This is a genomic window from Shinella sp. M27 (genome assembly GCF_049199905.1).
In the GTDB taxonomy this organism is placed as follows: Bacteria; Pseudomonadota; Alphaproteobacteria; order Rhizobiales; family Rhizobiaceae; genus Shinella.
Map to the genome: position 1 here is coordinate 181,450 of NZ_JBLZPK010000011.1, position 56,865 is coordinate 238,314.

General features: G+C 60.2%; 45 protein-coding genes, 7 pseudogenes and 1 other annotated feature (1 of these 53 only partly in view). Of the genes and pseudogenes, 28 read left to right on the forward strand and 24 right to left on the reverse strand.

The annotated features are described in order from the left end of the window. Positions 1-166: 166 nt before the first annotated feature. The 3 genes from ACOZK4_RS04110 to ACOZK4_RS04120 all read right to left on the reverse strand — a co-directional run bounded on the left by ACOZK4_RS04110 (position 167) and on the right by ACOZK4_RS04120 (position 3,464). Entirely contained in the window at positions 167-949 is a 783-nt protein-coding gene (locus tag ACOZK4_RS04110) for a FadR/GntR family transcriptional regulator (protein ID WP_421590577.1), read from the reverse strand. A gap of 166 nt (positions 950-1,115) precedes the next feature. After that, positions 1,116-2,507, reverse strand: a complete 1,392-nt coding sequence (locus ACOZK4_RS04115; protein WP_421590578.1) for an APC family permease — start codon at positions 2,505-2,507, stop codon at positions 1,116-1,118. Positions 2,508-2,534: 27 nt separating this feature from the next. Further along, positions 2,535-3,464, reverse strand: a complete 930-nt coding sequence (locus ACOZK4_RS04120; protein ID WP_421590579.1) for a proline iminopeptidase-family hydrolase — start codon at positions 3,462-3,464, stop codon at positions 2,535-2,537. Between the two features lie 687 nt (positions 3,465-4,151). Between ACOZK4_RS04120 and ACOZK4_RS04125 the strand changes: the two genes are divergently transcribed. Continuing rightward, positions 4,152-4,517, forward strand: a complete 366-nt coding sequence (locus ACOZK4_RS04125; RefSeq protein ID WP_421590665.1) for a DUF1403 family protein — start codon at positions 4,152-4,154, stop codon at positions 4,515-4,517. A gap of 242 nt (positions 4,518-4,759) precedes the next feature. On the opposite strand, the gene ACOZK4_RS04130 is transcribed toward ACOZK4_RS04125, so the two are convergent. The 3 genes from ACOZK4_RS04130 to dapA all read right to left on the reverse strand — a co-directional run bounded on the left by ACOZK4_RS04130 (position 4,760) and on the right by dapA (position 8,012). Further along, positions 4,760-5,731: a hypothetical protein gene (locus ACOZK4_RS04130; protein ID WP_421590580.1), complete on the reverse strand. Its 972-nt coding sequence runs from the start codon at positions 5,729-5,731 to the stop codon at positions 4,760-4,762. Between the two features lie 151 nt (positions 5,732-5,882). Then, a complete protein-coding gene (locus ACOZK4_RS04135) occupies positions 5,883-7,064 on the reverse strand; it encodes a pyridoxal phosphate-dependent aminotransferase (RefSeq protein ID WP_421590582.1) in 1,182 nt (393 codons plus the stop codon). Between the two features lie 57 nt (positions 7,065-7,121). Continuing rightward, a complete protein-coding gene (gene dapA / locus ACOZK4_RS04140; RefSeq protein ID WP_421590583.1) occupies positions 7,122-8,012 on the reverse strand; it encodes a 4-hydroxy-tetrahydrodipicolinate synthase in 891 nt (296 codons plus the stop codon). 370 nt (positions 8,013-8,382) lie between these two features. Here dapA and ACOZK4_RS04145 point away from each other — a divergent pair, with 370 nt between their 5' ends. The 6 genes and pseudogenes from ACOZK4_RS04145 to ACOZK4_RS04170 all read left to right on the forward strand — a co-directional run. Next, on the forward strand, positions 8,383-9,168 hold the full coding sequence (locus ACOZK4_RS04145) for an IclR family transcriptional regulator (protein ID WP_421590585.1): 786 nt from the start codon (positions 8,383-8,385) through the stop codon (positions 9,166-9,168). A gap of 262 nt (positions 9,169-9,430) precedes the next feature. Then, complete coding sequence (locus ACOZK4_RS04150; protein ID WP_421590587.1) at positions 9,431-10,459, forward strand: amino acid ABC transporter substrate-binding protein; 1,029 nt, start codon at positions 9,431-9,433, stop codon at positions 10,457-10,459. A 66-nt stretch (positions 10,460-10,525) separates the two neighbouring features. After that, complete coding sequence (locus ACOZK4_RS04155; RefSeq protein WP_421590588.1) at positions 10,526-11,557, forward strand: amino acid ABC transporter substrate-binding protein; 1,032 nt, start codon at positions 10,526-10,528, stop codon at positions 11,555-11,557. 136 nt (positions 11,558-11,693) lie between these two features. Further along, complete coding sequence (locus ACOZK4_RS04160; RefSeq protein ID WP_421590589.1) at positions 11,694-12,863, forward strand: amino acid ABC transporter permease; 1,170 nt, start codon at positions 11,694-11,696, stop codon at positions 12,861-12,863. A gap of 1 nt (position 12,864) precedes the next feature. Continuing rightward, positions 12,865-14,015: pseudogene (locus ACOZK4_RS04165) on the forward strand (amino acid ABC transporter permease). Positions 14,016-14,080: 65 nt separating this feature from the next. Then, positions 14,081-14,308: pseudogene (locus ACOZK4_RS04170) on the forward strand (ATP-binding cassette domain-containing protein); the annotation flags it as partial. A gap of 372 nt (positions 14,309-14,680) precedes the next feature. On the opposite strand, the gene ACOZK4_RS04175 reads toward ACOZK4_RS04170, so the two are convergent. Together ACOZK4_RS04175 and ACOZK4_RS04180 are read right to left on the reverse strand one after the other, a co-directional pair. Beyond that, a complete protein-coding gene (locus ACOZK4_RS04175; protein ID WP_421590590.1) occupies positions 14,681-15,676 on the reverse strand; it encodes a helix-turn-helix domain-containing protein in 996 nt (331 codons plus the stop codon). Between the two features lie 113 nt (positions 15,677-15,789). Next, positions 15,790-17,178 carry an amidase family protein gene (locus tag ACOZK4_RS04180; RefSeq protein ID WP_421590591.1) on the reverse strand — a complete coding sequence of 463 codons (1,389 nt, stop codon included), beginning with the start codon at positions 17,176-17,178 and terminating at the stop codon, positions 15,790-15,792. 219 nt (positions 17,179-17,397) lie between these two features. On the opposite strand from ACOZK4_RS04180, the gene ACOZK4_RS04185 reads away from it, so the two are divergent. The 6 genes from ACOZK4_RS04185 to ACOZK4_RS04210 all read left to right on the forward strand — a co-directional run bounded on the left by ACOZK4_RS04185 (position 17,398) and on the right by ACOZK4_RS04210 (position 24,435). Continuing rightward, positions 17,398-18,318 (forward strand): alpha/beta fold hydrolase, encoded by a 921-nt coding sequence (locus ACOZK4_RS04185; RefSeq protein WP_421590592.1) that lies wholly within the window; start codon positions 17,398-17,400, stop codon positions 18,316-18,318. Positions 18,319-18,417: 99 nt separating this feature from the next. Next, positions 18,418-19,608 (forward strand): TMAO reductase system periplasmic protein TorT, encoded by a 1,191-nt coding sequence (gene torT / locus ACOZK4_RS04190; RefSeq protein ID WP_421590593.1) that lies wholly within the window; start codon positions 18,418-18,420, stop codon positions 19,606-19,608. Next, on the forward strand, positions 19,605-21,161 hold the full coding sequence (locus ACOZK4_RS04195; protein WP_421590595.1) for a sugar ABC transporter ATP-binding protein: 1,557 nt from the start codon (positions 19,605-19,607) through the stop codon (positions 21,159-21,161). Before torT ends, ACOZK4_RS04195 begins: the two co-directional genes overlap by 4 nt. Next, entirely contained in the window at positions 21,158-22,186 is a 1,029-nt protein-coding gene (locus ACOZK4_RS04200) for an ABC transporter permease (RefSeq protein ID WP_421590596.1), read from the forward strand. The genes ACOZK4_RS04195 and ACOZK4_RS04200 overlap by 4 nt, the downstream gene beginning before the upstream one ends. 46 nt (positions 22,187-22,232) lie before the next feature. Next, positions 22,233-22,961: a cyclase family protein gene (locus ACOZK4_RS04205; RefSeq protein WP_421590597.1), complete on the forward strand. Its 729-nt coding sequence runs from the start codon at positions 22,233-22,235 to the stop codon at positions 22,959-22,961. Between the two features lie 46 nt (positions 22,962-23,007). Further along, positions 23,008-24,435, forward strand: coding sequence for an amidase (locus ACOZK4_RS04210; RefSeq protein WP_421590598.1), 1,428 nt, complete (start codon positions 23,008-23,010; stop codon positions 24,433-24,435). A gap of 305 nt (positions 24,436-24,740) precedes the next feature. Here ACOZK4_RS04210 and ACOZK4_RS04215 read toward each other — a convergent pair whose 3' ends face one another. Then, the gene (locus tag ACOZK4_RS04215) at positions 24,741-25,181 is read right to left on the reverse strand and encodes a winged helix-turn-helix transcriptional regulator (protein WP_421590599.1); all 441 of its coding nucleotides are present in this window, start codon (positions 25,179-25,181) and stop codon (positions 24,741-24,743) included. Positions 25,182-25,285: 104 nt separating this feature from the next. Between ACOZK4_RS04215 and ACOZK4_RS04220 the strand changes: the two genes are divergently transcribed. From ACOZK4_RS04220 to ACOZK4_RS04255, 8 genes are all read left to right on the forward strand, one after another. Continuing rightward, positions 25,286-26,530 carry an MFS transporter gene (locus tag ACOZK4_RS04220; RefSeq protein ID WP_421590601.1) on the forward strand — a complete coding sequence of 415 codons (1,245 nt, stop codon included), beginning with the start codon at positions 25,286-25,288 and terminating at the stop codon, positions 26,528-26,530. Positions 26,531-26,833: 303 nt separating this feature from the next. Further along, on the forward strand, positions 26,834-27,682 hold the full coding sequence (locus tag ACOZK4_RS04225; RefSeq protein WP_421590603.1) for an amino acid ABC transporter permease: 849 nt from the start codon (positions 26,834-26,836) through the stop codon (positions 27,680-27,682). Beyond that, positions 27,679-28,443: an amino acid ABC transporter ATP-binding protein gene (locus tag ACOZK4_RS04230; protein ID WP_421590604.1), complete on the forward strand. Its 765-nt coding sequence runs from the start codon at positions 27,679-27,681 to the stop codon at positions 28,441-28,443. Before ACOZK4_RS04225 ends, ACOZK4_RS04230 begins: the two co-directional genes overlap by 4 nt. A gap of 35 nt (positions 28,444-28,478) precedes the next feature. Continuing rightward, positions 28,479-29,336, forward strand: a complete 858-nt coding sequence (locus tag ACOZK4_RS04235) for an ABC transporter substrate-binding protein (protein ID WP_421590605.1) — start codon at positions 28,479-28,481, stop codon at positions 29,334-29,336. Between the two features lie 22 nt (positions 29,337-29,358). Then, the gene (locus ACOZK4_RS04240; RefSeq protein WP_421590607.1) at positions 29,359-30,141 is read left to right on the forward strand and encodes a GntR family transcriptional regulator; all 783 of its coding nucleotides are present in this window, start codon (positions 29,359-29,361) and stop codon (positions 30,139-30,141) included. A 26-nt stretch (positions 30,142-30,167) separates the two neighbouring features. After that, positions 30,168-30,908 (forward strand): BtpA/SgcQ family protein, encoded by a 741-nt coding sequence (locus ACOZK4_RS04245; protein WP_421590609.1) that lies wholly within the window; start codon positions 30,168-30,170, stop codon positions 30,906-30,908. Further along, positions 30,905-31,408, forward strand: coding sequence for an ureidoglycolate lyase (locus tag ACOZK4_RS04250; protein WP_421590611.1), 504 nt, complete (start codon positions 30,905-30,907; stop codon positions 31,406-31,408). The genes ACOZK4_RS04245 and ACOZK4_RS04250 overlap by 4 nt, the downstream gene beginning before the upstream one ends. Then, the gene (locus tag ACOZK4_RS04255; protein WP_421590612.1) at positions 31,405-32,340 is read left to right on the forward strand and encodes a carbohydrate kinase family protein; all 936 of its coding nucleotides are present in this window, start codon (positions 31,405-31,407) and stop codon (positions 32,338-32,340) included. The genes ACOZK4_RS04250 and ACOZK4_RS04255 overlap by 4 nt, the downstream gene beginning before the upstream one ends. Positions 32,341-32,465: 125 nt before the next feature. On the opposite strand, the pseudogene ACOZK4_RS04260 reads toward ACOZK4_RS04255, so the two are convergent. Further along, positions 32,466-33,093, reverse strand: a pseudogene (locus ACOZK4_RS04260) (IS6 family transposase). 100 nt (positions 33,094-33,193) lie between these two features. Between ACOZK4_RS04260 and ACOZK4_RS04265 the strand changes: the two are divergent. Further along, positions 33,194-33,400 (forward strand): annotated as a pseudogene (locus tag ACOZK4_RS04265) (hypothetical protein); the annotation flags it as partial. Between the two features lie 494 nt (positions 33,401-33,894). Here ACOZK4_RS04265 and ACOZK4_RS04270 read toward each other — a convergent pair. After that, a complete protein-coding gene (locus tag ACOZK4_RS04270) occupies positions 33,895-35,382 on the reverse strand; it encodes a SulP family inorganic anion transporter (protein ID WP_421590614.1) in 1,488 nt (495 codons plus the stop codon). A 69-nt stretch (positions 35,383-35,451) separates the two neighbouring features. Further along, positions 35,452-35,507: a sequence feature (sul1 is cis-regulatory element that is thought to sense ions involved in sulfur or methionine metabolism; They are found in Alphaproteobacteria), on the reverse strand. A gap of 86 nt (positions 35,508-35,593) precedes the next feature. On the opposite strand from ACOZK4_RS04270, the gene ACOZK4_RS04275 reads away from it, so the two are divergent. After that, positions 35,594-35,971: a GFA family protein gene (locus ACOZK4_RS04275; RefSeq protein WP_421590615.1), complete on the forward strand. Its 378-nt coding sequence runs from the start codon at positions 35,594-35,596 to the stop codon at positions 35,969-35,971. On the opposite strand, the pseudogene ACOZK4_RS04280 reads toward ACOZK4_RS04275, so the two are convergent. Continuing rightward, positions 35,968-37,310, reverse strand: a pseudogene (locus tag ACOZK4_RS04280) (chloride channel protein). The gene ACOZK4_RS04275 and the pseudogene ACOZK4_RS04280 overlap by 4 nt on opposite strands. A 101-nt stretch (positions 37,311-37,411) precedes the next feature. After that, positions 37,412-37,639 (reverse strand): annotated as a pseudogene (locus tag ACOZK4_RS04285) (mechanosensitive ion channel family protein); the annotation flags it as partial. Positions 37,640-38,057: 418 nt separating this feature from the next. On the opposite strand from ACOZK4_RS04285, the gene ACOZK4_RS04290 reads away from it, so the two are divergent. Beyond that, positions 38,058-38,792 (forward strand): helix-turn-helix transcriptional regulator, encoded by a 735-nt coding sequence (locus ACOZK4_RS04290; protein WP_421590616.1) that lies wholly within the window; start codon positions 38,058-38,060, stop codon positions 38,790-38,792. Positions 38,793-39,102: 310 nt separating this feature from the next. Here the strand turns inward: ACOZK4_RS04290 and ACOZK4_RS04295 are convergent, their stop codons facing one another. From ACOZK4_RS04295 to ACOZK4_RS04310, 4 genes are all read right to left on the reverse strand, one after another. Next, a complete protein-coding gene (locus ACOZK4_RS04295; protein ID WP_421590617.1) occupies positions 39,103-39,267 on the reverse strand; it encodes a hypothetical protein in 165 nt (54 codons plus the stop codon). 34 nt (positions 39,268-39,301) lie between these two features. Beyond that, complete coding sequence (locus ACOZK4_RS04300) at positions 39,302-39,814, reverse strand: chemotaxis protein CheW (RefSeq protein WP_421590618.1); 513 nt, start codon at positions 39,812-39,814, stop codon at positions 39,302-39,304. Continuing rightward, entirely contained in the window at positions 39,814-41,598 is a 1,785-nt protein-coding gene (locus tag ACOZK4_RS04305; protein WP_421590619.1) for a methyl-accepting chemotaxis protein, read from the reverse strand. Before ACOZK4_RS04305 ends, ACOZK4_RS04300 begins: the two co-directional genes overlap by 1 nt. 330 nt (positions 41,599-41,928) lie before the next feature. Then, positions 41,929-42,582 (reverse strand): LuxR C-terminal-related transcriptional regulator, encoded by a 654-nt coding sequence (locus ACOZK4_RS04310; RefSeq protein ID WP_421590620.1) that lies wholly within the window; start codon positions 42,580-42,582, stop codon positions 41,929-41,931. A gap of 557 nt (positions 42,583-43,139) precedes the next feature. Here ACOZK4_RS04310 and ACOZK4_RS04315 point away from each other — a divergent pair. The 4 genes and pseudogenes from ACOZK4_RS04315 to htpG form a co-directional block, all read left to right on the forward strand. Continuing rightward, positions 43,140-43,619, forward strand: coding sequence for a molybdopterin-dependent oxidoreductase (locus tag ACOZK4_RS04315; RefSeq protein ID WP_421590621.1), 480 nt, complete (start codon positions 43,140-43,142; stop codon positions 43,617-43,619). A 2-nt stretch (positions 43,620-43,621) separates the two neighbouring features. Further along, complete coding sequence (locus tag ACOZK4_RS04320) at positions 43,622-45,817, forward strand: ATP-binding protein (protein ID WP_421590622.1); 2,196 nt, start codon at positions 43,622-43,624, stop codon at positions 45,815-45,817. Positions 45,818-45,828: 11 nt separating this feature from the next. Further along, on the forward strand, positions 45,829-46,899 hold the full coding sequence (locus ACOZK4_RS04325; RefSeq protein ID WP_421590623.1) for an HD domain-containing phosphohydrolase: 1,071 nt from the start codon (positions 45,829-45,831) through the stop codon (positions 46,897-46,899). 325 nt (positions 46,900-47,224) lie between these two features. After that, positions 47,225-48,742, forward strand: a pseudogene (gene htpG, locus ACOZK4_RS04330) (molecular chaperone HtpG); the annotation flags it as partial. A gap of 210 nt (positions 48,743-48,952) precedes the next feature. Here the strand turns inward: htpG and ACOZK4_RS04335 are convergent. The 7 genes in view from ACOZK4_RS04335 to ACOZK4_RS04365 are tightly spaced (at most 7 nt apart) and all read right to left on the reverse strand, a layout consistent with a single transcriptional unit that may run on beyond the window. After that, a complete protein-coding gene (locus ACOZK4_RS04335) occupies positions 48,953-50,536 on the reverse strand; it encodes a GMC family oxidoreductase (protein WP_421590624.1) in 1,584 nt (527 codons plus the stop codon). Positions 50,537-50,543: 7 nt separating this feature from the next. Continuing rightward, complete coding sequence (locus ACOZK4_RS04340; protein WP_421590625.1) at positions 50,544-51,974, reverse strand: NAD-dependent succinate-semialdehyde dehydrogenase; 1,431 nt, start codon at positions 51,972-51,974, stop codon at positions 50,544-50,546. Beyond that, positions 51,964-52,953 carry an NAD(P)H-dependent flavin oxidoreductase gene (locus ACOZK4_RS04345; RefSeq protein ID WP_421590626.1) on the reverse strand — a complete coding sequence of 330 codons (990 nt, stop codon included), beginning with the start codon at positions 52,951-52,953 and terminating at the stop codon, positions 51,964-51,966. Before ACOZK4_RS04345 ends, ACOZK4_RS04340 begins: the two co-directional genes overlap by 11 nt. Positions 52,954-52,957: 4 nt before the next feature. Further along, complete coding sequence (locus tag ACOZK4_RS04350) at positions 52,958-54,580, reverse strand: AMP-binding protein (RefSeq protein ID WP_421590627.1); 1,623 nt, start codon at positions 54,578-54,580, stop codon at positions 52,958-52,960. Then, the gene (locus ACOZK4_RS04355; RefSeq protein ID WP_421578355.1) at positions 54,570-55,349 is read right to left on the reverse strand and encodes an enoyl-CoA hydratase/isomerase family protein; all 780 of its coding nucleotides are present in this window, start codon (positions 55,347-55,349) and stop codon (positions 54,570-54,572) included. The genes ACOZK4_RS04350 and ACOZK4_RS04355 overlap by 11 nt, the downstream gene beginning before the upstream one ends. Continuing rightward, positions 55,349-56,536 (reverse strand): CaiB/BaiF CoA transferase family protein, encoded by a 1,188-nt coding sequence (locus ACOZK4_RS04360; protein ID WP_421578354.1) that lies wholly within the window; start codon positions 56,534-56,536, stop codon positions 55,349-55,351. The genes ACOZK4_RS04355 and ACOZK4_RS04360 overlap by 1 nt, the downstream gene beginning before the upstream one ends. Next, positions 56,536-56,865 carry the end of an enoyl-CoA hydratase/isomerase family protein gene (locus tag ACOZK4_RS04365; protein ID WP_421578353.1) on the reverse strand. It continues 417 nt past the right edge of the window, so only the last 330 of its 747 coding nucleotides appear in the window; its start codon lies beyond the right edge, outside the window — the gene reads right to left on this strand; its stop codon occupies positions 56,536-56,538. The genes ACOZK4_RS04360 and ACOZK4_RS04365 overlap by 1 nt, the downstream gene beginning before the upstream one ends.

Sequence of the window (56,865 nt, forward strand, 5' to 3'; positions counted from 1 at the left end):
GCAGACGGTCCCTTGTCAGCCGTTCGCGGAGGACAAGGGGCCGCACGCCGCTGAGCAATTTCAGTGTGTTAGATCTAATCAAACGAGTGGGGCGAGCGTTCGAATCCAATCAGGAGCTTTACATTTGCTCTCAGTTGAAGTCGCCCTCACGCCAGCGCCGCGCCTTTTACGATTCACCAGTCGACGGATTTCTGCCCGCGCTGGATTTGCGGAACGCGTCCTCAACGATCTCAAGCGTCAATGCGAAATGCTTGTAGGCCGTCTGATAGGCTCTCTCTCGATCCTGCGCGACAATGCTCTCTACGAGGTCCGTATGTTCCGCACGCGCGCGTTGTAGATATTGGGAAGGGTAGGGCTCTGCGCCGAAGCCCATCGTGGCCCTTGAACTAAGTTGAGCGGCTAAGGCGGCGAGCTGATCATTACCTGCCATAGTGGTGATTTGCTGGTGCAGAGCGACATCCACTTGGCGCGCCTTGGCAGGATCGTCGGTGGCGAGAAACTCCACAAGAATTTGTGTGAGTTTCCGCGCCTGCTCGGACGAGCGCCTCTCTGCTGCAGTCCGGGCCTCCAATGCGGCGACCAGGCAACGGAAATCGACGAATTCCCTCAACCGAGGTATTTCCGCCTCGAGCATCCTTTGTGTTGACTGCGTTGCGACTTGCTCGACATCAACATTCGCGACGAAAGTGCCGCCTCCGCGCCCTCGCTTTGAACACAGCAGTCCACGTTTTCTAACGATTTCCAACGCTCCACGCACCGTGACCCGGCTGACGCCCTGCCACTCCGACAACTCCCGTTCCGAAGGCAGTTGCTCGCCCGGCGAGTACGCGCCGATCGCGATCGCGGTAATTATGCGTTCCGCAAGCTCACCCCGAGCCGTGCTAACATTCAAGCCGCCGGCAGCCTGGAAAAAATCCTGGCTCTTCTCGCTAGCTTCATCATCCGACATCGAGGAGGAGTGCCTTTCAAAAATAGGTCATGCGCGGCTAGCATATTACTGTCAGAAAATTGCTTTCCAATCCCCTACACGAAGCGCCCTCGGCTCAAGGCAGCCCGGACCATTTGCAGTGCCAGGAGCGACCCGGCACCGCCTGCCCGACTTTCAGTCTTATGATTTAAGCTCGAACCTCCTCGACGCTATCGAGTCGGCCGGCAATATGCAGTACGAGTGCGACCGCTACGCCGATACACATCCAGACACCGCCTAGGATTTGCGCGTTGGCGTCGGCATGCCAAAGAGCGTAGGCGAGAATGATTGTACCGATAACCGGAGAGAGCCAGTGAAGGAACAGCCTGGGGCTTCGGTCGATGAAACCAAATCGGTAGAGAACAGCGATGTTAAGCAGAATATAGGCTGTGAGGGCGCCAAACGTCACGAGTGTTGTCAGCAGGCCTTGATGTTCTGCACCGAAGATGCCGATTGCAAGCGAGAGCGCTGCAATGAGGAGCGTTGCGTTGCGGGGTACGTTATTCTTTTGGCTGACGACGGCAAGCACAGCGGGTAGCTGGCGGTCGCGCGCCATACTGAAGATAAGACGGGACGATGTTGCCATTGATGCAATTGAATTGGCGAAGATCGCAATCAGCGCGGATGTCAGCGTGACAATAATGCGAAGCCAGTCGCCGCCGACCTGCCCAGCGATGGTATAGAACGCGTTATTTGTCGCATCGCCTTCGGGGAAAACGGTGCCCGGTGCGACATAGAGCGAGGCAAGATAGACCTGCAGCATGAACATCATCGTCACGGCCACAAGCACGATCATTGTCGCTTTCGAAACGGTTTCGCCACCGCCTTTGGCCTCTTCGTTGAGGGTCGATATCGCATCAAACCCCACGAAACTAAGTGCTGCGATCGGAATAGCGGCGAAAACAATGGACCAGGAGAACACATCGCTGTTGAAGAACGGGGTCAGCGATAGCGAAACTGTTCCGTTAACCAGGTCGATCCCCACGGCGCTTACAAAGATTGCGACGACGATCAGCTGAATGCAGAGAAAGAGCTTGTTCATCGTAGCTGTGACGGTGATGCCGCCGAGGTTTATAAAGGCGGCAAGCGCGACGAAGATTCCAACCCAAAGCCAGGCGGGCACATCCGGCCAAAGTCCGGTCATCGCGCTTGCGGCGAATACCGACAGCAGCGCAGGCAGCAGCAGATAATCCAGGAGGATCGCCCAGCCCGCCAGATATCCGACGTAGCTGTTGATGCCGAAGCGCACGTAGGAATAGACGGAACCGGCGACCGGATAGCGCTTAGCCATCTCCTTATAGCAGAGCGCACTGAACAGCATGGCTATCGCTGCGACCACATAGACGAGGGCAGTCATGCCGGAGGAGAAGTTCGAGGTGAAGCCGAAGACGGCCACCGGGGCCATCGGGACCATATAGATCAAACCGTAGATAACAACGTCGGCAAGCGACATTGTTCGCTTGAGCTCCTGATGATAGCCAAGGGATTCGAGTGTGTTTGCCGAAGCCGATGGCTCGGTATTTCCTTCCAGTACCTGCATTGCTGTATTCCCCTTTTTTGGATGAGCTTAGGCTTTGATGCCGTCGTGTTTTTTTAGGAAGTCGCTCACGACCTGGAAGAACTCGACGGGTGTTTCCAGATGCGGCGTATGGCTCGCGCCACGGAAGACATGGTGCTCGACGGACGGTATGTGCCTGACGAACGGCTCCCAGGATATCGGGGTCGCTTCGTCGAATTCTCCTGCAAGCACGAGGCAGGGTACTGCTATCTGCGGCAGCCTTTCGACGACAGACCAGTTTCTGAGTGTTCCGACTGCAGAGAACTCGCTGGGGCCGACCATAGTGTGATAAACGGTCGGATCATCCGCCAACCGCGCGAAGCTGTTTTGCAACACCTCCGGATAGGGCTGCAACCGGCACAGGTGGCGCCGGTAGAATTCCGCCACGGCCAATTGGTAGGCTTCGGAATCCGTCGTTCCGGCTACCTCGTGCTCGCGGATAGTCGCCTGAACCGCCGGTGGGAGTTGCGACAAAAGTTGTTTCGTTCCCTGCGTCCATAGGGGCATGGACGCAGGGGAGTCGGCGATGATCATGCTGCACACCCCCTCTGGATGACGCAGAACATATTCCGGGCCGAGCATGCCTCCCCAGGATTGCCCCAGCAGATGATATCCCCTTGTGAAGCCGAGGTGATCGACCAGGTTCTTCAACTCAGCGATGAAAAGATCGACGCTCCAGAAGTCCGCAGGAGCATCGGGCAAGTGGCTGCTTCGCCCGCATCCTATCTGGTCATAGTGGATGACGGCGCGCTGATCGTCGCAAAAAGAAACCATGGGCAGACAGTAGTCGTGCGGTATCCCTGGTCCACCATGGAGAATGATCAAAGGGGGCCGCTCACACATGCCGGAGCGCGGCGTGGTCACCCGCGCCCAGGTCGTTTGGTCACGAAATGGAATCAGATGTTGCGTGACGCTGTAGCGGGTAGTCGTTGTGTCCAAGGTCGTCCCCTTCTTATTTTGGTTGTGCCAATGTGTTTTAAAGGTATCTCGGCAATACCTTACACATAAAAGGCATCATGTTAATACCTTTTTTGCGCTGCGCTTGTGCGATGCTAGCGAGCAGAGGTGCTAGTGAAGAAGTGAGTTAGCATGAGCTAGACGATACGCACAAACCCAACTAGCCTGGTCTAGCAAAATTATAATAACGAAATCAATTAGTTAACTAAGAATTCCATTCAAGCGTGGTCCGAATCGCGGTGTCACCACGGAATCTGGTTCACTCTTGGGAAGCAGTCTCCCTGCCTTACGCGAAACAGACTTTATCGCCGATGTTTTGTGGGCATCTTTCCAAATAAGCCGCTCGGTTCCAAACTGAGTGGATGAGGTTTTTATCGACGCCGCCTGATACGAGGGATAGCCGAACGGGCGCTGATCGCACGCTTGGCCATGAACTTCGATGCGATAGCTGCAGAACGTATCTAGCGTACTGCGTCTTTCCGTAGAGGGTGAACTGAATAAGGTAGGGGCAGCCAACCACGTTGATGGGCCGGAGGGGGCCGCTGCCGATGTCCGAGCGCTATGGGCCGGCCTTCAAGACGCTTGGGGGACAGGGGCTATGTGTGCCTTGGCTAACCTGCCTTTGCCCGCGCCGTCTGCCTTGCCCCTGCCGAGGGTATCGGCGCGGCCCTGCGCACCGCCGGTGTGATCGTCCGCCGCGCTGAGACGCTTCGCACCGCCGCGCTAAACGTCTGGACGAAAGGTGCCGGCGTGATCGTGCAGGTCCTGCTTGATTATCACGGCGTGGCGGCCTCGGCCCCTGGCAGCAATCTCTCACGCTGGTCGACGACCCGGCTGCTCGACCGGCTGGAGGGATTTGGCGCCGTGCAGGAACTGTCCAGGCGTAGCGCGTTCCGGATCCATGGGCTAAGACGATGGCTAAACCCGACGAGAGCGGCACGCGGCGAATCCGCAGATCGACATCGGAGGACGAAGTCCTCTTTGATCGGGAGTGGCGGTTATTCCGATAGGCTTGCGCTGGCGCCAATTGATTAGCAACAGCCTATTCAAAGCCGTTTACCGTCGGCGTCGAAAGGGACCTCGACACTCTGAGAAATCCGATCATCTCACCGTGGTTACGTGGAAAACGGGAAGGTCAGATCACACGCTTGAAGCCCATCAAACGCCAGACGAATGGAAGAGGAAAGCTCGATCTCCTGCTTGCGCGATTGATGGGTGCTCCGTAGGAGCGGCGGATCAGCGAATGTGCGTGACAGCCCAATTGTGTGCCCTGGTTCCTACCTCGGCAGTACGGTGCCGATACCCCGTTGTCGTGCTCGAGTCAAAATGAGTTTGGTCAAGGCGAGATCGGCTAGAGCAAAACCGCGGAAGCAGAATAGCGAGCGGTGAGAGCGTGCATTGGAGCTTGGGGTCTCGGTTGATATTTCCGCAAGATCGGCGTCAAATCGAGCGGTAGTAACGGGCCGACCATCGGCGCCCATCGGCGCCGAACCTTGGGAAAGACTGTCTGTCACCAGACGATCAAATGCGGGAAGACTTTCCGGCAGCCAACTGCGCCCGACATCTACAGCCGAGACAAAGCTGGACGCGGGCAAGAGCCGTGCATCCAAAAAAGGAACAAGCCCCGCCGTCGCGGGCACCATGGAAATAACGATATCGGAACGTCCAATCAAATCGTCCGCATCTGTCACTGAGGAAGCACGAAGGCCTCGAGCCTGTGCGGCCTCCACGAGACGTAAAGCGGAAGAGCGACTCCTGCTGAAGGCCAGGAGGTTGCGCAATCCGGGAAATAGGCACTGAAAGGCGGACAGATGGGCAAATGCCTGTTCTCCGCAGCCGATCATTCCGATTGTCTCAGGGGCTTTTGGCGCCATGTGGGCGGCTGCCGTTGCTGACATGGCAGCGGTTCTGATCAAGGTAATCTCGTCACCATCCATCAACGCAACCGGCTCGCCCGTACCCAAGTCACTGACGATAACGATACCCTGGATTCCACGCGCAACGCTTCCCGCGGGAACAGGCGCCACGGTAACCCATTTCACCGCAGCGATCCGATCGGTGTGCGATGCCGCCGACATCGATTGGAAGGCGCGCCCGGGTCCAATGTCGATTGACACTTTTGGCATGGACAAGTTCAAGCCCGCGGCGTGATCGCGAAAAGCAGCAAGCACAACCATTCGCGCTTCTTCCGGCGTGATTGCCAGGTCACGTACCTGCTCACGCGAAAGGTAAATTATAGTCGCGCTCATTCATCAAGCCTTTGCAATGAAGCGAGAGGTGTTGACATAAGGATGCGGCAGTCCGAGACGCGCGTCGGCGTTCACTGTACACACCGAGCTTGCAAACTCCCGTCTACGGGGCTTTACGCCACCGGTCAGCCGATAGACGGGAGCTCCTATGCTACTCGATCTCCGAGACCGCCTTCAGCATTGTGCCGAGACCATGTTCGATCGTGGCGCTGTCTGTCGCGAACGATATTCTCACGGTGCCGGGCGCGCCGAAAACTGAGCCCGGCACAGCAGCGACATGCCGATCTTTCAGAAGCCATTCGCAGAATGCAGCATCCGGGGCTTCGTGATCGCCGAATTGCTTGCTCCCGCGCAGAACCGCCGCCATATCCAACAAAGCATAGAATGCTCCGTCGGGTCGCTGCAGGTTCACCAGCGGGTGACTGTCGACCATATCCACGATCAGATCGCGGCGCTGCCGATAGGCATCGACCATGTAATCGATCGACGTGCGAGGGCCTGACAAGGCTGCAACAGCGGCAGCCTGGCTGACGGAGCTTGGCCCCAGCGTGGTCTGAGCCTGGAGGTTGGCCATCGCTTCGATAAGATCTTTCGGCCCCGAGCCGAATCCGAGGCGCCATCCGGTCATGGCGTACGCCTTGGAAACACCATTCACAGTTAAAACTCTGTCGGCGAGGTCGGGGCAAGCGGACAGTAACGATTTCGGTCGCTCCGCGGTGTAATGGAGGTGCTCGTATATCTCGTCCGACAAAATGAAAACGTCCGGAAAATTCCTTAGTACACCGCCCAGAGCTTCCAGTTCGGACTCTGAATAGATCACCCCTGCTGGGTTGCTCGGCGTGTTGAGAATCAGCCAGCGCGTACGGGGGGTGATCGCGGCACTGAGGTCTTCGGGTGTCAGTTTGTAACCCGTATCCCTGCTTGTCTGCACGAATGCAGGCACGCCTCCGGCGGCGTATGTCATGCCAGTATATGCGGCCCAGAAAGGGACCGGTAGCAAGACTTCATCGCCCTGCTGCAGCGTGACCGCCAACGCATTGAAAATAACCTGCTTTGATCCGGTTCCCACGATGGTCTGGTCGTCGGAAAACGCCAGGCCATTCTCCTGATGAAATTTCTGTCTTACAGCCTCCCTTAACGCCAAGGACCCACGTACCGGAGTATAGTGGGTGTCACCTTCACGCATGGCGCGCGTTGCTGCGGCAATGACATGCTCAGGCGTGTCGAAGTCTGGCTCACCCGCTGTCAGAGAAGCAACCTTAATACCTGCGGCCTGCATATCCGCCACCCTGGCGATGGCCTCATAGATTTTGGAGGTGGTGACGAGCGCCATACGGGGCGAAATTCGCGGCCTTGATGCAGTTCCAAATGGTTGACGAACGTTCATCAGTCAGCTCTCCAACAGTGCCAATGCCTTTGTAAGACGCGCATATGTGGCGTCCTTTGCGGCTTCGAGAGGAAGTCGGACGGACCCGCTTCCGACACCTCGCAACTGCAGGGCTGCCTTGAGCCCCACCGGGTTCATCTCCGAATAAACGGCCTCCATCAGCGCACCAAATTGCGCGTGAACCCTGAGCGCTTCCTTCATCTGCCCACCTTGAACAAGGGCCAGGATCTGTTGCCAGGGCGCTGGATCGATATTGGACATAGCGAGGACTCCGCCTTTGGCGCCCAGAGCAACCTGAGCGGGGAAGAGTGGCTCCTCTCCCGAAAGTACGGCCATCACGTCCCCGCATCTTTGAACGAGACGGGTGAATTTATTGAAGTCATAGCCGCTGTACTTCATTCCGATCACAGAGCCGTCGGAAACCATATTCGAAATGGTTTCCGCGCTGAGTTCCATGCTTGTTCGGCGTGGGATCTCATAAAGAATGATCGGTAGATCCACCGCGCGTCGATAACGTTCAAAGTATCGGCGAACGCCGGCATCCTCGGCGAGGGTATAATATGGCGTAACGACCATGAGCCCTGCTGCGCCTGCGGATTTGGCGGCGAGCCCGGACTGCAGCGCGTCCTCATATCCGGTGGCCAGGACACCGGCAATGACTGGGACCCGGCCGTTCGCCGCCTCTACCGTCCAGCCGACGATCTGCTCGCGTTCACCGTTCGACAGGGCCGGATACTCTCCGGTACCGCCTAACGGCGCCAGACCGGTTGTGCCCCGTTCAATCAGGAAATTGACATGATTGCGGAGCCCGAGCTGATCGATTTCTCCTTCGGGTGTGAACGGAGTAATCGTCGCAGTGATGATCCCCCCGACGTCGTTATGTGTCAGTTGCATTTTTGACAGCCGCCTCTTCGTCAGATAATTACAATGAGATTTATCTAAATCATAATGTGACATTACATGATTGAAATAGTGTCTGCAACTGCTCCGTGACCAGCTAGACCGATTGTGGCATTTGACGCTCTGTGCGAACCCCTGTTGTCGCGCTCCCAAAAGAAAGTCCATACGGATTGACAGCCGGTTGTGCCCGAGCCTATGCAGCACGGGTTGATCGGATTGCAATTAGTTACGTTCACTTTGCGCGAGCCGTGTCGAGCCGAGCTTGGCAATTGTCGAGCCCGGACCTATGGCAAATGCAAGTGCTCCGGCGCGTCGGGGAGCTTTGCGTCCACGCCGCTATAAACAACAACGAGAGGAGCGATTGGTGAGCGAGGAAAAGGAACCAGAAGATCATCTGCTCGTCGGCAGCGTCGTCAAGGCGTTTCGGGTGCTGGAGGCTTTTGATCGCTTTCATCCCACAATGGGGTTTTCCGAGATCGCTCGCGTCACCAAGCTAGAGAAAAGCGCTGCGCAGCGTGCAGCCCATACGCTCTGGCGGCTTGGTTATCTGGAAAAGACTGCTGCGACGGGAGAGTATCGCCTGTCGCTTAAATGTCAGGAGATAGGGTTAAGTTTCGCAGAGACGAACCGTATCGTTTTGTCAGTTGCCCCCTATATCAAGATGCTGAGGCGAAAAACGACTGCCTCAGTCAATCTCACAATGCTTGATGAGACAGAGACGGTCTTCGTGCAGCGCCATACGAACCCGGACCAGCTCGGAAACTCGTTGGGAGTACGGTCAAGACTGCCGGTCTATTGTACGGCGACAGGCATTGCGATGTTGTCCCAACTGCCCGACGCTCGAATTCAGAGCATCCTGGAGCGCAGCGACCTCAGGCCGCGGATGCCGAACACCGTTTGGGAACCGGCGAAGATCATGCAGCGTATCGATGAAACCCGCCTTCAACGTTATGCATTCGGTGTCGAAGAAGATGTCGCGAGTGACATTACGGTGGCTTGCGGCTTCACCGATCCGTCTACCGGCGACGTTGCAGCGCTCGGCTTGAGCTATTTCAGCGGGTCTGTAACCATCGAGCAGGCGGTAGCAGAGTCCCGCGATCTTTTGATTGGTCTGATCGGTAACCTTTCCTCCGAGCTTTCTGGAACCTGATCCGGAGCGCTGGCGGTCGTTGAGGCCAGCCATTGCGCTGTCTGGCGCCGTCCGCCCGGCCGCCGGTTTTTCGATTCTCTTTAATAGTTGTCCAAAAACAGGTAGCTCAGCCGCGGAACGGTTTTCTCAATTCTCATTAATTGCAATGCAATCTAAATAAAATGTATTGCGATTAGAGTTAGGTTCGGCTACGTTGCACCTTGCATGTCCGAAGCGTAATCGCAGCCGGCGCAGGCCAATTAAATTTGTGGAGGGAACGAGCATGAAATCCAAAATTCTCCTGGCACTGCTGTGCGGGGTGGCTGCGATGTCTGGAACGACTGCTGCTGCTGATACGCTTCAGGATGTCAAGAACCGGGGAAACCTGGCCTGCGGCGTATCAACAGGCAATGCAGGTTTTTCAGCGCCAGACGACAAGGGTGAGTGGACTGGCCTTGATGTCGATTTCTGCCATGCCGTGGCAGCTGCTGTCTTTGGCGATCCGGCGAAAGTGAAGTACAACTCACTGTCTTCAAAAGTCCGGTTTACTGCACTGCAGTCCGGTGAAATCGACATTCTTTCGCGTCAGACGACATGGACGGCCAGCCGCGAGGGCGGGCTCGGCCTCATGTTCGCGGGTGTCATTTACTACGACGGCCAGGGATTTATGATTAATTCGAAGAAGATCCCCGGAGTTGCATCCGCGAAAGACCTCTCCGGCGCAACGGCCTGTGTCTTGACGGGCACCACGGGCGAACTCAACATGGCTGATTATTTCAAGGCCAACCAGATCGAGTTCACGCCGGTCGTATTTGAGAAAATCGAAGAGGCAAAGGCCGCGTACGATTCCGGCCGCTGCGATGTCTACACTGACGATCAGTCCAACTTGTACAGCGTCCGTCTGTCGCTGGCGTCGCCGTCCGATCATGTCGTGCTGCCGGAAGTCATTTCGAAAGAGCCGGTCGGACCCGTTGTGCGCCAGGGCGACGACAAGTGGCTCAACATCGTCAAGTGGACATATTACGCCCTCGTTCAGGCCGAAGAATTCGGCATTACGCAGGCGAATGTCGAAGACATGAAGAACTCTCCCAATCCCGATATCAAGCGGCTGCTTGGGCAGGAAGCCGGGACGACGATAGGCAGCGACTTTGGCCTCTCGAACGACTTCGTCGTGAACGTGATCAAGGCTGTCGGCAACTATGGCGAGATGTTCGAACGCAATATCGGCCAGCAGAGCCCATTGAAAATCGAGCGCGGCAAGAATGCCCTGTGGACACAGGGCGGCCTCCAATACGCGATGCCCTTCCGTTGATGGATCCTTGCGGGAGGGTTTTGCGATCCTCCCGCTCATCCGGTGATAATTTTTCGTGGAGGAAACATGAAAGCCCAACGACTGTTCGCATTCCTGGGAGGGGCGCTGAGCGTCATCACGGCAACCGCTGCGTCTGCCGATACGCTTCAGGAAGTCAAAGCCCGCGGCCATCTGGTATGCGGAGTCTCGACCGGAAATCCCGGCTTTTCGTCGCCCGATGATGCCGGCGAGTGGAAGGGGTTCGATGTCGACTTCTGCCGTGCGGTGGCAACTGCGGTCTTCAACGATCCGACGAAAGTGAAGTTCAACGCATTATCCAACAAGGTGCGCTTTGCGGCTCTCCAGTCAGGTGAAATCGACATCCTGTCGCGCCAGACGACGTGGACGGCGAGCCGTGAGGCGGGCCTCGGCCTGATCTTTGCCGGTGTCGTGTACTACGATGGGCAGGGCTTCATGGTGAACTCGAAGAAGCTGCCTGATATCAAGTCTGCAACACAGCTTTCTGGCGCAACCGTCTGCCTTGTCACCGGAACAAGTTCGGAACTGAATGTCGCAGACTATTTCCGCACAAATCGGATCGATTTCACTCCCGTGGTTTTCGAAAAGATCGAGGAGGCAAAAGCTGCTTACGATGCAGGCCGGTGTGACGCCTATACGACCGACCAGTCGAACCTCTACAGTGTCCGTCTTTCGTTAGCGTCGCCGGCCGATCATGGCGTGCTTCCGGAGATCATCTCGAAAGAGCCGGTCGGTCCTTTGGTTCGGCAAGGCGATGACCGGTGGCTCAATATCGTGAAATGGACCTTCAATGCGCTACTGCAGGCCGAAGAATTCGGGATAACAAAGACCAATGTCGACGAGTTGATGGACTCTTCGAATCCTGAGATCAAACGCCTGCTCGGCCAAGAGGCGGGCGCCACGATCGGAACCGATTTTGGTCTCCCCAACGATTTCGTTGTCAATATCGTCAAATCGGTCGGCAACTACGGCGAGATGTTCGAGAGGAACATTGGTCAGCAGAGTCCACTGAAAATAGATCGCGGCAAGAACGCTCTGTGGACTGACGGCGGACTGCAATACGCCATGCCCTTCCGTTGACAGGGATTTGCGAGAGGGTCGTTACGGCCCTTTCGTGCTCCGTTCCATTCCCTGATTTCACCTCTGTGTCGCAAGAAGCAGCGTGGGCGCTTTGCCGCGTTTCGAAACGACGCTTACACGTCGAAGGACGACGACGATGGCTGGCCTCCGGCGTGTGAGCGCGCTCATGAATAGCCCGGTAGCACGTGGTTTCGTTCTGCAAGCCCTTCTGGGGATCGCAATGTTGGCGCTCGCCTATATGCTTGTGCACAATCTGGCGGGGAATTTGCAGCGGGCAAATATCCGTTCCGGCTTCGCGTTTCTCGAAGGCCGAGCCGGTTTCGAGATTGCGCGTCCCCTTATACAGTATACGATCGACTCGACCTACGGGCGCGCATTGGCCGTCGGCTTTTTGAACACGTTGATGGTCGCGGTGGCGGGTATCGTCTCTGCAACAATAATCGGCTTCTGCGTCGGAATAGGTCGCCTTTCGCAAAATTGGCTGCTGGCCAGATTGTGCGCTCTGTATGTCGAGTTCTTCCGTAACCTGCCGCCCTTGCTTGTTGTTTTTTTCTGGTACCTCGGAATCCTGTCGGTGCTTCCCCATCCACGGGAGTCTCTGCGTCTGCCGCTGGACATCTATCTGAACAATCGCGGCTTGACCGTCCCCATACCGGAATTCGGAAACGGCATGGGATTGGTTGCCGGCATGGCAATCGCAAGCATTGCATCGTCGATCCTATTGATGCGCTGGGCGCGTATTCGCCAGGCCAGAACGGGCAAGCGTTTCCCAATTGTCCTGGCGTGTGCCGGCTTGATTTCGGGATCAACGATCGCCGCGTTCCTGGCAGCTGGCGCACCACTTACATTCAGCTATCCTGTTGCCGGGACGTTCAACCTGGCTGGCGGTTCGACCATCGGCCCGGAGTTCATTTCACTCTACCTGGCGCTCTCCTTCTACACGGCATCGTTTATCGCGGAGATCGTGCGCGCGGGCATCCAGGGCGTACCAAAGGGACAGACTGAGGCTGCTCGGGCGCTTGGTCTCAGGTCACGAGCGATCACCTCTCTCATTGTGGTTCCGCAAGCGTTTCGGATCATCATCCCGCCCCTGACGAGCCAGTATCTCAATCTTACCAAAAACTCGTCGCTGGCGATTGCAGTGGGATTTTCCGATCTTATTGCCGTAGGCGGAACGACGTTGAACCAAACCGGACAAGCCATAGAAGTCATCGCGATCTGGATGACGATCTATCTCGGCCTCAGCGTGACGACTTCTGTTTTCATGAACTGGTTCAATGCCAGAATGGCATTGGTGGAGCGATGAGATGAGTAAAGCGTTTGTCCGCACCTCGATGCTTGCACCGGCACCGATGCCGGATGCAGAGATCGGCGCTGTGGCGTGGATGCGCCGCAACCTAGTCGCCACGCCAAAGGACGCCATCATTACCGTTCTGGCATGTGTTTCCATTTTCTACGCGCTGTCACACCTGACAAATTGGTTGCTGATCCACGCGGTATGGGTCGGTAGCGATCGTACGTTTTGCGCTACGATCGCTCAAGGCGGTTTGCAGCCGGAGGGGTGGAGCGGCGCTTGTTGGGCGTTTGTCGGCGCTAAATTCGAACAGTTCGTGTTTGGACGGTACCCTCAGCAAGAGCGTTGGCGGCCAATAATGGTGAGCCTCATTTTTTTGCTCCTTCTCGTTCCCTTGCTTGTTCCGCGCATACCCGGGAAGGGCTTGAACGCGCTTTTGCTATTTGCCGTGTTTCCTGTCTTGGGGTTTTTCCTCCTGTACGGCGGTCTCGGACTGACCATCGTCCAAACCGCCGCATGGGGTGGCCTGATGGTGACATTGCTGCTTTCCTTCGTCGGAATCGCGCTATCGTTTCCGCTTGCATTCTTCTCGCGCTGGGGCGTCAGTCAAAGCTGCCTTTGGTGAAGTGGAGTTCGCTCGTCTTCATCGAGTTTATCCGGGGTGTACCGCTTATCACCGTCCTGTTTATGGCAAGTGTGATGCTGCCTCTTTTCCTGCCTACCGGATGGACCATCGACCATCTTCTTCGTGCGCTTATCGGTGTGTCGCTATTCGGATCCGCCTATATCGCGGAAGTCATCCGGGGCGGCCTGCAGGCGGTGCCGAAAGGCCAGTATGAAGGCGCTGATTCTCTAGGCCTGAGCTACTGGCAGAAAATGCGGCTCATCGTAGTGCCGCAGGCGGTGAAGATGGTTATTCCGGGGATCGTGAACACGTTCATAGGTATGTTCAAGGACACGTCACTGGTGTCGATCATTGGCATGTTCGATCTTCTGGGTATCGTGCGCCTGAATTTTGGAGACCCGAACTGGGCAACATCCGTCACTCCGTTGACGGGATTGATCTTCGCAGGCCTGACATTCTGGATTTTCTGCTTCGGTATGTCGCGATATTCGATCTTCATCGAGCGGCGCCTGAAGACGAGACAGGAACACGCACTTTGAGAGCGAAGCATGGCACGATCTCAACGCATCGGTGTCGTTGAGAGTCGTCGCCGTCGAGATACCACATGACCAAGAGGTACGGCGATTTCCACGTATTCCGGGACGCCAACCTCACGATCATGAAGCGCGAACGCATTGTCATCGCTGGGCCGTCCGGTTCGGAAAAGTCGATCATGATCCGCTGCATCAACCGAGTGGAAAAACGCCGTAAGGGTCGGATCGTCGTTGACAGCATCGAACACACCAACGAACTGAACAATATCGACAAGGTTCGCCGTGAGATCGGCATGGTGCCATCCGTTTGGTGGTCGGCTTCAATCTAAGCCTTGAGAACCCATTCTTAATATCCGTCGTGTTGGCTGTCCGGCAGGTAGTTTCGCCGAAGGCTTTGTTGCTCGCGGAGAGGCATAGCCGGTGGCTCGCCGATACATGGTTTGCCCACCGCCATTCATCTCGAGAACGCTCGGGAGAAGCCGTTGAGTTTAGCACGATCAAATGGGTCGATAGGTGCAGCGACCGTCGCCTCTTGGAGCCCGTTGGTACAGACTGTCAGCCAATGCCGAAGAGAAGTATTAACCTTTGGCCGTACGCACCAGCTGTGGCCGCATATTTTATACGAAATGGATTTCGGCAGAGCCAGCGCATTCAGCTGCTTTCTTCAAACTTCACACCTGCTGGTGCGTCCTGTATTCGCTTGGAGACAAACCAACTGCCTTCTTGAAGGCCCGTGCTAAGTTGGCACCCGACGAGAAGCCCGCTGATAGCGCAATCTCTTCAATCGTGACGTTTTTTTCGCCCAGCAAAGCTTTTGCTTTGTCGATCCGCATGTTTGAAATGTATTGAAAGGGCGAAGAGCCTGTCGCGGCTTTGAATGCACGACAGAAGTGGAACACACTTAAGCAGGCGATGCCAGCAACGTCGTCCAGTGAAATATCACGATCGACGTTCTCACGAATATAGTCGCAAACCCTCTCGAGGCGCATCTTGTCCAAGCCCCTTCCGGAAGTTGCCTCGAAATATGCCCTAGTGAAATTTCGCCGATCGACTCCAGTGTAGCGTTGCAGCAGTCTGCCCGCGAGTCCGATGCCAAGGGAGTCAATCAAGAGTCGACTTTGTTGATCTCTGGCATCGTCCCTCAGCAGTTCTTCTGCAACTGCAAAGCCAATGCTTTGGATAAGGGGATCATGGATCCCGCCCTGATACGCCAGTCCCGATCCGATGGCGCTGCCGTCTGTGTTGCGCAACGTCCCGAAGAGGTCTGTGGGAATGAAGACATGAAGAAGGTCCAGCGGACCGCAGTCGATATGCAGATAGCTTACTTCAACGCCGCTAGGGCAAATGCTGGCGGAGCCTACGCGGGATGTAAACTTTTGCTCTGGGCCGGTCGCCCTGCGGCGAAAGTTGGCCGTTCCACGCAGGTTGATCACGACTTCCGTGACGGGCTGCAAGAAGGATTGACAGTCGAGCCGGCCATGTCTGTAAATTTCCGCAGCGACAGCCCCGTGCCAATCTTCGGGCACGGAAGATTTGACCAGCTTGCTTCCGGCCGCCTTATATTTTCCGCCAACGGATGCCCTGGCTGCCGCTTCCGAATATATTTCCGGATATCCCGTATCGGGACTCTTACCGGTCGAGATTGCGCTTGAGACAAAATTGGTCATGCCCGCGTTTTGCGCTCCATCGCTCAATCCGTCACTAGAAGGTAAGATGAACGTTATCAGCTTGCAACAATTTTCACTGGTGGATCCGCCGCCTTGCGGGATCAACCTGCAAGTTACTGAAACATCGAAGATTTATCGGCGAAGCTCCCACGGATCGCCGGCTCCATCGTCATCGCGGCGGCGAGGAGTTCGCTGTCCAATCGCGGACCACCGCACAAGAGAAAACCGGTCGGGAGGCCGAAGTCGCCGGAACCGTTAGGGATCGAGATACCGCACAAGCCGAGGAAGCTGCCTATCATCGTATTTCGCAGCATCAGCCCATTGATCCGGACAAACAGGTCGTCATCCGCCTCCAAAGGCGCCGTGAGCGGAGCCACGAGCGGGACCGTTGGACAAGCGAGGAAGGTGTTCTCGTCAAAAAGCAACGACACCGCATTCATCAAGTCAACGCGCGTCTCTCGGATCGTCCTTTCCGCCGCTGGAGATATAATTCCTCCCGATTCAAGCCGCGCTCTAACGCGGGTATCCAGTCGCTCTGAAGAGGCAGTCGACAAAATTCGTCGGTGCGTGCGGAAAGCCTCAATCGCAACGATTGTCCCATGTCGCGCACCAAGCGCAAGAACCTCGTCCAGCAAGGTGAGGCGCCGCCGCTCCACCGACACGCCGAGATCCGTCAAACGATCGAGCGTCTGCTCGAAGTTGCGAACAATTGCAAGCTCCACCCCATCCCATACCGCGTTCATCGGGACAATGATGCGCAGTCCCTCGAGCGAGGCGGGCTTCAGGTCCACCACTGCAAGTCCACGGGCCGCCGCATCAACAATAGCGGCATCCGTCACCGTGTTGGTCATGACGCCTGCGGTATCGAGGGTCGGTGACAGCGGAAACGCGCCGGAGAGCGGCCAGCGGTTGCCCGATGTCTTGAAGCCCACAATGCCGTTCAACGCGGCTGGAATGCGTACCGAGCCACTGGTATCGGTACCTATCGCGACGGGAACCAGACCGAGCGCCACCGCGACGGCCGAGCCAGAGGAAGAGCCGCCGGGGATGCGGGCTTGCGCGCCGCTCCAGGGATTTCGCGGGGTCCCGTAATGTGGGTTGAGGCCAAGGCCTGAGAAGGCAAATTCCGTCATGTTGACCTTCCCGACCGTGACTGCGCCGGCGGCGGCTAGCCGTTGCACCAGTTCGGCATCCGCAGAGACCTGCCCTTCGTTGAGGACCAGCGAGCCAGCCCGCGTTACGTCTCCCTTAAGGTCGAAAAGGTCCTTCCAGGCGACCGGGACGCCTTCAAGCAGGCGGAAAGGCAATCCTTGGGCGATCCGTTGCCATGTCATGGTAGCCTCATCGAAGGCCCGCTTCGGCGTTACGCGCGTGAAGATCGCCTTGTCTGCGCACGCGGCAATAGCGTCAATCGTTCGGTGGGCGATAGTCATCGCGGCTGCCGGGTTTTCAGCGATCATCGACGCCAGTTTCGGGATTGATGGAAATAGTGGGGCGGCCATCCGCGTTCCTTCGCATCTGTTCGGGATGAAGACAGCAAAACCCAGCGCATGCGGGCAGCGATTTTTCAATCCCGCTGTCGCCCGATGCGCAAGATCTGCTGTGTAACTCCGCAAGCCAGGAAAGGGATGAAAGCCCGGAGGCTGCTATCACTGGGGCTATCAGGAATTCAGGACGCATGAGCCGGAAGGCGCTGGAGTCTAGGCAATAAGGAGCCCTCAGTGAGCAACTTGCAGACCATTGAAATCCCGCATCTTGGCGGTTCCCAGATCGGATACCGGCTTGCGGCAGATTACAACCCCAGCCTTCCGACGCTGGTGATGATCAATTCCTTCACCACATCTTCGGAACTGTACCGGAAACAATTCGCCGACCAAAATCTGGTGGGCAAGATCAATTTGCTCGCCATCGAGCCTTACGGTCATGGTGGGACGCGCACGTCAAGCGAGCAATTCACCTATTGGGATAGCGCAATTGCCAATATCCAGGTGCTGGAGCGGCTGGGCATTCCCTCTGCATTCGCGCTCGGCACCTCGCAGGGCGGCTGGATCGCCATGCGCATGGCCTTGCTTGCACCGTCACGGATCAGCGGCGTCGTTCCGCTGGGCACGTCTATGGACTACGAGAGTGCCGCCAGCAGGGCACTAGGATGCTGGGATGCGGACGCCTTTTGCTCACCGTGGATCGACGATCTTGCAATACAAGTCGGGCCGGACTGGGCGCCCTCGGACCAGTATTGCAACGATCTGATCGATCCCGCTTTCGGTGCGACGATTGACGCTGAAACCCGTGCGTTCTGGACCGATCGGCTGAAGCAGAACTACAAGGGCGACGATGGCCGCCGCCGCTTGCGCATGTGCACCATCAACCTTCGAGACCGCGACGGATTGCGTGGCCGGATCGATCAGGTCGAATGCCCGATCCTTTGGCTGCATGGAACCGAGGACGTCGTTTATTCCGTGGCGCATGCCGAGACTGAGACCGTTCTTTTCCCGAACTCCCGGAGCGTCGAATTCAAGGCTATCGATGGAGGGCATCATTTCCTTAGCGCCACTAACCCGACCGAAGTGAACGAATACACGTTGGCGTTTGTCGAACGTTGGAGCGCATACGGCGGCTTTGCCTCTAACGCGGCGGAGTAAACCGCCGCGGCGGTGCTAACTCGCTTGCTACACCGGTGTGCTCCTGCGTCATCCAGCGGTCCGGACGGCCAACATTACTTCCAGAAGGCCGAACTCGCAATGACCGGCCCAGGTCTCGCCCCATCGGGCGAGCTACTTTCAATCCATAAACGATGCCGGCAAACGGCACGACCAATCCGGAGATGGAACATGAACTTTGAAAAATTTCGCAACAATGTCGCCTTCGCTGCATCGGCGATGCTGGCGGCCTGCCTTTTCACCACCTCGGCCTACGCTCAGGAAACAGCCGACATCGTTTCAAAACCGATCAAGGTGTTCGTGCCGGACAAAAACGACGTTACAAAAGTTTCCGAGACGATCTGGACCCCGCCTGCCAAAGCGGCCAAGAAGAGCTATATCTGCGTCAGCTTCCCGACCATGCAGGACCCTTATTGGATCGCCGCCAATTACGGCATCGTCACGGAAGCCAAACGCCTAGGCGTCGAGGTCGACATCCTCAATGCAGGTTCGTTCACCAATCTTAGCACCCAAGTCAACCAACTGAACGATTGCGCGGCAAAAGGCGCGGAGGCTGTCCTCGTCGCTCCAATCAGCGCCGAGGGCGTTGCGTCGGCCGTGGCGTCGCTCAAGAAGAGCGGCATTCCCGTTATCAACATCATCCCGCGGATTGCCGAAGGTGCCAATCTGGCCGGCCGTTCAACGCTGGATTACTATCAGGTCGGCATAGCCAGCGCCCAATATCTGAAGGAAAGCGTTGGCGATGCCAAGGTCAAGGTCGCTCTGTTTCCAGGGCCCCCGGGCGCGGATTGGGCCGTACGCACGATCGACGGGTTCAAGGCTGGCATCAAGGACAGCAAGATTGAACTGGTGACGATCAAGTTCGGAGACACCGACAAGAACACGCAGTATAATCTCGTCGCCGATACGCTGAACGCCGTGCCCGATCTCGATTGGGTGGTCGGTAATGCCGTTGCGGCGGATGCCGCCATCGGCGCTATTAAGGCGGCCGGTTTGACATCGAAGGTCCAGATCGGCTCGACCTACCAGACCGGCCCGGTTCGGACCGGTATCGAGCAGGGCGCCATCCGGTGGGCGCTGAGCGATAACATCGTGCTGATGTCATCGATCGGTTTGGACATGGGCGTCAAGGCAATCGAGGGCTCGCTTGAACCGGACACGGAAATCTGGCCGGTTCCGCAGAAGTTGACGCGCGAAAACGTCATGGCCGAGGCCTCGTCGGGCGGATTTGCGCCGGATGGCTTCAAGCCGGTCTTCTCGGTAAAGCCATGAAGGCCGAGAACCTTCACGTTGAGCCCCTGCTCGATGTCAGGGATATTGAGAAAAGCTTCCCCGGAGTGCGAGTTCTAGACGGCGTCTCGCTGGTGGTACGGCGTGGCGAGGTTCATGTGCTGTTCGGCGAAAACGGCGCGGGCAAATCGACGCTCGTCAACATCATCCTCGGAAACTACGCGTCGGATGCCGGCTCCATTCTTTTTGATGGAGAGACGCTTCCGCCAGGGTCGCCGCGCGTGGCGCGTGATCGCGGCATTAGCGTCGTCTTCCAGGAGCTGAGCCTCATACCTACGCTGTCGGTGACCGCAAACATCTTCCTTGGCAAGGAGGCGCGACGTGCCGGGTGGCTGGACGAGCAGCAGATGGAGGCAGAGGCGTATGGATTGTTCCAGAAGCTGGGCATATCTCTGGATCCGAGGGCACTTGTCGGGGCTCTCTCCCGCGCCGAACAGCAGATGGTCGAGATTGCCAAGGCGCTGCAATCAAGACCCCGTTTGCTCATCCTCGACGAGCCGACGACGGCATTCACCGGTGTCGAGACAGAGCGGCTATTCTCGATCGTTGCCACGCTGAAGGGCGAAGGAACTGGCATCATCTACATCACCCACCGGATGGCGGAGATCAAGGCGATCGGAGACCGCATCAGCGTCCTACGGGATGGCCGGCGGATCGCGACAGAACGCGTTGCCGACACGACTGAGGAACGGCTGATCAACCTGATGACCGGGAGGGAGGCGTTAAAAGTCTACCCCGAAATCCGGTTCGAAGCTTCGCAGGAAGCCATCAGCCTCACCGGCGCGACAGCGGCATCAGGCCGCTTTCGGGATGTATCGATATCGGTGCGCGCGGGCGAGATCGTCGGGCTTGCTGGTCTGGTCGGGTGCGGCAAATCGGCCGTGGGCCGAAGCTTCTTCGGTGAGGAACGCCTGCTCAGCGGCGAGTTGAAACTCTTCGGCCGGCCGCTTCACTCACTGTCGCCCCGCTCGATGCTGGAATCCGGCGTTGTTTATCTGCCAGCGGATCGCCGTCGCCAGGGGCTGGTCCTCAATCGGTCGGTGAAGGAGAATGCGACACTGTCTTGCCTCAGGCAGCCGGGTTTTGCCGCTGGCCCGATGCTGAGGCGAAAGGCTGAGGATACAGCGGTAGGTAATGTGCTGCAACGCCTGAAACTTCATCCGCCGCTCCTTGACCGGAACGTCGGCGCCTATTCCGGCGGTAACCAGCAGAAGGTGGTGTTTGCGCGTGCTTTCCTGCGCGATACCCGCGTTCTGATTGTCGACGAACCCACGGTCGGCGTGGATGTGGGAGCCCGGCTTGAGTTCTACGGCATCCTCAAACAACTCTGCGAGGCGGGTACCGCTGTACTCCTGATCTCGTCGGACCTGCCGGAGATCCTGAACCTGACGAACCGGGTCTATGTGCTCGCCTTCGGTGCCATTTCGGCGGAATTCCACAAGCAAGACATCAACGAAACGGCGGTTCTCTCGTCGTTTTTCGCCATGGGCCGCGACAAGGCGGCGGCAAGTCGATCGGGAGGAACACAGTCATGACGACCTTAGAACAGCCCGGCCGGTCGGCGGGGCCAATGCAGGACACCGCGGTCGGCGGCTTGATAGCCCGCTTGCGCACAACCGGTGTTATCAGCGCTCTTGTTGTGCTGGTCTTTTTGATCTTTTCGCTGATCAACCCGCGGTTCACCAACCCGAACAACCTCGTCAACATCCTGAACCAGTCATCCTACCTCACCCTTGTCGCACTTGGTCAGGGACTTGTCCTGATCAGCGGAGGCTTCGATCTTGCCGTTGCCGGCATATTGGGGCTGACCAGTGTCGTCTCCGCGTCAATATTGGTCATGCTGACGGCAAACGGTATCGACCTTCCGGTTGCAGTCGCAATCGCTATAGCGGGCGGTCTTGGCGTCGGCCTGGTCTTCGGCTTCGTGAACGGCGTGACGGTCGCCTATCTAAACGTTCCCTCGTTCATCGTCACCTTGGGCACGGCGGGCATCGCCGCCGGGGTCGGCTATCAGATATCGGGCGGGATTCCGATAACCGGACTTCCCGAAGGTTTTGTCAACGCCTTTGGAACGCCGGATCTGCGCAGCATATCCACATCGGTCTATATCGCCTGCCTTGTGGCGCTCGTTCTTCATGTCGGAATGGTTCGCACCCGCATCGGACGGTACATCTATGCCGTGGGCGGTAATTCAGTCGCCGCGCGCCTGTCCGGCGTCAATGTCGGACGCTCCGTCATACTGGTGTTCATGACGAGTGGCGCCCTGACTTCGTTATCCGGCATCCTTCTCAGTGCCCGCGTGTCGACCGGCGATACAAATCTCGGCGGCAATTTCGTACTCCAGTCCATCACGGCCGGCGTGCTGGGCGGGATTTCCCTGCGCGGCGGGGAGGGCTCTTTGATCGGCGCGGCTCTTGGCGCCCTGTTCATCGCGGTTCTCGGCAACGGCATGAACCTCGAGAATATATCGTCTTACTACCAGATGATCATTCTCGGTGTGCTGCTAGTGCTCGCCGTACTGGCAGAACAAGTGCGGATGATGCTGTCCGGCAGACGATGAATTTCCGGTACCGCGCGTCCGTCCCAAGTGATGTTCTGGAGGATTTATGGAAGACGCTATTGATAAAATCGACCGAGCCTTTCGCTCGCTTCGGGCCGTTGATCTCGCACCCCGCCTCGAGCGGGGAATACCCCGCTGGCCTACGCATCCGCACCTGATCATCGACCAAACCATGAACCACGCCCACGACGGATATTTCTGCCAAGGGATCGTCATGGCCGAACATACAGGCGCCCATGTCGATGCTCCCGCTCACAACCATCCGGGCGGACAAACGGTCGACGAGATCGACGTCGACAGGTTGTTTGCGCCAGCTGTGCTCTACGACTTCTCAGATCTCGAACTCGAAGCGGGACAGTTGATCACGGCCGACATGGTCGAACGCTACGAGCGCGACCGCCGCGTCAATGTCGCCGAAGGCGAGATTGCATTGGTCAATTTCGGCTGGATGAAGCGCCATTGGCGGTGCGACTGCCACGCACAATGGTACGCAACCAATGCTCCCGGCATGGCCGAGGATGCGGTCATTCTGTTCAAAGAACGCGGTATCCGCGCGATCGGCAGCGATACTGTCGCTTGCGAAATGGCGTTGATCGACGGGAGAGCGGTGCATTCGCTCGGTCATGACAAGCATTGGCTCCCGAACGGCATCCTGATCATCGAGATGCTCGCCCGTCTAGAACAGGTCTCGCCGCGAAGTTTCTTTGCCGCCGCACCCCTGCCGTTCTCGCAGGGTTCCGGCTCGCCTCTGCGACCGATTGCATTCTGCTCCTAGCCCATCGTTCAGCTTCAATGGTGATAACTCGAATGAGATCGATACAATGCTGACCAGTCGAATTCCCGCAGGGCCGATGTCGGATGCACCTGAGCTTTGCCGATTAAATTCCACGGACCTGGCGAATGCCTATCGTGACGGTTCGCTTTCGCCTGTCGAGGTGGTCAGCGCTGGGCTCTCGCGGGCAGGTGCTATCCAAGGACAATTCAACGCGTTTACGTTCATCGATGTCGACGGAGCTATTGCAGCAGCGCAAGCTTCTGAAGAACGCTGGAGAAGGGGCGAGCCACTATCCGCTATCGATGGCATTCCCACCACCGTCAAGGACATCGTGAATGTCGAGGGCTGGTGCGTTCGCTATGGTAGCAAGACGACCGGCATGGATCTCCAGGGCCAGGACGCGCCATCTGTCGCCAGGCTCAGGAAGGCGGGCGCCGTCTTCATCGGCCAGACGACGACCTCCGAATATGGATGGAAGGCGGTCACCGACAGTCGATTGTTCGGCATAACGCGTAATCCATGGAATCCTGAATTGACACCAGGTGGCTCCTCGGGAGGCGCGGCGGTTGCCGCTGCGTGTGGCGCAGGTGTCCTGCATCTTGGCACCGATGGCGGCGGGTCGGTTCGCATACCGGCCTCGTTCACTGGCGTCATTGGGCACAAGCCGACCTATGGTCGCATTGCTCTCCATCCACCGAGTTCGTTCGGAACGGTTGCGCATATCGGACCGCTGGGCCGCAGCGTGGCAGACGTAGCACTGATGGTGGATATCATGTCTGGCCGAGACCAGCGCGACTGGACGCAACCTCCTCTTCCGTTCAATCCTGTTGTCGCAGGCCCACTCGACTGGCAAGGAAAACGGATCGGATACTGGAAGACGCCGTGCGTCGGCCACGTCGATCCCCAAATCGCGGCTTCGGTCGAAGCGATGCTGGCGGATATCGAGGCGGCTGGTGCAGATCTCGTCGAGATATATCTTCCTGACCAGGAGACGTTGCTGGAAGTCTACAATCGGCATTGGTATGTCGGAGCGGCAAACCGATTGTCGGGCTTTGATCCCGCCCGGTGGCATGAAATCGATGTCGGCCTGATTGAAGCTGCTCGAATTGGCAATAGTTATTCTGCGGTAGAACGTATGGACGCGGAGCTTCGACGCGGTCGGTACGGTGCGGCCATGGACGCTTTGTTGGCGGAATATGACTTCGTCATCTCCCCAACGACACCTATTCTGCCATTCGAGGCAGGTCGCGACGTTCCCCTCGGCTGGGAAGGGCGGAGCTGGGTTGAATGGTGTTCATTCAGCTTTCCGATCAACCTCAGTCAGCAGCCTGCCTGTTCGATCCCATGCGGGCTGAGCCTTGAGGGGCTACCGATTGGACTGCAGATCATTGGCGCTCGCGGGGAGGATGCCGCCGTATTAAGTGCCGCGATCCGACTGGAAGAGTTCCAAAGGGCAGTAGGTGCTGGTCGTTAGTTGCAACCCACGCGTTTTGTCAAGATAGTTTTCAGTGGAAACTCACTGCTGGAGCCCCGGTTTTCCTAACGGATCGAACGGAACTGCGCAGACCCAGCGGTTCATGGTTCGACAGTACGCCTGTGCCGCCAGCTGAGATATTTCAACGGCTTGCTCGTTTGAGATCTATGGGTCACCGGTTATGATCCCCTCACGGCGAAGACGCTGGCAAGGCATCTTGATCGAGCCATCTCCGGGTCACTCGTAACGACGGCTTTGCGCCAAAGACGGTCATTCGCGCTTGGACGTGGTCGAGCTACCGCGGGTCAGGTTGTTACTTGCGTGTCGCCCCAGTCAAGGGCTCGCCCATCTGCGGAGCGGACCACAAGCCGCGCGACTGGCACGCCTTTTTCCCGATCTACCAGTGAAGAATGATCTTCCACGTCAGCGAACAGGAAATCTTCACCCCACTGGCGGAGTGCGACAATAACGGGGAATAGACCACACCCTTTCGTGGTCAGGACATACTCACGGTAGGCAGTTCCATCCGACGCTGGTGCGGTTTCGATAATCCCTCGCTTTACCAAGTCGCGCAATCGAGTGGCCAGTACGCCCTTGCTTATGCCCAGCCCGAGCTGGAATTCGCCAAAGCGGCGTTTGCCATCGAAAGCATCGCGGATGATCAGAAGGGACCACCAGTCACCGATTGCATCAAGAGAACGCGCCACGGGGCAACCGGCATTCCACAGGCTTACGCGTTTAACCATCGAACTTCCATCTCCGTCTCACAATCTGGTTCTATCTTAGAACTAGAAATGTAGCGAGCCAAGTGGTCTCAGAATATGCTGACGAGATCATAAGGGTTTGCAGAATGGACGAGAAAACGGCGAGTGGTGCCCACGAGATACAAAGGCATGGATTGTCGAGATCGCGGACGCTGATAATTGCGTCCGCGGCAGGTTTGAGCGTCGCGAATATCTACTACTCTCAGCCCCTGCTTGACGAGATAGCGAGTGACCTTGGAATTTCGTCGGCTGTTATCGGTCTTATCGTGATGCTGACGCAGGTCGGGTACGGGCTAGGTTTGATCTTCATCGTGCCGATTGGCGATCTCACCGACCGACGCAAGCTCATCATAGCTCAAGGATTGCTGTTGACGACTGCTCTAGTGATCGTCGCGACAGCTGGAGCGAAAACAATGCTCTTAGCTGGCATGGCCTCGGTTGGCCTGCTGGCTGTGCTCGTTCAGGTACTGGTTGCCCAGGCGGCCGCCCTTTCCACTCCGTCTCAGCGCGGCAAGGTGGTCGGCACTGTTACCAGCGGCGTCGTGGCGGGCATCCTATCCGCCCGAGCCTTCGCCGGAACGGTTGCCGATCTCGGCGGGTGGCGAGCGGTGTACATGACATCGGCGCTTGCGACACTCGCCATGGTCGGCGTTCTTATTTTCGTCCTGCCGCGTCATTCCGTAGAACGGAGTTCGGAACCCTACATCCACGCTGTATTGTCTGTTCGAGACATGTTCTCGCGAAATCCGATCCTGCTTTTTCGAGGCATTCTCGCGCTTCTGATCTTCGCATCGTTCAGTACCCTCTGGACAGCGCTTGTTCTTCCGCTGAGCACTCCACCGTTCTCCTATTCCCACACCCAGATCGGTCTATTCGGGCTGATCGGATTGGCGGGAGCAGTCGGTGCAACGTTCGCAGGAAGGCTGGCGGATAGAGGGTATAATGCGTGGACGACCGGAATCTCTCTGGCCATCTTGCTAGCATCCTGGGGATTGATTGCTCTCCTCCCATACTCCACGCCAATGCTATTGATGGGCATTTTCCTGCTGGATTTGGCGGTCCAGGCTGTCCACGTTAGCAATCTCAGCATCATCGTGGCTGTTAACCCGCAAAAGAGCGGCCGCCTGATTGGAGGGTATATGGTGTTTTACTCGGCCGGCAGCGCCATCGGGGCAATTGCCGCCACGGCAACGTACGCGCGGTTTGGCTGGGCGGGGGTTTCTATTCTGGGAGCAACATTCAGCGGGATTGCGTTTGCCGTGTGGATCGCCAGTCGATTGTCCGCCGTTCTCAATCGACCATCTGACGCGGTGGAACCTTCCCGCAAATGACCGCTGCGGGCCAATAGCGGAAGTCGGCGAGCCACACGGCATGGGCAATGATCTCAGCGGGAAAGCGGTGGCGTCTGAAACGGGCAGGGGGGCTTCGGCCATGACAGCCCGATATCAAGCCGATCCCAACCACGCGGTTAAGGCGACGCCAACCGCAGAAGGCCGCTTGACTCCTGTGAAACTGCCATCTAATAAGTTGTAGGCCTAACCCTACAATTGGACATTATGCGACAGCCCTCTTTGAAACCAACTGCGACGCTCTCGCCTGCGGACCTTCCCGGTCGGGACGTGCCCGTACGTCACTTGCGACATCCTGGCCGCTGGATCAGCGGTGGCATCGTTTTGCTGTTGCTCGTCGCCATCGGCCAAGCTTTTGCCGTCGGGCAGATCCAGTGGCCCGTGGTCGGGCAATTTCTGGCCGCCGAGGTGATCGTAGTCGGCTTTGGCTGGACACTGCTGATCTCGGCCTGTGCGCTTGCGCTGGGCGTGGCGCTCGGTTTCGCCTTCGGCATCATGCGCCTTTCCGAAAATCCGATCCTTCGGTTCGCCGCCTGGCTCTATGTCTGGATTTTTCGCGGAACGCCGGTGCTGTTGCAGCTTCTCATCTGGTTCAACATCGCGCTGGTCTTTCCGAGGCTCTATATTCCCGGCCTCGTCGATGAGCGCATGGTCGATGTGGTCACGCCCTTCGTCGCCGCCGTGCTCGGTCTCGGCGTCAATGAAGGCTCCTATCTGACGGAAGTCGTGCGCGGCGGCATCGCCTCGGTCGACAAGGGTCAGACGGAGGCCGCCCATACGCTCGGCATGACGCCCGGCCAGACCATGCGCCGCATCATCCTGCCGCAGACGCTGCGGCTGATCCTGCCGGTTCTCGGCAACAGCGCCATCGGCATGCTGAAATTCTCCTCGCTCGCCGCCACCATCGCCATGGGCGAAATGCTGAACGCGGCGCAGCGCATCTATTTCATCAACGGCGCCGTCATCGAACTGCTGTTCGTCTGCGCCGTCTGGTATCTCGCCGGCACGACGGTGCTCTCTATCGGCCAATATTATCTCGAACGCCATTTCGGCCGCGACGCCTCGACGGCAGCGGTCGGACGCGGCTGGTTTGCAAGCTGGGCGCGCCGTCCGGCCACTCCGGAGGAAGCATGAGCCTCGCGGTCAAGGCGGTCGGTATCCGCAAGTCTTTCGGCAGTCACGACGTCCTGAAGGGCCTCGATCTCGACGTCGCCCATGGCGAGGTCATGTGCATCCTCGGTCCTTCCGGCAGCGGCAAGAGCACTTTCCTGCGCTGCATCAACCATCTGGAGACGCCCAACGGCGGCTATGTCTGGGTCGATGGCGCCATCATGGGTTACGACTATGCCAACGGCGCGCTGCAGGAATTGCCTGTCAGGCGGCTGCGCGCCCAGCAGAGCCAGCTCGGCATGGTGTTCCAGCATTTCAACCTCTTCGCCCACCGCACCGTGCTCGGCAACGTGATCGAGGGGCCGATGGTGGTGCGCGGCCTCAAGCGTGCCGAGGCGGAAGCCCGCGCCATGGAATTGCTGGAGCAGGTCGGCATGGCTGGCAAGGCGCAAAGCTATCCGTCGCAGCTTTCCGGCGGCCAGAAGCAGCGCGTGGCGATCGCCCGGGCGCTGGCCATGCAGCCCCGCGTCATGCTGTTCGACGAGCCGACCAGCGCGCTCGATCCCGAACTCGTCGGCGAGGTGCTGGAGGTGATGCGCACGCTGGCGCGCGGCGGCACCACCATGATCGTTGTCACCCACGAGATCGGCTTTGCCCGCGAAGTGGCCGACCGCGTGGTCGTCATGATCGACGGTGAAATCCGCGAGATGGGCGCCCCCGGCGACATCCTCTCCAACCCCACCGATCCGCGCGTGCGCTCGTTCCTGAGCCGCGTGCTCGCCTGACCCTTTTCTTTCGTCCAACAATGGGAGTACGGACAATGAAGACCATCCTGCCAATGATGCTGGGGCTTGCCTCGGCCACGTTCATCAGCCTTGCCGGCATCGCGCAGGCGGCCGGCGACGAAAAGCTCGCGGCCGCGCTGCCGGAGGCCGTGCGCACCGCCGGCAAACTGAATTTCACGATCAGCCTCGCCTACCCGCCGATGGAATACAACGACGCCGGTTCGACGGAGCTGAAGGGCTTCGACATTGACCTCGCCAAAGCGATCGCCGAGCGCCTTGGCCTGACGGCGGAATTCCAGAACGTCGAATTTCCGCAGCTGATCCCGCAGGTCGTCACCGGCCGCTCGGACATGATCATCACCGCCTTCTCCGACAAGGTGGAGCGCCAGACGCAACTTGATTTCATCGACTATTTCAAGACGGGCAACGTCTTCTATTCGAGCACCGACCACCAGGCCGAAATCAAGACCGAGGCCGACCTCTGCGGCAAGACGGTCGCCGTCGCGACCGGCACGAGCTGGGTCACCTGGGCCGAGGAACTCGGCAAGTCGATCTGCCCGGCCGACAAGCTGATCACCGTCATACAGATCCCGACCCAGGCCGAACACATCATGCAGATCCGCCAGGGCCGCGCCCAGGCGTCCGTCATCGGCCTCGAAGGCCTGCTCGACCTGATGAAGCAGGAGCCCGGCAAATTCTACCAGATCGGCGCGGTCGGTGAAGTCAATCATTACGGCATCGCCTTCGCCAAGGCGAACGGCCAGCTTCGCGACGCCGTGCATGCAACCCTCGAGGCCCTGAAAGCCGACGGCACTTATGCACAGATCCTCGACCGCTACGGCTTGAAAGAGGCGGGCGTGGAAGAGTTCAAGATAAACGGAGCCACGAAGTAATCCAGCATTTCCGGAGCCTGCCTTGACCCAGCCTTCCACACCAGACGCCCATGCCGCGGGTGAACATCCGGACGACCGGCTGTCGCGCTTTCGCCTCGATGCCTATTCGAGCGAACAGCTCTACCGCCAGCTCTACCGGGCGCTGCGTGCCGCGATCCTGAGCGGCGACTTCTCCGAGGGAGAATCCATTCCCTCGGAGAACCAGATGCGCGTCCAGTTCGGCATCGCCCGCACCACGGTGCGCAACGCGATGGCGCTTCTGGTGTCGGAAGGGCTGGTGCAACAGGTGCGCGGCCGGGGCACGATCGTTTCGCACCGGCCGATCAGCCACAATATCTGGAATTTCGGCAGCTTTACCGAACTCGCCCGCCGTCAAGGCCAGCGGCCTGTGACCCGGGTTCTGGAGCACAGGGTCGAAAATGGCGAGCTGCTATTGGTCCGCGCCCGCGGGCTTGCCAATGACGAGACGGTCAGCTGGCTGAACGTCGATACGTCCCAGCTCGATCTCGCGCTTTATCCGGGGATCGAGGCCTACGATTTCGCGGCGCAATCGCTCTACGAGGTGCTGCGCCGCGATTATAACCGCCACCCCTTGCGTTCGGAACTGTTGCTGACCGTCGTGCCGTCGTCCGAGCGGCTGCGGGCGGTCTTCGGTTCTGCGCCGGATGTGCCGGGCTACCTTTGCGCCAGCGGAGACGTGCTGGATGCCGACGACCGTTTGGTCGAGCGCACCTCCATCGTCTATTCGCCGGCCGTCCAGATGAAATTCGCAACGCGCTGGGGGCGCGATACCGCGCCGGCCTGAGGGCGACGCGACGCAGGAGAAACGACATGAGCCGTCTCAGTGACACCTTCGCCACCGCAAAGCCCATTCTGGGCATGCTGCATCTGGCCGGCGAAGGCCCCTCTGCAAAACTTGCCCAGGCGGAAGAAGAGGCCCGCATCATGGCCGGCGAAGGCGTCGACGGGCTGGTGGTGGAAAACTATTTCGGCGATGCCGACGATGTCGAGCGCGTGCTCGACCGGTTGGGCGGCCTCGACCTCGGCGCGAAGATCGGCATCAATGTGCTGCGCGACGACGTGCGCGCCTTCGCGCTGGCGAGGCACTATCCGGTGTCCTTCATCCAGGTCGATTCCGTCGCCGGCCATCTGCCGCCGGAAGACGACGCCGTTTTCGCGGCCGCGTTCGGCGCTCGACGGGCAAGCGTTCCCGCGCTGCTGCTGGGCGGCGTGCGCTTCAAGTATCAGCCGGTCCTGTCCGGCCGGACGGAGGAAGAGGACGTGCGCCTCGGCGCGCAGCGATGCGACGGACTGGTGGTGACTTCGGACGCCACCGGCCAGCCGACCGACATGGACAAGGTCGCCCGGTTCCGCGCCGCCACCGGCGGGGCCGTGCCGCTTCTGATCGGCGCGGGCCTGACAGAGGCCAATGCCGTGGAGCAGCTCGCCCAGGCCGATGGCGCCATCGTCGGCAGCTGGTTCAAGCACGATCACAAGGATAGCGGCCGCGTCGAGGCCGCCCATGTCGCCCGCCTGATGCGGGCGGTCCGTACCGCGCGGAGCGCCGCATGAGCGCGGTCGTGGCACGGGCCGTCACCCTTGAGAATTTCGCTCGCTACGGCATGGTTTACGATCTCGCCGGCGATGCCGATCCCGGCGTGGTCTGGACGAAAGGTGAAGGCTGGGACGACGGCTTCACCCGTAACCCGCTCATCGATGGCTCCGGCCATCTCGGCATGACCCGGGGCGGCAGCGCGCCGTGGTCCTGCGCCGCCATGGAACGGCATCCCCTGACCGAGGAGGCGCTGTTCTGCGCCGCCGAGCCGATCGTCCTTGCCGTGGCGCCGGCCTCCGCGGCGGATGCGCCGCATCGCGACGAGATCGAAGCCTTTATCATCGCCCCCGGCCAGGTCGTGGTGATGCACCGGAATGTCTGGCACGACGCCTGCCGGGGCGCCACACGCGCCACGCCCTATTACTGGATGGCGATCTGCGGCCTTGGCGAAAATCCGTGGACCCCGGTCGCCGGCGGGCCGCGCCGGATCGAGGTCAAGGACGGGACTGCGACATGACGGCATTTTTCATCGGAGACGTGGCGCTGGACGAATATTATACCGCCGAGCGCTGGCCCGGTCGCGCCGACAAGGGCATGGTGCGGGAATTGCCGGCCGAAATCGGCGGCTCGATCGCCAATGCCGCCGTCGTCCATGCGACGCTCGGCGGCGACACGCAGTTTATCTCGCTTTTGAACGACAGCCCGCTGTCGCAGCGGCTGATCGACGATCTCCGGCAAAACGGCGTCGGCGTCGACCACATGCTGACCGATCCGGAAATCGCGGAATCGCGCAATTTCATCTTCCTGATCGATGGCGAGCATGTGGTGCTGACCGTCGAGATGGGCGAGCAGCCGATGTGGCTTGCGCCACAAACGCTCGCCGCGCTGCGCCAGCCGGGTTTTCTCTATACGACGCTTTACCGCGTGCGTCGGCTGCGCAGCCAAACGGAAGAGGGCGTGCTCAGCCAGGCGGCGCTTCTGGCCGATCTGCGCGGCCACGGCCGCCGCGCCGTCTTCGATCTCGATGTCGGCGGCTGCACGGCCGAGGACATGCCCTATCTCACCGGCGCGGCCGTCGTCATCTTCAATCAGGTCGGCTTTCGCGCGGCTTTCGGCCATGACGACCTTGGCCTGATCGACGACTGGATCCGTCAACATGGCATCGGCTGGGTCGTGCGCACCATGGCCGCCGATGGCGCCGAGGCCTTCGACGGCGAAACGCGGCTGCGGGCCGCAGGCTATCCGGTCGAAGTTGTCGACGTCACCGGCGCCGGGGATACGTTTGGCGGAGCGCTGACCTGGTGCCTGACCCAGGGGCGGTCCTTTGCCGAAGCGCTGGATTTTTCCACCGCGGCCGCCTCCCGCTCCGTGACTGTCCATGGTCCGCGCGGCGGCAAGGCCGACGCCGAAACGATGCTTGCGTGGCGAACGGAAAGGCGTGGCCTCTAGGCTCAGGACCCATTGATTTGAATTGATGGTTATGATTCGGGCGGTGGCGTCGCCTTAACTGATTTTGAGACGCGATAGTTTCTTCGGCTAGAATTTTACGCGTCAATCAACAAAGCGATTTCCCGCTAGGTCGAGATGGCGTGAGCACGAAGCTGGCGATGATCGGCGGCGGTGATATGTTTGCGGTGAAGAAGGAAAAGATTGGCGATCTGGCCATGAGTTGAGACGAAACGCTGGCATTGCCGCGCCGACTTGAAGCGCATCATGCGTCGCTCTCGTCGCCGCACAGGAAGATGTGAATTCTCGGCGCGATTATTGAGACCCTTGTGGGACCGATGCTCGACGCCCGGCATCAATTCGGCCTTTGCCGCCGAGTAGGACCGCAGCTTGTCGGTTACCATGACCCGTGGGGTGGTACCCTGACCCTTGAGCAGCTTGCGCATGAGCCGCAGGGCTGCCCGCTTGTTCCTCCGGCTTTGCGAGAGAGCATCGAGGACGTAACCGTTGGCAGGCGCGCCATAGCCAGCATCTCTTTCCCTTGATCGTCACCACCATTTCATCAAATTGCCACTTGTCGGCAAAATGAGTTCGTGAGCGCCGTCGGAGCTGATGAGCGAACTTCTGGCCAAACTTTGCCGCCCACTCGCAGACTGTCTGGAATGAGACGTTGATGCCGCGTTCCGCCAAAAGATCCTCAACGTCGCGGAAGCTGAGCGGAAACCGATAGTAGAGCCACACGGCATGGGCAATGATCTCAGCGGGAAAGCGGTGGCGTCTGAAACGGGCAGGGGGGCTTCGGTCATGACAGCCCGAATATCAAGCCGATCCCAACCACGCGGTTAAGGCGACGCCAACCTTCGATGCTTTGACCGCGGACCGACCCTATAGAGCCGCTATGCCGATCGCCAAGGCGCTCGCGATCTTGTGGGAGGACGCAGGCAAGTCGCACGATCCGATCTGCATAGAGGCCCTTGAGCGTGCGCTGACCAGGGTCGCGTTGGGAGACAGCAAAACCAGATCCGGTTCGGTACCGCCGCAAACCAGGCGGCAAGTTGCATAGCTGCCTATATCGACGAAGCTTGGCTCCAGATAATTAAGCGATTTTCGCTATGAAGGCGGTGCAAGTCGTATCTAGGGCACTGCCGTTTCTCAGAGAAGCGTCTTGCGGATTTGCTCGAGAGCGCGATCGCGCTCAGCGCCGTAAGGCAGCAGTCCCTTGAGGCGTCCGTCGGCGCCGATCAGCAGAAGCGACATGGTGTGGCTCATGTGTTAGTCGCCGTCCTCGCTGGGCAGTTTGGCCGCATAAATCATCCAGCCCTCGATGACTTTCTGCATTTCTTCGGGCTTGCCGGTGATGCGAAGGCATCATTCTTCCACTGCCGGGGCAGTGGAAGCTGAGGATCGATGTGCTCATTAGCGACTTTGAGATTGTAAGATTGCAGGACGTAATTGAAAGCGCGCCGTAACCGCTTAAATTTGTCCTGGGCCGCCGGTTCGGCTTCCATCAGCGCCAAGAATACTCCGCTCCGAGCTGACTACTGAGCCGTCACAACGTCAGTGCCCGGCGGAAGCCGAGAAGGCGGCATGCTCCTTGTCGTGCAGGGCGAAGCGGTCGAGCATATGGGCGCTCGCTTCGTTGACGCCAATGACGGCGACCTCAATGCCCAGGCGACGATATTTGAGCACGATCTTGTCGAGCGCGCCGACGGCCGTGATATCCCAGAGATGCGCCTTCGTGACGTCGATCGTTACCTTGCGCAATGTCTCGGTGAAATCGAAGGCCGCAGTGAAGCTTTCCGCCGACGCGAAAAAGATCTGGCCGTCGACATGATAGATGAGCTCCGAACCATCCGCACTCAGCACCGAGCGGACGTGGAAGAGCTTGGCAACCTTGCCGGCGAAGAACACGCCCGACAGCAGCACGCCGACGAGCACGCCCTTAGCGAGGTCGTGCGTGCCAACGACAGTCGCGACCGTCGCCAGCATGACGACGGAAGAGGAGAGCGGATTGCGGCGCAGGTCGAGAATGGAGCGCCAGGAGAAGGTGCCGATCGAGACCATGATCATGACGGCGACCAGGGCGGCCATCGGGATGATGCGCACGAGATCGTCCAGCACGAGAATGAGGAACAGCAGGAAGGCGCCGGCAACGAAGGTCGAGAGGCGTCCACGGCCGCCGGAGGTGACGTTGATCACCGACTGGCCGATCATGGCGCAGCCACCCATGCCGCCGATGAGGCTGGAGGCGATGTTGCTCGCTCCCTGCCCGATGCATTCCTGGCTCTTGGAGCTCGGCGTATCGGTCATGTCGTCGACGATCTGCGCCGTCAGCAGCGATTCCAGCAGGCCGACTGCGGCCAGCGCGATGGAATAGGGGAAGATGATCTGCAACGTCTCGAAGGTGAGCGGCACATGCGGCAGCGCGAAGATCGGCAGCGCGGAGGGCAGTTCGCCGAGATCCCCGACCGTGCGCAGGTCCAGACCGCCCCAATAGGCAACGCCGGTCAGCACGAGGATGGCGACCAGCGGCGACGGGATGGCTTTGGTGACATAGGGGAAGAGATAGATGATCGCGAGGCCCGCCGCGATCATCGCGTAGGTCAGCCCGGGAACACCGATGAGTTCCGGAAGCTGTGCCATGAAGATGAGGATCGCCAGCGCATTGACGAAGCCGGTGATGACGGAGCGCGAGACGAAGCGCATGACGCGGCCGAGCTTCAGGAAGCCCGCACATATCTGAATGACGCCCATCAGCAGCGTGGCGGCGAAGAGATATTCGAGGCCATGCTCCTTCACGAGCGTGACCATCAGCACGGCTGTCGCCGCCGTGGCGGCGGAAATCATACCGGGACGGCCGCCGACGAAGGCGGAGACGCAGGCGATGGCGAAGGAGGCGAAAAGCCCGATCTTCGGATCGACGCCGGCAATGACGGAAAAGCCGATGGCTTCGGGAATGAGGGCCAGCGCCACAACGATGCCGGAGAGAATATCGGCGCGAATGTTCGAGAACCACTCGCGCTTGTAGGTCGTCAGATTGAACATGGAGAAATCCGCAAAGAAGCGCATCCAGACCAGACGGTGTCTGGCCTCGTGAACAGGTTTGATGCTTTGCGTTGTCTGGCGGATCGGCGGCCAGAAGAGCCACCCGGAGTTTCACCGGGTCCGGGGCGAATGAAGCCGTTATAGAAAATGCCGCGCGCAGGTCAACGGTGATCTGTACAATGCGTCACGGACAACGCGTTGAGGATGACATATGAGACGACGGGCGACCTGTTCCTGCGGTGCACTTTCGGTTGTCGCGCAGGACGAACCGGAAAAAGTCTCCGCCTGCCATTGCCTGGAATGCCAACGGCGGACGGGGTCTGCTTTCGGGATCGCTTTGTTTTTCGCCAATGAAGCAGTCGAGACGTTCGGTTCCACGACCTCCTTTTCCCGGCTGGGTGCCAGTGGCAGGCCTATCGAATTCCACTTCTGTGCCAGCTGCGGCTCCACCGTTTTCTGGAAACCTGCGTTTCGGCCAGGCATGACGGCTGTCGCCTTCGGATGTTTCGAGGTGAAGGACGGGCTGAAGCCGACCCAAAGCGTTTATGAAGAGCATCGGCACCCGTGGGTCGGGATTGAAACAACCTAGTTCCGAATGGTTGTCGTATCCGTGTCGCCGGCATTCTTCTCCGTCGCCCGTCGTGCTCTGATGGCCGCGGCAATGAACACCCTTGAAAGTCCATGGTAGAGTGGTTCGCGCGACAGGATGCGCGATGTCAGGTAGCCCAGCATCGACACCGTCATGATCGGGATGACCGCCTCGTGGTCCCCGGTCATTTCGAGAATAATGACGAAAGCGGTCATCGGCGCCTGCACGACGCCGGCAAAATATCCCGCCATGCCGAGCACCGCCGAGAGCGCAATACTCGTGCCCAGCAGCGAGCCAAGCGTGCTGCCCATGCCGGCCCCGACCGAAAGGGACGGGGCGAAGATGCCGCCTGGGATGCCGGAGAGCATCGAGAGAAAGCCGGCTGCGAACTTCTCGATGAAGAACGGCAATGGAAGGCCTTCACCCTGCACGGCGCTCTTGGCCTGCTCGTAACCGGTGCCGAAGGTCTTGCCGTCCGAGAGCATGCCGATAGCGGCTATGGCAAGGCCACAACAGATCGCCAACAGCACCATGCGCTTCATTGGCAATGGTTGCGCCCATCGACGGATGCGCTGGCCGAAATGCAGCGCCATGCCGCTGAAGGCGGCGCCAAGCGCGCCGCCGCCGATGCCGCAGGCGAAAACGAGCGCCCAGTCCCGCGTGGTGTGCGGCGCCACGGAGGTCGAGCCGAAATAGTGGTAGCTGCCGTACAGGCCGAGCGCTGCAAGGCCGGAGATGATGACGGCTGCAAGCACGAGACCATTGGTGCGGGCCTCATAGGTGCGGCCCATCTCCTCTATCGCAAAGACGATGCCGGCAAGCGGGGTATTGAAGGCGGCGGCGATGCCGGCAGCCGAGCCCGCGAGAATGAGGCCGCGGGCCTGCGCCATGCCGCCGAAGCGACCGACGGCCAACATGATTGAGGCGCCGACCTGCACCGTCGGCCCCTCTCGGCCGATGTCAGGAGGATCTTGCCGAAGGCGATCCGCAGGGACAGCAAGCGGCCACGATCCTCCTCGTCCTTGAGATGTCGCGCGGCGATGGCCTGCGGAATGCCGCTACCCTGCGCGTTTAGGAAGAAACGCATCGCCAGATAGGCCGAGAGAGCAAACCCGGCCGGCTTTATAAGAAGCGGGAGCAGAAAGGTCCATTCGCCGGCCGTCGTCATGCGGATGAAACCGTGCTGGGCGAAGTCGGCAAGCTTGGCGAAGCCAACGCTGATAACCCCGATGGCGAGCGCGCCGCACCAGAAGACGAGGCGCGGGCGCCGGAGGGAAAACGAGCCTCAGAAGACGCGGGAGCGACGCAGCAGCTTGGACTTGCGATAGAATGCGGGCATCGTCTTGCTTCAATCAGGTTTGGCAACGGTGGGCTATCGGATGGCGGCTGGGCCCATGTGATCACCTGCCCGCCGGTGCCGCCGGTTTATGGACCAATACCCTATTTCAACCGAATGGCAGAGCGCGAATCCAGATGATGAGGTGACGCACGTTCATTCAAAGGGCGATAGGACTGAAAATCGCGGCCGTTCGGGTTCTGGAATAAGTGCAGATCGAATTCCGGCAGGATCGCAAGCAGATGGTCGAAGATATCCGACTGGATGCCTTCATAGGCGTCCCAGGCTATAGTCCTGGTGAAACAGTAAATCTCCAGCGGCAATCCTTCGGGCAATCACCTTCCACCGCGGAACAGAGTTCACAGACCGGCCATACCTGCTAGCCGGGCTCGGCTCCGCAACTTGGTTCTGCAACCCGCAGTCACCCTAAAAGAAGGGCACCGGTCGAGGCCTACGCCAGAAGCTCCTCGCGCAGACGCGTTGGGGAGGATAGGATCACCTAGCCCGCCTGTCGCTGTCGGCGCTTTCCCGGCATCTCGCTCGATTGCGCAGCGCGGTCGGTGGCGAGGTGGAAGGCACTCCAGTCGATTTTATCTAAAGATGAATTCGCACCAGGCTAAAAGATTGCTGCTGGCCTTGGAACTGGCCTACGGTGAACGGGAGGAAATTGGCAAACGTCAGGAGAGGTAAGGTCCGTTTAACCTTTTCACCCGATAACTGGCGCAGGTTTCTCAACTTGAAGCGAGCACCATGAGCGTCAGCACACTCTCGGTCCTGTCTCCGAACGCCCTTGATGACTATATCGACCTGCGTTCCGTCCCTAGTCACCGCTATTTCGGGAAGAACGACATTATCGAAAGACTGCGCCGCGCCGTCCCGTTCGACTTCATCTTCATTTCCGGTCTCGATGTCGACCATTACCGCTTCGGGAACGGCTTCTCGATCGACACGGACCTTCCCCCTGCCTACGTGGAAGCCTATCACGCCGATCGCCTTTACACCGATGACCCGTTCGTTGCGGCCGCGAAGGCGGCGAAATCGGTGGTCGTCGAACACGAGGTCTATGCCGAGCACTCGCCGCCACAGCGCTTGCTCTACCTTCAGCGCACATTCGGCGTGCTCAACAGGACGCTTTTTCCGGTCGCGCGCGAAAGCATAGTGTACGGAGCGGTTGGCGTTACCAGGGCCATGCCGTTCAATGACGAGGAACTGACTTTCCTCTCGCTGGTTGCCGAAACGATCCACACCGTCGTCACGAAGCCGCTGATGGAAAAGTTCGCGGCCGAACACCTGCGCCTCACCAAGGGCGAGATGTCGTGTCTGTCTCAGGCAAGTCTCGGGTTGACGAGCGACGGGATCGCGAAGGCCACGGGGTATCAGGTCGACACAGTCAACAGCTACGTCAAGTCGGCGATCAAGAAGCTCGGAGCCTCGAACAGAACCCAGGCGATCGCGGAGGCGATCCGACGACGTTTGATTGCCTGATTCAACCGCTTGCGGCGAAACGCCAGCCACGCTTAAACGAAACCTCGACGCGATGTTTCTTGATCTTGCTCAATGCGAGCTCCGCATAACACCCGATTGTACCGTTGCGGACGCGGCCACGGAGCGGCGCTCCAGTTTGCGGCCCTGGAGGGCTTGTTCGCACTAAGGTTGACGGTGATGCCGCGTTCATACGGTTGCCGATGCTGGCCAAGCCCGCGCCAGCCGACGAAGTTTCGAACGCGATGGGACGGATGGTGGAGATACAGTAGCGCGTGACGAACTGTCCTACGCGCTACCGACGCTACTTGAATCAGATCGGCCGGTCGAATGCGCGGCCGATCTGGGCGAGATATGCGGATATTTCTTCGAGGAGGTGGTCCCTCGGACCGAAACGTTCGAGGATGCGTTTGACGTTCGTCGCGTGTGGTTCATAGGTCGGCTCGCCGATGCAGTAACCCCGGCCGACGCTCCACATCTCGCATCCTTCCTCCATGAGGGCTGTGACGAGGTCAATGACGCGAGGGGAGACAGAGGTCGACATCTTTGCCCGGCCCGTTGGTCTGGCCCTTCGTCGCTCCCAGAAGCCTGGAAAGGTTTAGGAGGCAGATCATTCCCTGTTCCAAAGTCAGCATTCCAGCCGCGAACTGAAGTTCCACCGTGGCGACCACTTCCGGAACGGGCTGCACCGAAGCACTGTCGACGGTGAGGATATCCGAAACGCTGTCGACGAGGAGGCCAAAGACCTCGTTGCCGACCTCCGCCACCACGATCGCCGAACGCTCGGTTCCGTGCGTCATCCCCATCCCCAGGCGCCCGGCGAGGTCTATGATCGGGACGACCTCACCCCTGAGATTGATGACCCCGAGTACGTCCTCGGGAGCGTGGGGTACGGGGGTGCATGCAACCCACCCCCTGATTTCGCGGACCTTCGTCGTCTCGACGCAAAATTCCTGACCCCGAAGGCTGAAGGCGATGATGTCCATGTCGCTCGCCGCAGTCTGTCTGAATGAGCTGGCCAACATCAGAAGTCCTCCCATGCCTGGGCGAGCGCGTTTCCGCCCCTGATCTGCTGGCTCACTCTGCGGCGAAGCGCATGAACGGGCGTCGGCGCGGTTTCTGGCCTGGCGTAGGTGGTTGGCACCGCGACATCGAGAACCCCGCCGTCGTCGACCTTGAACTGGCTTACAAGGTTGAACAGCGCGTCTGCCTCGCCGGACAGTCCATGGCTGGCGGCGTTCGACTCCTCCACCATGGCCGCGTTCTGCTGCGTCCCCTGGTCGATCGTGTTGACCGATATGTTGATCTCGCGCAGACCCACGGCTTGTTCCCGCGCGCCTTCCACGATGGCCGCGACGTTGACGTCGATGTCCTTCACCTGTGAAACGATGCGGGAAAGCGACTGACCCGTCTCATCTACCAGTGAGACGCCTGCCTTCACCTGCTCGCCCGAGAGGCCGATCAGGGCCTTGATTTCCTTGGCCGCCCCGGCCGACCGCTGAGCCAGCTCGCGGACCTCCTGGGCGACGACCGCGAAGCCTTTGCCAGCCTCCCCGGCGCGCGCTGCCTCGACGCCTGCATTCAGCGCCAGCAGGTTGGTCTGGAAGGCGATGTCGTCGATGACGCCGATGATGTTGGCGATCTCTTTCGACGATTTCTCGATCGCTCCCATCGCATCGATCGCGCGGGCGACGACTCGGCCGGATTCTTCGGCATTGGTGCGGGCCGAAACGACGAGGCGACCCGCTTCGTCGGCACGACGGCTGGAGTCGGAGACCGTCTGGGTGATCTCCTCGAGGGCGGCCGCCGTCTCCTCGACCGAGGCCGCCTGCTGCTCGGTCCTTTTCGCAAGGTCGTCGGCTGCCGTCTTCATTTCAGACGAACCGGCGGCGATCGCCTGCGCATTTTGCCGGACGGCCTTCATGGTTGAGCGGAGCTTTCCCGATGTGTTGTTGAAGTCCACCCGAAGCTGTTCGAGTGAGGGAATGAAAGACGTGGGTAGGTCGGCGCAGAGGTTGCCGGATGAGAGCATCTGCAAGCCGTTTCCGAGGGCCTGTACGTTTTCCACCCGACCCGTAACGTCCGTGGCGAACTTGACGACCTTGAAGACCTTCCCATCCACGCCGAAGATTGGGTTGTAAGAGGCCTGGATGTAGACCTTATTGCCGGAGCGGCCGATCCGCATGAATTCCTGGGACACGAACTCGCCGGAGCGCAGGCGATCCCAGAACACGCGGTAGTCGGGCGTGCGGGTGTACTCCTGATCGCAAAAGATCGAATGGTGCTTGCCGACGATCTCAGACAACTGGTAGCCGAGGGTCTTCAGGAAGTTTTCGTTGGCGGTGATAATCTCGCCATTCGGTGTAAATTCGATGACCGCCTGTGCCCTCGAGAGGGCGTCAAGTTTTCCCGCGTCTTCAGCGGCTTTCTGCTTGATCGCGGTGATATCCGTAGCGAACTTTACGACCTTGTATGGCTTGCCCCGGCGAAAGACGGGATTGTACGATGCTTCGATCCAGACGTCGCGCCCGCCCTTGGCGATGCGGCGGTACTGTTTCCGGTCAAAGTGGCCCTGAGCGAGACGGTCCCAGAAAGTACGGTATTCAGGCAAACTCGCTTCGACGGGATCGACGAACATCCGGTGATGGCGGCCGATGATCTCGGAGAGGTCATAACTCAGAGCAGCGCAGAAGTTTGTGTTTGCGGTGAGGACGGTTCCGTTGAGATCGAATTCGATGATTGCCTGCGACTTGTTCATGGCCGACATTACGGCATCGCTGTCGGACTGACTGAAATATGGTATTTTCATATGCATTCCTCTTTGTTGCCGATGGCGTGGGCGTGCGGACGCAGCCGCTGCCCGGATGAGCGGGCAGTCGCCAATGTCGGATATGGAAGACCCGGGACGGCTCTAGCGTCCTGTGTCCTGTTAAAGATGAAGTGTGGTGGCCGGCGCTTGGGAGCGCTGGTCAATCTCGAAAGCCGGGAATGTGGAGGCCGTCTTTTTTCGATAACCCCGAAAATAGGGGTGACCTCCTAACGGAGGATTAAGAAAATCGCGCCAAGGCAAGCGAATGCGTTCTTTTTGGGAAATTGCCCAAAAAGACGTCGATTGATCATGTTCGGGATTGGGACTGTTTTAGTCTATCAGCCGATGCCGGATGGCCATTGCGATCGCATGTGCGCGATTGCGCGCTTGTAGCTTTTTTGTTGCCGATTTGAGATAGCTGTCCACGGTCTCGCGGGTGAACCTCGAGGCTGCAGCAATCTCTTCGCTTGTCATTCCCTGGCCCGCAAGGCGAATGCATTCGACTTCACCGTGGAGCAGTCCGACGATCTGTAGGCCGAAACGGTCTACAAACGGGCGGGTCACTCGCTCGTGAAGAGGGGTGGCGATCATGCCGAGATACTCTGCCTCGTCGGCCCCGAACGGCGCGCCTTCCCTTGCGAAGACGACGGAACCGTAATTGTGTCCGCCGCGGCGCAGGAAGAACGCTATCCGGCGGGATATGCGGAAGGTGCGCAATAGGTACGCGAGACGCTGGGGCATTTCGTAGTGCCCAGCCAAGCTGTCTTCGGTCACAACGCCAGCGCCGTCTTTTCCCGCCAGGACCATCGGATCGTCAAGGAAGAGCTTTTCGCCGGCATAGGCCTCCACGAAGGCCGGGGGAAAGCTTGAGGTCACGCTGTTGAAGTTTCCGACCTTGTACGATCCGAGGTCGAAACCGCTGACGCTAACGAAATCGAAAGGAACGGCGCGCTTTGCCAACGCGACCGCGGCGTCGTCGCTCATCCGGCGATGCCGCGGTAGGGAAGCCAGATCGTCAGGCAGTTCAGCGATTTTGGCTTGGCTCAACATTTTCAACATTTCTCGAGATCGGTGCGCGTCCTTGGCACCAAATCTGGGGGCAAGGTATTAAGGCTAGGTTAATGCGAATACCTATAAGTTTAATCATTCAGGCGATTTCAACTTACTATCGACGTTTTCGGGTAGGTTTTCCCCGACAATGTCCACCAGCGTGCAGCGGTGTCGCCACTGACGCATTCGCCGAGCGGCCATCACACGCCCCAAGCGTCAATCGCAATATCGGCTTAACCATGCCGGCCATCTGGGTCACTCACCATCGGGAACACGTTGCATTTTTACTGACTGATTCACGTTCGTTCAACAACTCTGCCCTAAATTTGGGGTGTCGGGCATCTCGCCCAGGCCGTCATGACGACGGTTCGTTACAGGTCTCCTTCTAACTGGAGATGCGCGGACACCAGCCCTCCCGGCATGTCGCTTTTGACGGCCGACGCTTTAGGCTTCGGCGAACGCGAGGATTCTCAATGCATTCCGCAATCCGCATGACGGCCCTTGCCGCAACCCTGCTCGCCAGTCAGGCTTTCGCGCTCGACGCGCCGAAAGGGCAGGTCGTTCTGACCGTGTCAGGCGAACTCTCCCATCCGAACGCCGGGAAATCGGCCGAGTTCGACCTTGCCATGCTCGAGGCGCTGCCCGGGCGCAAGGGAACGATGGAAACCCCTTGGACAACCGGAAAGGTCGAGTTTTCCGGACCGCTCCTCCGCGCGGTTCTCGAAGCGGCCGGGGCCAAGGGGACGAGCATCAAGCTCGTCGCTCTCAATGACTACGCGGCCGAGGTGCCGATGGAAGATGCCACTGAACTCGACAGCATGCTGGCATCGAGGATGAACGGCGAGACGATGTCGGTTCGTGATAAGGGGCCGCTGTTCATGATCTATCCGTTTGACAAGGACGCGACACTCTACAACGAGAAGTACTTTTCGCGGTCCGTCTGGCAGATCAAGTCGATCGAGGTCAAGTAACCATGGACAACGCCGGGAAGAACGGTGACGTCATTCGGCGAGTTAGCAAAGGCACTGCGTTCCTGCAGAGTTTTGCCGTCTTGCTGTTGATTGGCCTTATCTACCTTCTCTCCGGAATTTACGGGAAATACCAGGAACTGCAGGACGGTATCCGCGAGAACGCCCTGTGGTCGGTCTACCAGCTTGACCGGGAAACGAGACGGCTGAACGAGGCCGCCTCCGAAATGCTTGTTCGGGTCGATGTGTCCGATGAGGCGGTTTCCCTCCTGACAACGCGCTACGACATCCTCTATTCCCGTATGGCGCTTCTCAAGAAGGCCAACCTCGACCTCCGCCTCGGAGACACCCCCGGCCTGGCCCAGCTTGTCGCGAATATCGAGCCCGCAGTTATGTCAAAGGCCCCTATGTTCGACGGGATCGCGGCGGGACAACATCTGGACGTCAGCATGCTCGCGAAATTCGTTTCCGACATGAAGGGCTTGATGAAAAACACCGAGGAGTTGCTGACCAACACCAACAACAAGGTCAGTTCCGAGCGCGCCGACGCAAGGGAAGCACTGCAATCGCTTCAGCTCAAGACGGGAGCCGTCACCGCGGTGCTTTCGCTCAGCGTCGGTATCCTCGTCATATCCCTGAGGCGGCAGTTGAAGTCCGTACGGGCGGCAGGTCTCGAATTCGAAGGTATGACCCGCGAACTGAAAGAGTCCTTCGCCGCCGCGGAGGCGGGGAACAGAGCCAAGTCCCAGTTCATGGCGACCATGGGGCACGAAGTCCGCACGCCGCTCAACGCCATTCTCGGAACGGCGGAACTTCTCGAACTGTCGGAACTTCCCGAGCGGGTTCGCGGAGGCGTCCAAACGATCCGCCGCTCAGGCCAGTCGCTGCTGGAAATCCTCAACGAGATTCTAGACTTCGCGAAAATGGAAAACGGAGAGATCGACGTCCAGCTCGGTCCTGTCGATGTTGCCGCTCTGGTATCCGATACCGTGGCAATGCTCCGCGACCGGGCGGCGGAGAAGAGCAATTCGCTCGTCGCCGACTTGCCCGTCGGCCACGGCAAAATCTTCGTGATGACAGATCAGACCCGTCTGCGTCAGGTCGTCCTCAATCTATTGAGCAACGCCATAAAGTTCACGTCGAACGGTATGGTCGCGGTGAAGCTCTCTGAGGAAGACATCGATGACCGCACGCTATTGAAGTTCGCGGTTACCGATACCGGGATCGGGATCGATGAGGAAGGGCAGGGCCGTCTGTTCAAACCCTTCTCCCAGGTTGATGCGAGCATTTCCAGAAACTACGGCGGAACCGGGTTGGGATTGATCATCTGCAAGGAAATCGTCGAATCCCTCGGCGGCCGGATCGGGGTGCGGAGTGCCAAGGGACAGGGTAGCACTTTCTGGTTTGAACTCCCGGTGGACAGGGCTGACGAGAGGGACACGGTGCAGGCTGCAGCTCCGGTTGATTTTGCTGGCGTGATACCCAAGCTCCGCATCCTGCTTGTGGAAGACAACCTCGTGAACCAGCAGGTCGCGGCTGGCTTTCTTCGCCATCTCGGACAGGGTGTCGAGGTGGCCAACGACGGAGCGGAAGCGGTCGAGATGTTAGCCGCGTCCCGGTTCGACCTTGTGTTGATGGACATGCAGATGCCGCGCATGGACGGAATTGAGGCAACAAAGGCGATCCGCGGCACGGGAAACGACGTGCCGATAGTCGCAATGACGGCGAACGCCTCTGAAGACGACCGCCGTCTATGCGCAGCCGCAGGCATGAACGGGTTCCAATCCAAGCCCGTAACGAAGAATCAGCTCGCCAGGGTTATATCCGCTTTCGAGGTTCGCTCGGACGCTACGGTGGCGGCCAATATGGCGTTGGACGCTGTTTCCGTCTCTGGTGCGGCGTTGAATGACCGCCAAGCCGAGATCGTCGAAGCGCTTGGCGAGGACACTTACAATGAATTGCTGGACGCGTTCTTCGAAGATGCGTCTCAAATTCTCGCTGATCTCGCCGAAGCCGTGGTGCATGAAAGATCGAACGACATCGATCGGTTGCTTCATACTCTCAAAGGCGCGGCGGGTAACCTCGGCTTCGATAGCGTCGCCCACACCGCGCAGTCTCTCAGGGAGAAACGCGCATCCCAGTCTGGACTGGCGGCCATGGCCGCCGAGATAGAAACGCAGCGGACAAAGCGGGCCGCATGAGGAGCCAGTGAATGCGCATTCTTATTGTTGATGACAACCGTACCAACCTCATGTTCCTGTCTAAGCTGGTATCGAAGATCAGGGGCTGCGAACCATTAGCCTTCACCGATCCGGCGGAGGTCCTCGCCGCGATGCCGAAACTGGATTTCGACATCGCCGTGGTCGATTACCAGATGCCGGGTTACAACGGAGTGGAGTTGCTTCGCGAGATCAACTTCTTCGAGAAATATCGCGAGAAGCCATACGTCATGGTAACAGCCGACACTGACCTCGCGACCCGCATGACGTGCCTGGACGCTGGCTCGATCGACTTTCTGACAAAGCCCGTGAACCCCCTGGAATTCCAGGCGCGGATGCGCAACCTCGTCGCGCTGGTCGAAGCCCGTAACAAACTGGCAGACAAGGCGGAGTGGCTGCGCCAGGAAATCGAAAAGGCGACCGAGGAAATCAGGGCACGCGAGGAGGAAATCATCGACCGCCTTTCGATCGCGGCAAGCTACAAGGACTCGGAAACCGGCCTTCACACCAAGCGTGTCGCGGCATATTCCGAGGCCATCGCTCAGGCGTTGGGCCTCCCGCCCGAAACCTGCACAAACATACGGCTCGCGTCCCCGATGCATGACATCGGGAAGGTCGGTATACGCGATGCGGTCCTGCTCAAGAAGGGCAAGCTCACGGAACAGGAGTTCTCTGAGATGCAGACGCACACCTTGATCGGCTGCGATATCCTGAATGAATCTCGGTCTAGCCTTCTCCGTCTCGCGGCGGAAATCGCGGGGTCTCACCACGAGCGGTGGGACGGGCAGGGCTATCCGCGCAGACTGTCCGGCGAGGATATTCCGCTCGCTGGGCGTATCGTTGCTGTCGCGGATAATTTCGACGCGCTCACGACCGTCAGACCATATAAGGAGGCTTGGAGCGTCGAGCAGGCTGTCGCTCACATCCGAAGCCGCGCTGGCAGTCAGTTCGATCCCTCCTGCGTAGACGCCTTTGTCGCGACCTTGCCTGCGATCCGCAGTATCATGGACGGGTACGTTGACGAAAGGGAGTTCGGGCCCGTCGAATTGGCCGTCAGCGCTTAAGATTGTGCGTGGGCGCGGGTTGGCGGACAGGCGGGCTACCGGTCACGCACTCCACGCACACGCGCTCGCAACACCCCAGTACGACCCGGCGCACAACGGCGATACGTGACATCGGCCCTGAGAGTCGTGACGAGCGCCCTTCTGCCCACGAGTTGCCTTACCCGCGAGACCTGCCGTTTAGGCGAGCATTTCACCATCCCTGACCTACATGAGGTTCCCGCACCGCGAGATTCGTCGGTCTTGGAGGCCTTGGAGCGCGAGGGAAAAATAAGAGCGCGCCCGCGGATAATGGTCCGTGTCGAGCCTACTACATCGCGTTTACGATGTAGGGATGGAGGGCGTCGGCTTCTATTCCTTGTTCATGGTCGCCGATCGGGTCAGTGTGATATCCCGCCGTGCTGGCGAGGGCGAGGCTTGGAAATGGTCTTCCGACGGCAAGGGGAGTTATCGCGTCGTAGCCGTCGATCTCGCTGACGCGCCGGCGAGGGGAACGCGTGTCATTCTGCATCTCATGGAGGATGCTAAAAAGTATACCAGCAAATGGACGGTTGAGAAGATCATTCGTGATCAATCCGGCCACGTGCCCGTTCCTGTCCGTCTCGTTGAGAAAGAGGGCGCCGAACCGTCACAGGTCTCTGATGGCGCAGCGCTTTGGACCAAGCAGAAGAGCGAGATATCCAAGGAGGAATACGACGATTTTTATCGTAGTGTTTCGAGACAGTACGAGGAGCCGCTGGCGAACGTGCATTTCCGCGCTGAGGGACGCCACGAATATACGACGCTTGCCTTCATTCCCAGTGCTCAACCATTCGACCTGTTCGATCCAGACCGACACGGTAGGATGAAGCTATATGTGAAGCGCGTCTTCATTACTGACGAAGCTGAGTTGCTACCACGCTATCTGCGGTTCGTCCGTGGCATCGTTGACACCTCGGATCTGCCGCTTAACATCTCCCGGGAGATGATCCAGGAAAGTCCCGTGCTTGCCGCTATCAAAAAGGGCGTGACGAGCCGAATTCTTTCCGCCCTGGAGAAGATGGCCGAAGGCGAAGCCGAGACGTTCTCCAAGATCTGGGATCTGTTCGGCGCGATTCTTAAGGAAGGTATCTACGACGACTTCGAACGGCGCGCGCAGTTGCTGAAGCTTGCGCGCTTCCGTAGTACCGTGTCCGACGAGGCAACCCGGAGCCTGGGCGACTACCTAGCTGGAATGAAGGAGGGGCAGTCGGCGATCTATTACATCACCGGCTCCAGTCTCGACCAACTGAAATCGTCGCCGCAACTAGAGGGTTTTCGGGCCAAGGGTATCGAAGTCCTTCTTCTTACAGATGGCGTAGACAGTTTCTGGCCGACCAACGCCTCTGATTTCGAGGGCAAGCCTTTTAAATCCGTCACCCAGGGTCTTGCCGATCTAAAAGCTGTGACCGGCGAAGGCAGCACCGATGAGGAGGGGCGGCAAGCTTCTCCCGAAGTTACCGCTTTCATCGATTTCGCTCGAAGCACCCTCGGTGAGGAAATCGCTGACGTGCGGGTTTCCGATCGGCTGACCGAAAGCCCGGTCTGCCTTGTCGCATCGGAACATGGACTCGATCGCCAGCTCGAAAAACTCCTCCAAGGGGCAGGGCGGTTGCAGACAGCATCGAAGCCGATCCTCGAGATCAATGCGCAAAGCGAGCTTGTTAAAAGCATCGCATCGGTGGGCGACCAAACGTTTCGCGAGGATGCGGCGTGGCTTTTGCTGGATGAAGCACGCATTCTTGATGGGGACAAGCCCACCGATCCACGCGCGTTTGCTGACCGGCAAGATAGACTGTTTGCGCTTGCAATCGGGCACGGCAATTAGCAGGTCTTGGCGAGGTGGTCTTCGACTGCCTCGCCAGAAGGCCTCGGAAGTGGACGTAGATCAACATGATCGCTGAACGTTCCGCACACTCTGGCAATGGAAAGCAATGCAGGTCGTCACCAGTCCACCGAGTCATTGCGGACGAAGCTTGAGCCGATCTCTAAATCTTTCAACTGGCTTCGACTTGGCAGCTCGACGGTTCGGCTCCCTTCAAGAGCGCGACAACAGGAAGTCTGCGCAGCGCTCCGCGATCATAATGCAGGGGGCATTCGTGTTGCCGCTCACGAGCGTCGGCATGATCGAGGCGTCTGCGATGCGCAGGCGCGGGATGCCCTGCACCCGCAACCGATTATCGACGACCGAGAGCTCGTCCCGACCCATCCGGCAGGTCCCGGCCGGGTGATAGACAGTTTTGGCATTGGCCCGCGCATGCGCCTCGAAGTCCGCATCGGACGACTTCTCGTGCTTGGGTGCCAGTTCCCGGAAGCCAAGGGCCTTCATGGCGGGAGCGGCGAGAATCGCGCGCGAAAGCTTGATGCCGCGCACCAGGGTGTCGACGTCTTCCTGCGCGACCAGGTTGTTCCCGACGAAATGGATCGGGTCCTCGACCCTGTCGCTGCGCAGCGAAACCTTACCGCGTGAGACGGGACGCAGGATGCAGGGATTGATCGAGACGCCGTGGCCCTCCATCTGACCGCGCGTGGCATCGCCCACGAGGGTCGGCGTGACGTGGATCTGGATATCGGGCCGCCCGCAGCCGCTCGTGTCGATGAAACCGCCGCTTTCCACCACATTCGACGACAAGAGGCCGGACCGCCCGAACAGGTAGCGAAGCCCATTTACGACGGCCTTGAGGCCCTTGTCCTGGTCCTTCAGCGAGATCGGCCGATCGGTGATGCCGTAGACGGAAACGGCGATGTGGTCCTGGAAGTTTTCGCCAACACCGGGGAGGTCGCGCACAACCGTGATGCCATGCTGCGCCAGCATCTCGCCCGGGCCGATGCCGGACAGCATCAGGATTTTCGGCGTGGCGAGCGCTCCGGCGCACAGGATGACCTCCTCTTTCGCCCGCGCCTCGAACATGCTGCCGTCCCGCCGGCGATAGGCAAGGCCCGCCGCCGTGCCGTTCTCCAGGAGGATCTTCGTTGCGATGCACTCCGTGGCGATCTCGAGGAGAGGGGAGCGGCGCACCGTCTTCAAGTAGGTCGCCGCCGTGGAACCGCGGCGGGCATTCACGGTCGTCGTCTGGTAGAAGCCGACGCCGTCCTGCCGCGCGCCGTTGAAATCGTGCGAATAGGCAAGGCCGGCCTGTTGCGCGGCCCGGACGAAGGCCGCGCTGATCGGGTGGCGGAAGCGGGGCTCGGAGACCTTCAGCGGGCCGCCGGTGCCGTGATAATCGTCGGCGAGAACCTCGTTGTCCTCCGAACGGCGGAAGACCGGCAGCACATCCTCGTATCCCCAGCCCTCGCAGCCGAGATCGCGCCAGGTGTCATAGTCCTCGGCCTGGCCGCGAATGTAGATCATCGCGTTGACGGACGAGCCGCCGCCGAGCGTCCTGCCCTGCGGCACGAGCAGGACCCGGTTGTTGGCGCCCGGCTCCGGCTCGGTGGCGTACATGAACGTCCGCCGGGTGCCGAGAACCTTCACGAAGGTGGCGGGGATGTGGATATAGGGCGTGTTGTCGGGAGGCCCCGCTTCGAGAAGCAGGACGCTCTTGCCTGCCGTCACGAGCCGGTTTGCCAGAACGCAGCCGGACGATCCGCCACCGGCGATGATGTAGTCGTAGCTCTTCATCGGGCGCTCACAGGCCGATATGGCTGACGAACTTCGTCGTCAGATAGGCGTCCAGCGTTTCGCTGCCACCCTCGCTGCCATAGCCGCTCTCCTTGAGACCGCCAAAGGGCGTTTCCGCGGCAGCGAGGCCGAAATGGTTGATCGAGACCATGCCGGCTTCAAGCTCTGTCGAAAACCGGTCAGCCGTCGCGAGCGAGCGCGTGAAGCCGAAGGCGGCGAGGCCAAAGGGCAGGCGGTTGGACCGCCGGATCGCCTCGTCGATACTGGAGACGGGCACGAGCGCCGCGAGCGGGCCGAATGGCTCGTCATTCATGACCGCTGCGTCTTCCGGCACGTCGCTAAGCACCGTCGGCTCGAAGAAATACCCGCTGTTGCCGATGCGCTTGCCGCCGCATTCCAGGCGTGCGCCATGCGAGACGGCGTCGTCCACGAAGCGCGCCATCGCATCGAGCCGCCGGGCGTGCGTGAGCGGGCCCATCTGGACCCCGTCCGACAGGCCGTCGCCGACCTTGATGGCGCGCGCGCCGGCCACGAAGCCCGACCGGAAGGCGTCGTAGACGTCTTCCTCGATGTAGAAGCGGGTAGGCGCTGCGCAGACCTGACCGGCATTGCGGTATTTGAGCATCAGGCCCAGCTTGACGGCGGCGTCGATATCCGCGTCCCTCGCGACGATGTAGGGCGCATGGCCGCCGAGCTCCATCGTCGCGCGCTTGACCCCGGCCGCGGCGATCGCCCCGAGCTTCTTGCCGACCGGAACGGAGCCGGTGAACGAGATCTTGCGGATGACCGGCGAGGCGATCAGGTGCTCGGAAACCTCAGCCGCCGGTCCGAAGACGATGCCGAGCACGCCTGCCGGCAAGCCGGCATCCTGGAAAGCGCGGGAAAGCGCGATACAGGCCGACGGTGCTTCCTCCGGCGGTTTGGCGATGATCGAGCACCCGCTGGCGAGCGCGGCGGCGACCTTGCGCACGAGCTGGTTGATCGGGAAATTCCAAGGGGTGAACGCGGCGACCGGGCCCACGGGCTCGCGCAGCACTATCTGGCGTGCGCCGGGCACGCGCGCGGGGATGACGCGGCCATAGGCGCGCCGACCCTCCTCGGCATGCCACTCGATATGCTCGGCGGCGGCATTCGCCTCGCCGCGCGCCTCAGTGATCGGCTTTCCCTGCTCCCGGGACATGAGCTGCGCCATGGTTTCGGCACGCTCGCGCACAAGCGCCGCCGCCCTGTGCAGGATTTTCGCGCGCTCGATGGCGGCGGTCCTGCGCCAGGTTTCAAAACCCTGCTGCGCCGCTTCCAGCGCCGCGTCGAGGTCGGCGCGCTCGCACAAGGCCAGTTGCGCGATCACCTCGCCGGTTGCCGGATTGTGGACCCCGGCCGATCGGTTGCCGGCGGGCGCACGCCATTCGCCGTTGATGAGAAGCGGTTTATCCAGCATGGCTCAGTCCTTCATGAGAGCGTATCATGGGCCGGGGCAGGGCGGCGAGCGCCGCCCCGTAGTCCCGTGCGATGGCGGCGACGATATCCGCCGCCGGTAGGATGTCGTCGACGAGGCCTGCGCTCTGGCCGGCCTCGACCTTGCCGTTCTCGACATCGCCGTCGAAGGCCGCGGCCTTGAGCGAAGCGGCGGAAAAAAGCGCCTTGCGCTCCTCGAACTGCCGTCCTTCCGCTTCCGCCGCTTGCATCCGTTCGCCAAAACCGTTGCGCAGGATGCGGACCATGCCGAGGCCATGGCCGACCACCATCGTGTCGGTGACGGAGGCGGACAGCAGGCGCTCGCTGTAGGCGGCATGCAGGCGCGCCTCGCAGGACAGCATGAAGCGCGTGCCGAACTGCGCCGCGCCGGCCCCCAGCGCCAGGGCGGCGGCAAGGCCATATCCATCGGCAAAGCCGCCGCTGAGGATGAGCGGCATGCCTGGCACGGCCCTTGCGATCGCACGGCCGAGAACGAGCGTGGAGACGAGGTCGGGCGGAGGGTGGCCGCCGGCTTCCCCGCCGACGGCGATGAGGCCGTCGACGCCGGCCGCCGCCGCCTTGACGGCATGCTCCGCACCGGCGACCACATGCAGGCAGACGGTGCCAATGGCCTTGAACCGCTCGAGGTAGCGCTTCGGCCCGCCCTGGGAAGCGATGAGCACGGGCACCCGCTTTTCGACGAGGAGGTCCATGATCTCGTCGGCGCCCTTGCGGTAGAGCGGCAGGTTGACGGCGAACGGCCTGTCCGTGCCCGCCCGCACCGCATCGATCGCCGCGGCGAGGTCGTTCGCATACATGGGACCGGCGGCGACCACACCGAGACCGCCGGCGGTCGACACGGCAAGCGGCAGGGCCGCGTTGGACGATGCCCATGACATGCCGGCCTGGATGATCGGCAGGTCGATGCCGAGGAGCCGCGTCACATCGGTTTCTATCCGCATGGGGTCACGCTCCGATCAGCTTGCGGGCGTGTTCGGCGAGCCGCTTCTTCTGGATCTTGGCGCTTGCCGTAATGCCGATCGCTTCGAAGCTCTCGACGATCCAGACATGGCGCGGCACCTTGAACCCGGCCATGTTGGATTTCGCCCAGTCCATGATCTCCTCCGGTTCGGCCTTGGCACCCTCCCTCAGGATGACGAAGGCACCACACACCTCGACGAGGCGCTCGTCCGGCACGCCAACCACTGCCGCCTGGCGGATCGCCGCATGGCGATGCAGGACATTCTCCACATCGGCCGGCGAGACGTTCTCGCCGCCGACGCGCACGATCTCCTTGACGCGGCCGAGGAAGGTCAGCCTGCCGTTCTCGTCCAGCGCGCCGAGATCGCCGGTGGACAGCCAGCCGTCGGCCGAGAGCGCGGCCCGCGTTTCGACGGGCTTGTCGAAATACTCCCGCATGACGCTCCAGCCGCGCACGAGGATTTCCCCCGGTTCGCCGCAAGCGGCATCCTTGCCGTCTTCCTTAACGATGCGCACATCGATGCCCGGTTGCGGTCGCATGGCGGCCGATATGCGGACGGCCTCCGGCTCCCACCAAGAGGATTGCGCGACGTTGGGCGCGGCTTCGGAAAGTCCGTAGCCGACGACGCATTCGCGCGCGCCGAGCTCGTCGATGACGCGGGCGACGATGGTCGGCGAGGCAGCGAGCCAAGCACCGCGAAGAACGAGGCGGCGCTCTGGGCGCTCGGGATGGCTGAGCAGCATCAGCGCCATCGTGTCGTTGCCGGAAAAATGCGTGCAGCGCTCGGCCTCCATCAGGCGCAGGGCCTCGCCCGGCTCGAACCGGTCCATGGAGACGAGCGTCGCCATGTGCTGGAGGCAGGAGAGGATGGAGAGGGTCGTGCCTGCGACGTGGAAGAACGGCCGGGCGCTATGGAACCGGTCGCCGACGCGAAGGCCCATGCGATGACCGGAGACGAAGGCGTTGCCTAGCATGCTGCGCTGGGTCAGGAGAACGCCTTTCGGAAAGGATGTGGTGCCGGACGTATACTGGATGAGCAGCGGGTCGTCGGCCTCGCCCCGTGCCTGCGCGGGCGCGGTTCCGCTTGCGAGCAGGGCCTCCCACGCAATGGCCGCGGGCGGCACGTCCTCTCCGATGACGATCAGTTGCTTGAGATCCGGAAGGGCGGGGATGGGCAGCCGGTCGGTGAGCGCGGGGTCGATCTGCCGCAGCAGGCCGATAAAATCGATCTTGAGGAACCGGTCGCACAGGATGAGGCGTGAGACCTTCGACTGGGAAAGCGCATAGGCCATCTCGTCGGCGACGAAACGGGTGTTGATCGGCACGGTCACCGCGCCGAGCGAGCCGATCGCCAGAAAGATCGCCACCCAGCGCGTGGAATTGCCGAGGCAAAGGCCGATGTGCTCGCCCTTCCGCACGCCCTGCGTCGCCAGTCCGTCGCGGATGCGTGCGACCTCCGCGGCGAGCGCGGCATAGGTCAGCCGCCCGTCCGCCGCGACGACGGCCTCCACATCGCCGGCAACGGTTGCGGCCCGCGTCAGTGCGGCGGAGATCGACGTTGCGCAGAGCGCGTCGATATCGAAGGGAGTGCCGTTGTCAGAGATCATGAGTTTCCTTGCCTCCGACGCTTTTTGCGAAGCGGTTCAGGCCGTCGCGCCAACCGCCGTCGGCCAGGCACCGTTCGATCGCGGCCATTTCGACGCGGATTCCGTTGTTGAGGTCGGTTTCGCTGCCGAGATCCACCGCCTGCTTGGTTAGCGCCATGGCAAGCGGCGGCGCGGCGGCGATCGCCTCGGCGATGCCGGCGATGGTTTCGGCCAGGGCCTCCGCCGGCACGATGCGAGCGACGAGGCCAAGCTGATAGGCCTCCTCGACCGGCATGATGCGGCCGGTGAACAGAAGTTCCTTGGCCCGCATCTTGCCGATCGTGCGTTGCAGGCGCTGCGTTGCGCCGACGGTGCCCCATTGCGGCTCGGGGAAGCGGAAGGTCGTCTTGTCCGATGCGATCACGAAGTCACAGCTCATCAGGATCTCGCCGCCGGAGCCGACCACGGGGCCTTGTGTTGCCGCGACCACCGGCTTGCGGCAGCGGGCAATGGCGTCGTAGGCGGCAAACGAGGCGCGGCGCCGGGCGATCACCCAGGCCTCGTCCCGGCCGTTACGCTCCTTCAGGTCCGCTCCGGCGCAGAAGACAGAACCGTTTGCCGAAAGCACGACGGCGCGGATGTCGGCATCGGCATCGAGCGCCTCGAAGGTCTCCTTCAGCGCAAGGCACATCGGCAGGTTGAGGGCGTTGCGCGCTTCCGCGCGGTCGAGGACCACATGGGCGACACCCGCCTCGCGCCGCAGGAGAACCGGGGGTTTTGCGTTGCTCATCAGATCACTCCCTCATTCCTCAGCCGATCAATGGTCTCGGCCGCCATGCCCAGCTCCCCGGCAAGCAGCGCCGCCGTGTCCGCACCGAGCGTCGGCGGACAGCCAATTGCGGGATCCTCGTAACCCGCAAAGCGCAACGGCGTGCGCAAGGCGCGCACGGCGCCCTCCTCCGGATGGTCGAACGTGCCGACGGCGCCGCGGGCCTCGCTGTGGGGATCGCTCAGGATCTCGCGGACCGTATTCACCTCGCCGGCCGGCACGCCGCGGTCTCGCAGCTCCTCGGCGAGCGGTCCGCGGTCGCGCTGTGCGATCGCCTGCCGCATGCCCGCCATCACCCGTTCGCGGGCGGCGACGCGGGCCGCGTTCTTCCCCAAGGCGGCGTCGGCGGCAAGATCCTCGAGGCCGAGGACCCCGCAGATAGCGTCCCAGTGCTGGTCGCTGCCACTGATATGCAGCCATCCCCCATCGGCGCACCGGAACGCCGCGGAGGGAACACGGCCCGGATGCTCCGTTCCCGAGCGGCCGATATCCTCGTCCAGCGCAAAGAGGCGGGCGGCGGCAAGCGCAAGCAGGCTGGTCTGGACGTCCATCATCGACAGGTCGACATGGCATCCCCGGCCGCTGCGCCCGCGCCCGACCAGCCCCGTCAGGATCGCGATTGCGATCCACAGGCCCGAGGTCATGTCGGAGACCGGAATGCCCGCCTTGGCGGGCGGCGCGTCCGAATGGCCCGTGAGATGCATGATGCCAGAGAGCGCCTGGAAGATCGTGTCGTAACCATTGCGCAGGCGATAGGGCCCGGTCTGCCCGAAGCCGGTGTTCGAGACATAAACGAGGCCGGGATTGCGGCGGGAGAGGACGTCGTAGCCGAGGTTGAAGCGGTCCATCTCGCCTGGCAGGTAGTTCTCCAGAACGACATCGTGCGTCTCCGCCAGCCTGGCGGCGATCTCTTGTCCTTCCGGCGATTTCAGGTTCAGCGTCATGGATCGCTTGGCGCGGTTGAACGCGAAGAAATAGGCGCTTTCGCCGCGGGGTAACCGTGGCTCGAACAGGCGGGATTCATCGCCCGTGCCCGGCCGCTCAACCTTCGTCACCTCCGCGCCGAGCTCGGCAAGGATCTGGGTCGCCATGGGGCCGGCGAGAACGCGGGAAAAGTCGAGGATGCGGATGCCTTCCAGCGGCTTCATCAGCATTCCTCCCGGAAGCTGCGCATCTGCGCGTTGACGGTGCGCCCGGCGGCCATAGCCTCGTCATAGGGGAGGTCGGCGACGCGGTAGTACAGCGACTTGACGGCGGCCATCGCCTTCGGATGGGCGTCCGCCCATTGACCGGAGATCTCCAGCGCCGCCTCGACGACCGCCTCCGGCGCGACGATCCGGTTGACGAGGCCGAGGGCACGTGCCTCTTCCGCGCCGATGAGGCGGCCGAGGCTGACCATCTCGAAGGCCGCCTTGCGTCCGAGCGAGCGTTGCAGGCCGGTCATCACCAGGGCCGGCACGATGGAATGCTTCAGCTC

What these genes read in the sequence shown, in the direction of transcription:
- ACOZK4_RS04315 (WP_421590621.1), top strand. Translation starts at nt 43,140, where the DNA reads ATGACGGCCCTTGCCGCAACCCTGCTCGCCAGTCAGGCTTTCGCGCTC.
- ACOZK4_RS04350 (WP_421590627.1), bottom strand. Translation starts at nt 54,580, where the DNA reads ATGATCTCTGACAACGGCACTCCCTTCGATATCGACGCGCTCTGCGCA.
- ACOZK4_RS04245 (WP_421590609.1), top strand. Translation starts at nt 30,168, where the DNA reads ATGAGCCGTCTCAGTGACACCTTCGCCACCGCAAAGCCCATTCTGGGC.
- ACOZK4_RS04305 (WP_421590619.1), bottom strand. Translation starts at nt 41,598, where the DNA reads ATGAAAATACCATATTTCAGTCAGTCCGACAGCGATGCCGTAATGTCG.
- ACOZK4_RS04295 (WP_421590617.1), bottom strand. Translation starts at nt 39,267, where the DNA reads ATGTGGAGCGTCGGCCGGGGTTACTGCATCGGCGAGCCGACCTATGAA.
- torT (WP_421590593.1), top strand. Translation starts at nt 18,418, where the DNA reads ATGACCGGCCCAGGTCTCGCCCCATCGGGCGAGCTACTTTCAATCCAT.
- ACOZK4_RS04195 (WP_421590595.1), top strand. Translation starts at nt 19,605, where the DNA reads ATGAAGGCCGAGAACCTTCACGTTGAGCCCCTGCTCGATGTCAGGGAT.
- ACOZK4_RS04175 (WP_421590590.1), bottom strand. Translation starts at nt 15,676, where the DNA reads ATGACCAATTTTGTCTCAAGCGCAATCTCGACCGGTAAGAGTCCCGAT.
- ACOZK4_RS04230 (WP_421590604.1), top strand. Translation starts at nt 27,679, where the DNA reads ATGAGCCTCGCGGTCAAGGCGGTCGGTATCCGCAAGTCTTTCGGCAGT.
- ACOZK4_RS04135 (WP_421590582.1), bottom strand. Translation starts at nt 7,064, where the DNA reads ATGGCGCTCGTCACCACCTCCAAAATCTATGAGGCCATCGCCAGGGTG.
- ACOZK4_RS04215 (WP_421590599.1), bottom strand. Translation starts at nt 25,181, where the DNA reads ATGGTTAAACGCGTAAGCCTGTGGAATGCCGGTTGCCCCGTGGCGCGT.
- ACOZK4_RS04155 (WP_421590588.1), top strand. Translation starts at nt 10,526, where the DNA reads ATGAAAGCCCAACGACTGTTCGCATTCCTGGGAGGGGCGCTGAGCGTC.
- ACOZK4_RS04320 (WP_421590622.1), top strand. Translation starts at nt 43,622, where the DNA reads ATGGACAACGCCGGGAAGAACGGTGACGTCATTCGGCGAGTTAGCAAA.
- ACOZK4_RS04250 (WP_421590611.1), top strand. Translation starts at nt 30,905, where the DNA reads ATGAGCGCGGTCGTGGCACGGGCCGTCACCCTTGAGAATTTCGCTCGC.
- ACOZK4_RS04355 (WP_421578355.1), bottom strand. Translation starts at nt 55,349, where the DNA reads ATGAGCAACGCAAAACCCCCGGTTCTCCTGCGGCGCGAGGCGGGTGTC.
- ACOZK4_RS04310 (WP_421590620.1), bottom strand. Translation starts at nt 42,582, where the DNA reads ATGAGCGACGACGCCGCGGTCGCGTTGGCAAAGCGCGCCGTTCCTTTC.
- ACOZK4_RS04255 (WP_421590612.1), top strand. Translation starts at nt 31,405, where the DNA reads ATGACGGCATTTTTCATCGGAGACGTGGCGCTGGACGAATATTATACC.
- ACOZK4_RS04200 (WP_421590596.1), top strand. Translation starts at nt 21,158, where the DNA reads ATGACGACCTTAGAACAGCCCGGCCGGTCGGCGGGGCCAATGCAGGAC.
- ACOZK4_RS04335 (WP_421590624.1), bottom strand. Translation starts at nt 50,536, where the DNA reads ATGAAGAGCTACGACTACATCATCGCCGGTGGCGGATCGTCCGGCTGC.
- ACOZK4_RS04290 (WP_421590616.1), top strand. Translation starts at nt 38,058, where the DNA reads ATGAGCGTCAGCACACTCTCGGTCCTGTCTCCGAACGCCCTTGATGAC.
- ACOZK4_RS04150 (WP_421590587.1), top strand. Translation starts at nt 9,431, where the DNA reads ATGAAATCCAAAATTCTCCTGGCACTGCTGTGCGGGGTGGCTGCGATG.
- ACOZK4_RS04110 (WP_421590577.1), bottom strand. Translation starts at nt 949, where the DNA reads ATGTCGGATGATGAAGCTAGCGAGAAGAGCCAGGATTTTTTCCAGGCT.
- ACOZK4_RS04345 (WP_421590626.1), bottom strand. Translation starts at nt 52,953, where the DNA reads ATGCGGATAGAAACCGATGTGACGCGGCTCCTCGGCATCGACCTGCCG.
- ACOZK4_RS04180 (WP_421590591.1), bottom strand. Translation starts at nt 17,178, where the DNA reads ATGGCCGCCCCACTATTTCCATCAATCCCGAAACTGGCGTCGATGATC.
- ACOZK4_RS04115 (WP_421590578.1), bottom strand. Translation starts at nt 2,507, where the DNA reads ATGCAGGTACTGGAAGGAAATACCGAGCCATCGGCTTCGGCAAACACA.
- ACOZK4_RS04220 (WP_421590601.1), top strand. Translation starts at nt 25,286, where the DNA reads ATGGACGAGAAAACGGCGAGTGGTGCCCACGAGATACAAAGGCATGGA.
- ACOZK4_RS04210 (WP_421590598.1), top strand. Translation starts at nt 23,008, where the DNA reads ATGCTGACCAGTCGAATTCCCGCAGGGCCGATGTCGGATGCACCTGAG.
- ACOZK4_RS04270 (WP_421590614.1), bottom strand. Translation starts at nt 35,382, where the DNA reads ATGTTCAATCTGACGACCTACAAGCGCGAGTGGTTCTCGAACATTCGC.
- dapA (WP_421590583.1), bottom strand. Translation starts at nt 8,012, where the DNA reads ATGCAACTGACACATAACGACGTCGGGGGGATCATCACTGCGACGATT.
- ACOZK4_RS04160 (WP_421590589.1), top strand. Translation starts at nt 11,694, where the DNA reads ATGGCTGGCCTCCGGCGTGTGAGCGCGCTCATGAATAGCCCGGTAGCA.
- ACOZK4_RS04235 (WP_421590605.1), top strand. Translation starts at nt 28,479, where the DNA reads ATGAAGACCATCCTGCCAATGATGCTGGGGCTTGCCTCGGCCACGTTC.
- ACOZK4_RS04275 (WP_421590615.1), top strand. Translation starts at nt 35,594, where the DNA reads ATGAGACGACGGGCGACCTGTTCCTGCGGTGCACTTTCGGTTGTCGCG.
- ACOZK4_RS04205 (WP_421590597.1), top strand. Translation starts at nt 22,233, where the DNA reads ATGGAAGACGCTATTGATAAAATCGACCGAGCCTTTCGCTCGCTTCGG.
- ACOZK4_RS04340 (WP_421590625.1), bottom strand. Translation starts at nt 51,974, where the DNA reads ATGCTGGATAAACCGCTTCTCATCAACGGCGAATGGCGTGCGCCCGCC.
- ACOZK4_RS04360 (WP_421578354.1), bottom strand. Translation starts at nt 56,536, where the DNA reads ATGAAGCCGCTGGAAGGCATCCGCATCCTCGACTTTTCCCGCGTTCTC.
- ACOZK4_RS04325 (WP_421590623.1), top strand. Translation starts at nt 45,829, where the DNA reads ATGCGCATTCTTATTGTTGATGACAACCGTACCAACCTCATGTTCCTG.
- ACOZK4_RS04300 (WP_421590618.1), bottom strand. Translation starts at nt 39,814, where the DNA reads ATGTTGGCCAGCTCATTCAGACAGACTGCGGCGAGCGACATGGACATC.
- ACOZK4_RS04130 (WP_421590580.1), bottom strand. Translation starts at nt 5,731, where the DNA reads ATGAGCGCGACTATAATTTACCTTTCGCGTGAGCAGGTACGTGACCTG.